Genomic DNA, 54,172 nt, shown 5'->3' on the forward strand with positions numbered 1-54,172 from the left:
GTCACCGGCCGCCAGGAAGATCGTCGTGGGGGTGGCGGCACGGCCCGATCCGGGCCGCGTTCCATCAGCTCGAAGCCGAGCTTGCCGCTGTCGGTCAGGCCCGATCCGGCCAGCTTCAGGCGGGCGTCGTGCAGGTTCTTTTCCGGCACGGTGATGCCACCGGTGGCCGGTCCGGGCCGGACGGCGGGGTCCGCCACGGCGGCCCGGGATCGGTTCCCGGGCGCGGCGGGCACCCGGTCAACGTGGTGCGCGCGCCGACGTTTGCTTTCATGAGCGGGCACCACCTTCGGACCGATCCGGAAGGACCCGCCCTGAACACCCCGCTCGCCGAGGCCCTGTCGGCCGTGCTGCTCGTCGCCGTGCTCGCCTGGGCCGTCGTACGTCCCTTCGGATGGCCGGAGGCGGCGCTGGCCGTCCCCGCCGCCGGGATCGTGATCGCCACCGGCGCTATCCCGCTGGAGCACGCCCGGGCGGAGGCGGAGCGGCTCGGGCCGGTGGTGGGGTTCCTGGCGGCGGTGCTGGTGCTCGCCCACTTCTGCGCCGTGGAGGGGCTGTTCCAGGCGTGCGGCGCGTGGATGGCGCGCTGGGCGGCGGGCCGGCCGGTGCGGCTGCTGGCGGCGGTGTTCGCGCTGGCGTCGGCGATCACGGCCGTGCTCAGCCTGGACGCCACCATCGTGCTGCTGACCCCGGTCGTCTTCGCCACCGCCGCGCGCACCGGCGTACGGCCGAAACCGCATGTGTACGCGTGCACCCACCTGTCCAACACGGCGTCGCTGCTGCTGCCGGTGTCCAACCTGACGAACCTGCTGGCCTTCGCGGCGAGCGGGCTGAGCTTCACCCGGTTCGCGGCCCTGATGGCGCTGCCCTGGCTGGTGGCGATCGGCGCCGAGTACCTGGTGTTCCGGCTGTTCTTCGCCCGGGACCTGACGGCCGCGGCCCCGGTGCCCGGGGAGGCCGGCGAGGCGCCGCCGCTGCCGTTGTTCGCGCTGGTGACCGTGGGATGCACGCTGGCGGGGTTCATGGTGGCTTCGGCGTTCGGCGTGGACCCGGCGTGGGTGGCCGCGGCGGGCGCCCTGGTGCTGGCCGGGCGGGCGCTGCTGCGGCGCGGGGCGACCCCCCTGGCCGTCGTGCGGGCGGCGGCCCCGGCGTTCCTGGCGTTCGTGCTGGCGCTGGGCATCCTGGTGCGTGCGGTCGTCGACAACGGGCTCGCGGACGTGCTCGGGCACGTCCTGCCCGGCGGCACCGGACTGGCCGCGCTGGCCGGGACCGCGGCGCTGGCCGCCGTGCTGGCCAACCTCATCAACAACCTCCCGGCCGTGCTGGTGCTGCTGCCGCTCGCCGCTCCGGCCGGTTCCGGCGCGGTGCTCGCGGTGCTGCTCGGGGTGAACATCGGCCCCAACCTGACGTACGCCGGGTCGCTCGCCACCCTGCTGTGGCGGCGGATCGTGCACCAGCACGAGCACGGGGTGGACCTCGGGGAGTTCACCCGGCTGGGCCTGATCGCCGTGCCCTGTTCGCTGGCGGTGTCGGTGGTGGCACTGTGGGGGTCGCTGCAGATTCTCTGAGGGTTGTCGTGAGCCGAGGGAGGCCGGCCGGATGCGCGTGATCGCCTGGCTCGTCGAGGGCACCTGGCCCGCCTGTGTGGACGCCGTCCGCACCCACGCCCCGCCGGACGCCGAGGTGGTGCTGCTGCATGTGTCCGGCCCGGACGTGCCCGGCGTGGCGCACGGCGCGTTCGCGGGGCTCCTGGGCCGCGGTCATCCCGAACGGGACCCGGGCGGGCTGCTGGAGGCGCTGGAGGGCACTTCGGCCACCGGGATCCTGGACGCGGCGGCGAAACGGCTGGGGCGGCCGTGCGCCCGCGCGGAGCGGTCCGGGCGGGTCGAGCGGGAGGTGGTGGCCGCCGCCGAGGGCGCGGATCTGCTGGTGCTGGCGCGGGACGGCGACCGCTCGCGGCTCGGGCCGCGCAGTCTGGGTCCGGCCGTCCGGTTCGCCGTCGACCACGCGCCCTGCCCGGTGCTGCTGGTCTGGCCCGAACCGGCTCCCGGGCTGGCGACGATCCCGCCCCCGCCGCCTCATCACCACCACTGAGCCGGCGGCGGGTCAGTGGTGGTGGTGTCCGCCGCCTCCGCCGTATCCGCCACCGCCCCAGGAGCAGTAGGACGGGTGGACCGAGCAGAAGTCGGGGCTGGGACCGGGTGAATCCGGCGGCGGGGCGGTGCTCCGGGCCGCCGACGGGGTCGGCGACGGGGACGGGGACTCCGCGGCCCTGGGCGTGACCCTGTCCGACGGGGACGGTGCGGGAGTGCTGTCGATGTCCCAGTTGACGACCTGCATCTCCAGGTCGGGGCTCGCGGTGTCGACGCTCCAGCGCTGGACGGAGGTCGCGGTGCGGGTCTTGAGCACGAGGGCGCCGGAGCCGTCGGTGGCGGCCGGGGCGAGCGCCAGGTCCTGGTCGGAGCGGGGGACGAGGGCGCCCTGGAGGGTGAAGTCGTAGCGGATGTCCTTGGCGGCCTCGGCGGTGGCCGAGCAGGGGGCGAGCCGGACCGAGTAGCCGAGGCGGGAGTCCAGGCACAGATCCGGTGCGGAGGCGTTGCGCAGCAGCCCGTCGGTCTCGTAGCTCCACTGCTGGACGGGGGCCGAGGAGCAGGCGGTGAGTTCGGTCTCGGCGCCCTTGACGGCCTTGTCCCCGACGACGTCCACGCACAGGCCGGAGGCGAGGTTGTGCAGCCGGCCGCGCAGTGCCCCCTGGGTGGTCCCGCTGGAGCCGGCCCAGGACGGGCCCGCGTCGGGGCTGCCCTTGCCCGGTGTCCGGGAAGGGGTTGCGCCGGGGGCGGGGGGCGGGCCGTCGTCCGGACCGAGCACCGACCACAGCACGAGCGGCAGCACGACCAGGCCGCTCACCGCGGCGACGGCGAGGGCGAGGTGGCGGCGGCGCGCGCGGCGGGCGGCCCGGTGCGCGGACCGGCGGGAGGGGCCGGGCGGGGGCGCGCCGGCCGGAGTGGAGGGCGCGCCCCCGCGGGATGCCGCGGCGGCGAAGGCCTCGCCGCCGGGCGGCGCGGGGGCCGGTTCGGGCCGGGGGGCGGTGGCCGCGTCGGGGAGGGTGGCGCGTGCCTCCAGGTAGGCGCGGGCGCCCCAGCCGAGCACGGCCTCGGCGAGGGCGAGGCCGAGTCCCGTGTTGAACTGGGCGAGTTGGTCGGCGGTCTGCCGGCAGTGCCGGCAGCCGGCCAGGTGCCCTTGCAGATCGGGGTCGATGTCGGCACCGCCGCGCCGGAAGGTGACGTCCAGCATGCGCAGGTACCGCCGGCACTCGGTCTCGGGGGCGAGTTCGCGGTGCGCCTGGAGGCATTCCTCGCGCAGCCGGTCGCGGGCGCGGCCGAGTTCGACGCCGGTCTCCTCCTCGTCCTGGCCCAGCAACGCGGCCGGGACGGCGAGGGGTTCGGCCTCGACCTCGATGTGCCACAGCACGGCGCGGGCGGACTGGGGCAGCCGCTGGAAGGCGCGGGACAGCAGCCGCCGGCCGGACGGCGGGAGCAGCCGGGCCGAGGCACGCTCGCCGGTGGCGGGGTTCGTACGCACGGCGGGGTGCAGCAGTTCCTGCCGGCCGTCGCCGTCCCACTCGGCGGCTATCCGGCGGACGGTGACCAGCAGATGGGGCCGCCAGGCGGCAGACGGGCCCGACTGCCTGATGGACTCGCCGAACAGCCGGGTGAAGGCGGCGGTGGTGAGCATGCCGGCGGCCCGGGGGCCGTCGGTGCACAGCCGGGCGTAGGCGAAGGCCGCTTCCCAGTGCCGGTCCAGGAGTTCGCCGACCGGGTGCAGCGCGGGTGACGTTCCCGTCCACTTCCTCAGTTCGGCGCTCAGCCGCTCGTCCGGGACTTCGAACCGGCGGCCGGTCGGCGCGAAATCCGACCTGCCTGCGTCATTCACCGCTGCATTCCTCCAGACGCGACACGGGAATTAGTCCATACCAAGAGGTATGGACAGCATTCGGCATCTCGAACGCCGCCGGGGCAGCTCTTTTGAAGCGTGGGGGCGTACGGAGCGGCCTGGCGCATGCAGCGGAAAATGTAATTGTCTGCGCGCCGACAACGCACACTTTTACACAGTCAGGCACTAGCGAACAAGAGATCTCCCAGTTCCGAACAACGTAATTCCGGCGGTTGCCGTTTTGACAATTTGTCAAGAAAGCCTTTGCGTCGCATTACCGCCGTTCACACCCGCTCACCAGGCGCCCGGCGGCGACTCGGCACCGGTCCGCGCGTCAGGGGCGGGCCTCGCGCGGACCGGCACCGGCCGTCAGTGGCCGCTGATCGCGCGCGGCGTGTAGGGCTGCTGGAGTTCCTCCATCTCCTTCTCGCTGAGTTCGAGTTCGACGGACGCCACCGCGTCCTCGATGTGCCCCGGCCGGGCGGCGCCGACGATCGGCGCGGCCACCGTGTCCCGGTGCAGCAGCCAGGCCAGTGCCACCTGTGCGCGCGGCACACCCCGCGCCTCGGCGATCCGGGTCACCGCCTCGACGATCGCGCGGTCGCCGTCCAGGTACAGGCGGCTGCCGAAGGCGTCGCCCGCGCTGCGTTCGGTGACCGTGCCCCAGTCGCGGGTGAGCCGGCCGCGGGCGAGCGGGCTCCACGGCAGCGTGCTCACGCCCTGGTCGGCGCAGAGCGGGAGCATCTCCCGCTCCTCCTCGCGGTAGAGCAGGTTGTAGTGGTTCTGCATGGACACGAACCGGGTCCAGCCACCCAGGTCGGCCGTGTGCTGGGCCTTGGCGAACTCCCAGGCGTACATGGAACTCGCCCCGATGTAGCGGGCCTTGCCCGCCTTGACCACGTCGTGCAGCGCCTCCATCGTCTCCTCGACGGGAGTGGTGTGGTCGTAGCGGTGGATCTGGTAGAGGTCCACGTAGTCGGTGCCGAGACGGCGCAGGCTGTGGTCGATCTCGGTCAGGACGGCCTTGCGGGACAGGCCCTGGCCGTTGGGGCCCGGCCGTGTCCGGCCGTGCACCTTGGTGGCCAGCACGATCTCGTCGCGGTCGGCGAAGTCACGCAGCGCCTTCCCGACGATCTCCTCGCTGGTGCCGTCGGAGTAGACGTTGGCGGTGTCGAAGAAGTTGATGCCCGCCTCCAGCGCCTGCCGGATCAGCGGACGGGACGCCGCCTCGTCGAGCGTCCACTCGTGCGTACCACGGTCGGGCAGGCCGTAGGTCATGCAGCCCAGACAGATCCGCGACACGTCCAGGCCCGTCGAACCGAGCTTCACGTACTGCATCGTTGCTGCTCCTGCCTTCAGGGGCGATGGTCACTCAGGAGCGTACGTCGGGCCCCCGGCGCCGACTTGACCACGGCCTCGGGCGGAGGGTTGGATTTCCGGACGTGCCACGCCGGTCCGGAGCGGGGCCGTGACGGCGATGCGATGGAGTGGACGTGCCGACGAAGGGTGCCTTCCGGGCGGAAGGCCGGGGGACCACGGCCGGCGCCGCCCTGCTCGCCCTGGTCCTCGCCGCGACCGCGCTGGCCGGCTGCGGCTCCGGCGGCCCGGCGAGGACCGCGAAGCCCCTGACGTACCGCCTGCCGCCGCGGCACGCCGGCTTCGACTACCAGATCGGCGGCGCCTATCCCCCGGCCGGCGGGGTCCGCATCGTCAGCCGCGACCGGTCCGACTCCCCCGCGCCCGGCCTGTACAACATCTGCTATGTCAACGCCTTCCAGGCCCAGCCCCAGGAACGTGCCGACTGGCCCGCGGACCTGCTGCTGCGCGACGGCCAGGGCAGGCTCGTCATCGACGAGGACTGGGACGAACCACTGCTGGACATCCGCACCCCCGCCAAGCGGAGCCGGGTGGCGGCGCGGGTGAACCGGTGGACCGACGGCTGCGCGAAGAAGGGCTTCGACGCGGTGGAGCCCGACAACTACGACAGCTACACCCGATCGAAGCATCTGCTCACCGCCACCGACGCGACCGCGTTCATGCGCCTGCTCACGGGCCACGCGCACGCCCGGGAGCTCGCCGTCGGGCAGAAGAACACCGCCGAACTGACCGGCCGGCGCGGGGCGGCCGGGCTGGACTTCGCGGTCACCGAGGAGTGCGGGCAGTACGACGAGTGCGAGGTGTACGCCAAGGCGTTCGACGACCTCGTGGTGGACATCGAGTACACCGACCGGGGCCTGCGCAAGGCCCTCGCGCGCTGGGGCGGCCGGCTGAGCATCGTCCGCCGCGACGTGGACGTCTCCACACCCGACGCGCCGGAGTACGTCCGCAAGGTGCGCTGAAGGGGCCGACCGGCCCTCGTGCCGTGCCGCCTGCCGGTGACCGATCCGGCGTGGCGTGGTCCGACAGTCGTACTGTCAGCTCATCCTCGGCCCCAGACGACCGGCAGTCGGCCGGTCCCGGCCGCCCGGAGGACACCAGGTGCCGACACGTCCCACCATCCTGAAATGCCTGGCGGGGGCGGCGCTGCTGCCCCTCGCCCTCGTCACCCCCGCCCTGGCGCAGCCCGCCGCCGTGCCGTCCGCGCCGCCGTCACCGTCCCGTGCGGGCGAGGAGCCGTCCACCCTGTGCGCGCCCGCCGGTACCCTGCGCGGCGCGCACGGGCAGCTGGCCGTCGTCAGCGTCTGCGCGGGCAGCGGCTCCCCGCAGTTCACGGTCTCCGCCCCGGCGAGCTGCCGGCGCGCCGGCGTCCGGGTGCGCTACACCTGCCGGACCGAGGGCACCTGGACGGCGCACCGCGCCGGCCGGACGCTGGCCAACGGAACGCTGCCGGGCGCACAGGAGTACCCGGGCCCCGGTACGTACGACATCACCGCCGACGTGCGCGTGCGGTCGGCGCCCGCCGGTGTCGACCTGCGGGGCAGCGTCGAGGCCACGCTCACCGTGACCGCGCCCAAGGCGAAGCCCACGCACGCCGTCACCGTCGACCGGACCACCCTGCGGCGCGACGCGACCACCACGCTGACCTACACGGTCCGGCGGGACAGCGACGAGGGCGACGGCAGCGCCCGGCTCGGGCTCATCGGCGAGGCGGCCACCGGTGTGCGGATCGCCACGGACGACGCCCGCTGCGTCAACCCGCTGGTCGGCCGGTACCCCTCGAAGACCCGGCTCGCGCACTCCCTGGACTGCGCGCTGACCGCGCTGCAGCCCGGCCGCCCGGAGAAGGTGAAGGTCCGCGTCACCGTCGGGCCGGACTGCTCCACGGTGGTCTCGAAGCTGGGCTACTGGGTGCCGCGGGGCCAGGACCTCTACACCGGCGGCATGCTGGCCGGGCCGACGCTGACCTGCGGTTAGCCACGAAGGAGCGGGTTCAGGGCCGCTCCAGCAGGTCCAGGGCGCTCTCCCAGGCGAAGGCGGGCCGTCCGCCGTCCTCCCCGGGCGGGCCGGCGTACGGCTCACCGAAGCGGACGCCCATCCCGCGCAGCCGGACCAGGCTCTCCCGGTACGCGGGGTGGGCGGCCAGCGCGTCCGCCACACAGGGCAGGACGGCGATCGGCACGCCGAGACCCGCCGCCTCGCAGAGCGTGCCGACGGCGAGCGTGTCGGCGAGGCCGGCCGCCCACTTGTTGACGGTGTTGAAGGTGGCGGGCGCCACCACCACGGCGTCCGGTGGCGGGAACGGGCGCGGATCGGCCGGCGAGCGCCAGGCCGAGCGGATCGGGCGGCCCGTCAGCTCCTCGACAGCCGCCGTGTCGAAGAACCCGCCCATCGCGACCGGGGTGGCTATGACCCCGACCTCCCAGCCCCGTTCCCGGGCGGCACCGATGAGCCGGGGGACTGCGGCGGCGATCCCGGCCGCGCAGACGACGACGTAGAGGAAGGGCTTGCCGGCCTGTGAGGTCATCGCACGACCCTACTGAACCGGGAAGGGCGGTCCCGGCCGCGGCCCGGGTCCGCCCGGACTCCCTCAGCCCGCCGGTCCGGTCACCCTGATGGCGCTCACCGGGCAGGCACGGGCCGCCTCCCGGACCATGGGGTCGCCCCCGCCGTCCTCACGGCCGGGGAGCAGGGTGCTGTAGCCGTCGTCGTCCTGGGTGAACACGCCCGGCGCGGCCAGCGCGCACTGCCCGGCGCCGATACAGCGGTCCTTGTCGATGTCGATGTGCATGACCAGAGCCTCTTACCAGGCCACGGGGAGTTCCAGCATCCCCTGGATCGTGTCGCCCGGTTTGAACGGGATCTCCTCGGCGGGCGCGGCCAGCCGGAGCCCGGGGAGCCGCTCCAGGAGGGTGCCGAGGGCGATCTCCAGTTCGGCGCGGGCCAGGTTCTGGCCCAGGCACTGGTGGATGCCGAAGCCGAAGGCCACGTGGTGGCGGGTGGAGCGGCGGAAGTCCAGGGTGTCGGGGTCGGCGAACACGGACTCGTCGCGGTTGATCACCGAGGTGGCGAAGAGGACACCCTCGCCGGCCCGGATCGTGGTACCGGCGACCTCGATGTCCTCCAGGGCCAGGCGGAGCAGCCCGTCCGCGATCGAGAGCATCCGCATCAGCTCCTCGACGGCGGCGGGCAGCAGCGCCGGGTCGGCGCGCAACTCGGCCAGCCGGCCGGGGTGCCGCAGCAGCGTGTAGGTGCCGAGGGAGATCATGTTGGCGGTCGTCTCGTGGCCGGCCACCAGCAGGATGACGGCCAGCGCCACCACGTCCCGGCGGTCCAGTTCACCGGTGCGCAGCCGCTGGTGGACGAGATCGTCCAGGACGCCGTCGCCGGGTCCGGCCTGCCGCTCCTTGTCGTCGATCAGCCCGCCGAGGTACTCCTCCAGCCGCTCGCGCGCCCCCTGCGAGTCGGCGGCCGTGGGGCCGCGCAGCAGCGTGCGGGACTGTTCCTCGAAGAACTCGTGGTCGACGTACGGCACGCCGAGCAGCCCACAGATGACCATGGAGGGCACGGGCAGGGCGAAGGCGGAGACCAGTTCGGCCGGCGGGCCCTTCTCGATCATCGCGTCCAGCAGTCCGTCGACGGTCCGCTGGATGGTGGGGCGCAGCCCGGCCGCGCGCTTGAGGGTGAACGACGGGATCATCATCCGCCGCTGGGTCTGGTGGACGGGGTCGTCGACGCCGAGCAGCGCCACCCGGCGGTCGCGGACGGCCGCGAAGCGGGCGGTGGGCACGGGGAAGCCGGGGCGGGTGCGGTCGGTGGACAGGCGGGGGTCGGCGAGCAGCGCGCGGGCGGTGGCGTGGCCGGTGACCATCCAGACCTCGCGGCCGTCGAAGAGGGTGACGCGGGACAGGCTCCGCCCGTCGCGCAGCGGGTCGTATCCGGTGGGCGGGTGGTAGGGGCAGGTGCGGTCCTGGGGGAAGGCGACGGGGTCGGCCGGGGTCCCCGGGCCGGTGATGTCCGTCAGTTCCGTCATGGAAAGACCTCGCAGACGAAGAGGTGCGTCGTGCCGATCTTCATTAGATGCCCGAGGCACCTATGGGGCGACGGCAAGTTCGGCCAGATCGGCGTACGCCGTGATGTGTCCGAAGAGCGTGCTGACCAGGGTAGGGAACGCGCCGAAATTCATTTGCCGGTGCGGGCGCGGCGACCCCAGGATCGGCCCATGCTTCTTACAGACTCCCTCCTGCCGACGCCCGCTGCCACCGTCCTCGCGGTGCCGGGCCGACAGCAGCCCGGCCGTCCCGGAAGGCCCGGCCCCGCGCGCCCGTGACGGGCGCGCTGCTCGCGGGCCTGCTCGCTGGGTACGGCATCGCCGTACCCGTGGGCGCGGTCGGGACCTATCTGGTCTCCCTCACCGCCCGTACCTCGCTGCGCACCGGCGCCTCGGCGGCGCTCGGCGTCGCCACGGCCGACGGCCTGTACGCACTGCTCGCCACTCTCGGCGGCGCCGCCCTCGCGGCACAGCTGCGGCCGGTGCTGAACCCGCTGCGCTGGGCCTCGGCCCTGGTCCTCACGGTGCTCGCGGTGCGGGCCGCGCTGCTCGCCCTGCGGCAGTACCGCGAGCAGCGGCTCACCACCCGTCCCGAGCGGCCGGTTCCCGGCGCGGCACGGGCGTATCTCGGCCTTCTCGGGATCACCCTGCTCAATCCCATGACGGTCGTCTACTTCGCGGCGCTGGTGCTCGGCGGCACCGCGCGGGGCGGAGGGCCGCTGGAGCGGGCGGCGTTCGTGGCGGCGGCCTTCGCCGCGTCCGCGAGCTGGCAGTTGCTGCTGGCCGGCGGGGGTGCGCTGCTGGGCCGCTCCCTGACCGGTCACCGGGGACGGCTGGCGACGGCGCTGTTCTCCAGCGCCGTGATCCTGGTGCTGGCGGTGCGGATGACCACCTAGGCGGGGCCGGGGTTCACCCGCGCGGGTGACGGGGCACGCGGTACGGATGATCCGGGCGGCCGCGTGTGTTGTGGCCGTCCGGAGCACCATCCGCCGGACCGACGAAGGAGACGGATCCCATGCCACTTGAGGGCGAGTACGAACCCAGCCCGACGCAGTGGGTGCGCGAACAGGTCGAGCTGTACGAGAGTTCCGGGGGCACCGAGGGCACGACGCTGCGGGACACCGGGCTCCCGGTCATCGTGCTGACCACCCGGGGCGCCCGGAGCGGCAAGGTCCGCAAGACGCCGCTGATGCGGGTCGAGCACGACGGCCGGTACGCGGCGGTCGCCTCGCTGGGCGGTGCGCCCCAGCACCCGGTCTGGTACTTCAACGTGAAGTCCGACCCGCACGTCGAGCTGCAGGACGGGGCCGGCAAGCGGGACATGCGGGCCAGGGAGGTCACCGGCGCGGAGAAGGCCGAGTGGTGGGAGCGGGCGGTGGCCGCGTTCCCGTCGTACGCGGACTACCAGCGCAAGACGTCCCGGGAGATCCCGGTGTTCGTCCTGGAGCCGATCGACGCCGGCTGACGGGGGCGCCCGCCGCCCGGAGCCGGTTCCGGCCGGGCGGCGGCGCCGTCGAGAAAAATCCGCTCCCGCGGGCATGAACCCGTCCGGGGTCGGGCACCCGTGCGTCAGGCCCCGCCGCGCTCCCCCGTCGCGGCGGGGTCCCTTCGTGCCTCCTGCGCCGGCCGGTCGGTCACGTCGAGGTAGATGTGGTCGGCGGCCGGAACCGTGCTGGCGATCGACCGCTTGATCCGCCCGGAGACCTCCTCCACCCGCTCACTGTCCAGACCCGGCACCAGGTCGATGCGGGCGGCGACCAGGGTGGAGTCGAGGCCCATCTTCATCGTGAGCAGCGACTCCACGCTGTCGATCTCCGGCTGGGCCTCGAGCAGCGAGCGGATCCTGCCGCTCAGCTCCGGGTCGGCCGCCTCGCCGATGAGCTGGTCCCGGGCGTCACGGCCCAGCCGGTAGGCCACGTACACCAGCAGCGCGCCGATGGCGATCGAGGCGGAGGCCTCCCAGACGACCTGGCCGGTCACCATGTGCAGGACCATGCCGACGAGGGCGAGGGTCACACCGAGGACGGCGGTGCCGTCCTCGGCGACGACCGTGCGCAGCGCCGGGTCGCGCAGCGCGGCGCGGCCCCCGCCCTGCCGCCGCACCTGGTGCAGGGCCCGCAGCAGCGAGGCGCCCTCGGCGAGGAGCGCCACGCCCAGCACGATCAGGCCCGCCACATAGCCGCTGAACTTCTCCTCCGTGCCGCTGCGCAGCGCCTCGAAACCCTGGAAGACGGAGAAGCAGCCGCCCATCACGAAGATCCCGACCGCCGCGAGGAGGGACCAGAAGAACCGCTCCTTGCCGTAGCCGAAGGGGTGCCGCCGGTCGGCGGGACGGCTGCTGCGCCGCAACGCGGCCAGCAGGAAGACCTCGTTGAGGCTGTCGGCGACGGAGTGCGCGGCCTCCGACAGCAGCGCGGGCGAGCCCGCGAGCACCCCGCCGACGGCCTTGGCCACGGCGATCACCAGGTTCGCGGCCAGCGCGACCAGCACGGTGACCTTGGTGTGATGGTCGCCGCCCGATCCGCCCGTGCGCCGGGCGCCCTTCTCGCCGTTCCGGTCCTCGGCCGTCCGCGCGGCCGTCTGTTCATCAGAGGATGTCCCACTCACCTGGTGCCGACTGCCCCCGCTGCACAGGATCACACCGTGCCGAAGGGCGAAAAAGGGGAACGCGTGGTGACGGGAACACGCGTTCGCGCGACGGCGAGGAGGAGAGATGGGCGGCGACGGCAACCGCGCCTACGGCCACAAGACGTTCAGCCGGTCCAGAAGTCATTTCGGTGACCGGATCACCGCCGACGGCCGGGACGGCTGGCCGGTCGCCGCCGGGCGGTACCGGCTGGTGGTCTCCCGCGCGTGTCCGTGGGCGAGCCGGGCCGTCGTCTCGCGCCGGCTGCTGGGTCTGGAGGACGCCCTGTCCATGGCGGTCGCCGACCCCGTCCAGGACGACCGGAGCTGGCGGTTCACCCTGGACCCCGGGGGTCGTGACCCGGTGCTCGGCATCCGTTTCCTCAGCGAGGCCTACGACAAGCGGGAGACGGGATATCCGGGCGGGGTGAGCGTGCCCGCGGTCGTGGACGTGCCCAGCGGCAGGCTCGTCACCAACGACTACCAGCGGCTCACCCTCGACCTGGCCACCGAGTGGACTGAGCTGCACCGCGAGGGCGCGCCGGACCTCTACCCGGCCGGCCGGCGCGACGAGATCGACGCGGTGATGGCGGAGGTCTACGCGGACGTCAACAACGGGGTGTACCGCGCCGGGTTCGCCACCCACCAGGAGGAGTACGAGGAGGCGTGCGCCGCGGTCTTCCGGCGGCTGGAACTGCTCGCCGAACGGCTCGCCGGGCAGCGCTACCTGGTCGGCGACACGATCACCGAGGCGGACATCCGGCTGTTCACCACGCTGGTCCGGTTCGACGCGGTCTACCACGGCCACTTCAAGTGCAACCGCTGGAAGCTGGCGGAGAACCCGGTGCTGTGGGCGTACGCCCGGGACCTGTTCCAGACGCCCGGCTTCGGCGACACGGTCGACTTCGACCACATCAAGCGGCACTACTACCAGGTGCACACCGGCATCAACCCCACCGGGATCGTGCCGCTCGGTCCGGACCTGGACGGCTGGCTGACCCCGCATCACCGCCAGGAGCTGGGGGGACGGCCGTTCGGGGAGGGGACGCCGCCGGGTCCGCCGGCCCCGGGCGAACGAGTGGCGGCGCGAGGACGCCCCGCATGATGACCGTTTGACGAGGAAGGAGTCCTCCATGGCGAAGACAAAGAAAAAGAAGCTCCCTCTCGTCTACCAGCCGGTCGGGTTCGTGCTGAGCTGGGCGGGCGGAACGCTTGCGGGCATGGCCTTCCGCAAGGCGTGGATGGCGTTCCGGCACGAGGAGGACGCGCCCGACGCGCTGGACCCGGACCGTGGCTGGGGCGAGATCCTGCTCGCGGCCGCGGTCCAGGGTGCCATCTTCGCGGTGGTGCGCAGCGCCGTGGACCGCACCGGGGCCAAGGCCATCGAGCGGACCACGGGTGTGTGGCCGGCCAAGGAGAAGGGCGGCCGGGACTGAGGAGTCCCCCTCAGCCCTGCTTGGGTGCCGGCGACGGCACGAGGCGCAGGGTGAAGGAGTGCCCGGCGGGGTCGGCGAAGCCGCGTTCCTCGTACGTCCCCGCCGGGTCCCCCGCCTCGACCGGACGGCCGCCGAGCCCCACCACCCGGCGCTCCGCCTCGTCCAGGTCGGCCACCAGGAACTCCAGATGGGCCTGCAGGGAGTTCTCCGGGCGCGGCCAGCTCGGCGGGGTCGCGTTGGCGTCCCGCCGGAAGGCGAGCCGCAGACCGTCACCGCCCCGGATCTCCACCAGGTTGGCGGACGCGCCGATCTGTTCGCCGTCCAGCAACTGCTGATAGAACTCGGCGAGTTTCTCCGGCTCGGCACAGTCCAGCACCACGACGCCCGCGGTCACGAGGGGCATGTTTCCTCCCGGGGAGTTCCGTCCTTCTCTGTCTCCCTGCTGATATCCCCGTCCCGCCGATTCAGTCGGCGACCAGCCACGCTCCGTCACGCATCAGCTCCCGTCCCTCCAGCTCGTTCTCCTCGCGCCAGGCCTGGACGCGCCGCGGGAGCACATTGAAGTACAGGTAGCGGGTGGTGAGCCGGCGCGGGTCGAAGCCGGTCTTGCCGGCGAAGACCTCGGCGTCCTCCTCCGGCAGGTCCTCGGGGGCCACGGCCCGTACGGTGCCCTCGACGATGACGACGTCGCGGGTCGGCCCGATGCCCAGCCTGGCCCGCCCGGTGGCCGCCAGGTTGCGCCCGGTGGGGCTCTCGGCCGGGGTGGCGATCAGCAGCGTGGCGCCGTCCCAGACGAAGGACAGCGGGACGAGGTAGGGGGCGCCGCCGTCCGCGCCCGCGGTGGCCACCCAGGCGTCCACGTCGTGCTCCAGCCGGTGGATGGTGTCCTTCTTGCGCTGTTCGGCGGTGCGGGCGGGCGGCGGGGTCATGGTCGTGCCTCCTCGGCATCGGTTCTCGCTCGTACGACGTGCGCACGCCGTCAAGTGTGACCGTCCGCCGTCCGTCCGCGCACGGAGGCGATCAAGGCGTGTCCGGGCCGCCGTCCGCGGGGACGTCTGTCACCGGCGCACAGAAGTGGCCCCCACAACTGTCGTCGGGTGATGAGCCCGTGCGGGTTACTCGCGGGTATCGTCACCGCCGTGCCGAAGAGAGCCGCGGCGGTGGGTGTCGACACGGGCGGCCCGTTCAAGGCGTTGCCCCCTGGACTTCCCGACCGCCTCAGACCGTACGCAGCCGAGATCACCGAGGAGGTCGTCCGCGCCATCGGGACCCAGATCGCCGAATACGCGCGCCCGATGGACGACACGTACATGCAGGGCGTGCACCGGGGCGTGGACCACGCGCTGCGCGGACTGCTGGAGCGGATGGCACAGCCGGACACCGACTGGCAGCCGGTCAAGGAGACGTACGAGCGCATCGGCCGCGGGGAGGCCGAGGAGGGCCGCAGCCTGGACTCGTTCCAGTCGGCGCTGCGGCTCGGCGCCCGGGTGACCTGGCGCCGGGTCAACGCGCTGGTGGACGAGGGGCTGCTCCCCCGCGATGTGCTGGGCGCCTTCGGCGAGGCGCTGTTCCTGCACCTGGACGAGATGGCGGCCGCCGCGACCGCGGCCTACACCGAGGCCCGGCTGCACGCGGCCGGCGAACTCCAGCAGCGCCGGGCCCGGTTGGTGGACCTGCTGACCGCCGATCCGCCGGCCCCGGCGGGGGCGATCGCCGATCTGGCGCACGCCGCGCGCTGGACGGTGCCGCGGACGGTGGCGGTGGTGGCGGTGGACCCGGGGCCCGGTGCGGCTCCGATCGTGCCGCCGGAGTTCCTCACCCGGTTCGACGTGCAGCCTGCGCTGCTGGTGGTGCCCGATCCGGAGGGCCCGGGCCGGGCGCGTGCGGTGGCCGGGGCGCTCCAGGGACTGCCCGCCGCCATGGGGCCACCGGTGGCGCTGCACGAAGGGGCGAGATCGCTGCGCTGGGCGACGGAGGCCCTGGGCCTCGTACGGCGCGGGGTGCTGGCGGGCACGGACCCGGCCGGTGGCGTGGTGCGCTGCCAGGACCACCTGCCCGCGCTGCTGCTCCTGCGCGACGAGGCGCTGCTGGACGCCATGGCCGAGCGCCGGCTGCGCCCGCTCGAGCGGGTGCGCCCGCCGCAGCGGGAGCGGCTGGCGGAGACCCTGCTGGCCCTGCTGCGGTCCGGCCGGGGCGTCGCCGAGGTGGCCGCGCGTCTCGCGGTGCACCCGCAGACGGTCCGGTACCGGATGCGTCAGCTCGACGAGCTGTTCGGCGAGTTGCTGCACGACCCGGAGGCGCGCTTCGAGATGCAGCTCGCGCTGCGGGCGCGGGAACTGCGCGGGGGCGCGATGGCCCCTGAGTGACTTCCTGGACGGATGTCCGGTTACTCTGGACACCTGTCCAAGAAGTAGGGGGGTTCCTCGGTGATGGAAGTCGTGGCGAAGGTGCTGGTCGGCCTGGTGGCCGCGCTGCACGTGTACATCCTGGTGCTGGAGATGTTCCTGTGGCAGCGGCGCCCCGGGCGTAAGCTGCACGGATTCGGGCCGGACCTGGCCCGGGCCACCGCTCCGCTGGCCGCCAACCAGGGCCTGTACAACGGCTTTCTGGCGGCGGGCCTGGTGTGGGGGCTCGTCGCGGCCGGTCCGGCGGGGTTCGGGGCGCGGGTGTTCTTCCTGTCGTGCGTGGTGGTGGCGGGCCTGTTCGGCGCCGTCACGGCCAACCGCCGCATCCTGTTCGCCCAGGCACTGCCCGGCGCGATCGCCCTCGCGGCCGTCCTCGCCGCCCGGTGAACCGGGCACCCATGGAGGACCCGCGCGCGGCCCGCACCCGCGCCCGGCTGCGCGCCGCCCTGCTCGAGGAGTGCGCCGAACGCCCGCTGGCGGAAGTGGGCGTGGCCGCGCTGGTGCGCCGGGCCGGGGTGGGCCGGGCGACGTTCTACGTGCACTACGACGGGCTGGAGGCACTGGCGGTCGACGCCTGCGCGGACGTCGTGGGGCAGGCGGTGGACGCGCTGCACGCCTGGCGGGGGCGGCCCGATCCGGTCCACGCCCCGCCGGCGCTGCGGGAGTTCTTCGCGGGCCTCGCCCCGCACGCGGCCCTGTACCGCTCCCTGCTGGTGCCGGGCGGCGGCGGGCCGCTCGGCCGGGTGCTGCACCGGGATCTGCGGGCCCGCAGCCTGGCCGAGCGCGAACGGGCGGGCGCCTCGGACGCCCCGCTGGTCGCCTCGGCGGTGGCCGCGACGTTCGCGGGTGTGCTCGCGGACTGGCTGCACGGGCTGCTCACCGGGACGCCGGAGGAAGTGGCCGGTCAGGTCTGGCAGTTGCTGGTCGCGCTGCACCGCAGCCGCTGAGCCGTCACCTGCAGCCGACGCCGTTCTTCACCTGGGGCCAGGCCTCCGTTCCGGCGGCGGTGCGGACGTAGGCGGCGTCCCGGTCGTCCGTCAGCCACAGCCGCAGTCCGCGGTAGTGGTACCCGGTGTCACGGGCCGTCGCGGGCAGCGGTACGCGCGCGTGGTACGGCGCCCGGAGCAGGCCGTCGCGGGTGAGTACGCCCTCGGGGTCACGGGCGTAGGTGCGGCCGTCCAGATCGAGGAAGCGGGCCGACTGCCAGTCGCAGTGCTCGGGTCCGGTCCAGCCGCTCAGCTTGCGCACCGGTACGCGCCCGCCGTCACGGTCCGTCCACACCTCCACCCCCGCGGCCTCCGTGTAGCGGGCGGGGAGTTCGGCGGGGTCGCAGGAGGCGTTGGTCTCCGGACCCCAACCCGGGCGTTCCGGACGGTCCTTGGCCACCACGACGGCCACTTTGGTGCGCCCGTGGACATCGAAGGAGTACAGCACCCGGTCGGCCTCCGCGCGCTCCACGCGGTAGCCCTCGCGGGGCTGCTCGGGCTCGAACAGGTCGAAGTAGAGCTTCAGCCCGTCCTCGGGCGTGTCACCGCCGTCGGCCCTGCTCCAGCCGTCGGGACCGCCGCCGTCGTAGATCTCCCCGTCGCACTCCAGCGCCCGGCCGGCCGCCCCGGAAGCCTGCCGCAGCGCCCGCGGACCGGACTCGTCCGTGTCCCGGGTGGCCACGTGGAGCGGCCCGTCGTACGGGGTGGCCGGGGGCGTGCCGCGGACCACCACCCGTACTCCGGTGCCGTCGTCGCATCCCACCGCCGCCACGGCCGCCAGTACCGCCACCGCCACCAGTCCCGCGCGCATGTCCCACCCCTGTTCCCGCCTGCCGTTGTCCGCTCCTTGGACGGCGGGCGGGCGCGGAACGTTCAGCGGGCCTTCTGGAAGGTCCGCCGGTAGGCCTGCGGGGAGACCCCGATGGCAGCGTGCAGGTGCTGGCGCAGCGAGGCGCCGGTGGCGAAGCCGACCTCGGCGGCGATCCGGTCCACCGGCAGGTCGCTGGACTCCAGGAGGTGCCGGGCGCGGACGACGCGCTGCTGGATGAGCCAGCGACCGGGGCTGACCCCGACCTCGTCGCGGAAGCGGCGGGCGAAGGTGCGCAGGCTCATCCTGGCGTGCTGGGCCAGCTCGGCCAGGGTGAGCGGCTCGGCCAGCCGCTCCAGGGCCCAGGCACGGGTGGCGGCCGTGCCGGAGGAGCCGTTCTCGGGGACCGGCCGCTCGATGTACTGGGCCTGGCCGCCCTCCCGGAACGGGGGGACGACACAGCAGCGGGCGACGAAGTTGGCCAGGGCGCTGCCGTGGTCGCTGCGGACGAGGTGCAGGCAGATGTCGACGCCGGCGGCGGCCCCGGCCGAGGTCAGGATCCGGCCGTCCTCGACGAACAGCACGTCCGGGTCCAGCTCGACCCTCGGGTACCTGCGGCGGAACAGGTCGGCGAGGTGCCAGTGGGTGGTGGCCCTGCGGCCGTCGAGGAGTCCTGCCTCCGCCAGCACGAAGGCAGCGGTGCATATGGAGACGATCCGCGCGTCGGGGCGGATCCGGGCGAGGGCGGCGGCGACGGCCTCGGGCAGCTCGGTGGGGAGACAGGCGGGCGGCACGGAGGTGACCACCACCGTGTCCGCCGTCTCCAGCAGTTCGGGGCCGTGTTCCACGCCGATCGTGAAGTCCGCGCTGCTGCGCACCGGTTGCCCGTCGACGCTGCAGGTCAGCACCTCGTAGCGGCCGTCGGCGGCGCCGAGGATCCGGCTGGGGATGCCCAGTTCGAAGGGATAGACGCCGTCGAGGGCCAGGACCGCCACCCGTTCCGGACTCGCCGTGCCACGCATGGCATGATCCTATCGGAGGTTGGCCATCGTGCCATTTCCCCGCCGGGTGCCGCCCGGCAGGCTGGGTGACCATGAGCGATGTGAACACGATGCGCGCCATCGGCCAGGAGGTCCTCGGCGGTCCCGAGGTCCTCAAGGAGGTCCGGGTGGAGCGGCCGGTGCCGCGGCCGAACGAGGTGCTGGTCCGGGTGCGGGCCGCCGGGGTCAACCCGACCGACTGGAAGCACCGGGCGACCGGCGGGTTCCTGGGCGAGCCGCCGTTCGTCCTCGGCTGGGACGTCTCCGGCGAGGTCGCGGAGACCGGGATCGGCGTGGCCGCCTTCCGGCCCGGCGACGAGGTCTTCGGCATGCTGCCCTACCCCTTCGGCCACGGCTCGCACGCCGAGTACGTCACCGTCCCGGCCCGCGCCCTGACGCACAAGCCGGCCTCGGTCGACCACGTCCAGGCGGGCGCGCTCCCGCTGGTGTCGCTGACCGCCTGGCAGGCCCTGACCGAGCACGCCGACGTGCGGCCCGGGCAGCGGGTGCTGGTCCACGCCGCGGCCGGCGGGGTGGGGCACGTGGCCGTGCAGATCGCCAAGGAGCGCGGCGCGTACGTGATCGGCACCGCGAGCGCCGGGAAGCACGACTTCCTGCGGGAGACCGGCGTCGACGAGGCGATCGACTACCGCTCCACCGACTTCACCGAGGCGGTGCGGGACGTCGACGTCGTCCTGGACACCCTCGGCGGGGACATCTCCGTACGGTCGCTGCGGGTACTGCGGCCGGGCGGCGTCGTGGTGTCCATCCTGCCGGTCGGCTCGCGGGAGTTCCACGAGGAGGCCGAGCGGCTCGGGGTGCGGGCGGTGCGGATGCTGGTGGACGCCGACCGGTCCGGGATGAACACGGTGGCGGAGCTGGCGGCGTCGGGCCGGCTGCGCGCCACGATCGCGGGGACCTTCCCGCTCGCGGAGGCCGCCAAGGCGCACGAGCTGGGTGACACCGGACGGACGACGGGCAAGCTGGTCCTGCTGGTGGACTGACCTGGGCAGGAGGTGAGCGTGGGCCCGGCCGCCGTGGGCCCGCGCTCCCGTGCCGCGGCCGCTTTGTCACCCACCCCACAGAACGACACGCGTGAAACCCGAAGACATATGTCAATCGAACATGCTCAAATTCCTTCTGTCGAGGGTAACTTGACGGTCGAGGGACATGCTTTTCCGGGCACGGGTGGGAGGTGGTGCCGTCGTGCGACAGGAGCCCACGCCACGCTCCCGGCATCTGCGCGTGCGTGAGGAACGCGGGCACACCGTGCTGGAGTTCCACGGTGAGATCGACATCGCGGCGGCGGCCGAGATCGTGCCCGTGCTGGACCTGGCGACCGGTCTGCCCGGCGCCCGGATCGTGATCGACCTGCGCGCCGTCGACTTCTTCGACTGCTCCGGGCTGCGCCTGCTGTACCGGGCGCGCGGCCGGGTGCTGGAGCGGGGCGGACGACTGCACCTGGTGTGCACCCATCCGCTGACCCTCCGGGTGCTGCGGGTCACCGGCCTGTCCCGGCTGCTGCCGCCGCAGCCGACGCTGGACGCCGCCCTGGAGCAGTCCGAGGCCGCGTCCGGCTCCCTGTGAGCGTCAGGCGCCGCGCGGCTCCTCGAACAGGGCGCTGACGGACTCACCGTTGTGGATGCGGCGCACGGCCTCGGCGAGGGCCGGCGCGATCGTCAGGACGCGGAGCTTGTCGGTGTGCTCGTCCGCCGGGACCGGCACGGTGTTCGTGCAGACGATCTCCAGCACGTCCGGCTGCTCGCTCAGCCGCTTGAGGGCCCCGGCCGCGAACAGCCCGTGCGTGCACGCCACCCGGATCGAGCGTGGCCTCATCTCCCGCAGCTTCCCGAGGAGTTCGAGCACGGTGCTGCCCTTGGCGATCTCGTCGTCCAGGACGATGACGTCCCGGTCGGTCACCTCGCCGATCACGGAGCTGATGCTCACCCGGTCGTCCGCGAACCGCTGCTTGGCTCCGGCCGCCACCTGGGCGCCGATCAGCCGGGCGAAGGCGGCGGCCTCCTTGGCGTTGCCGAGGTCCGGGGAGACGACGGTGGTGTGTGTCAGGTCGTGACGCCCGAAGTGCGCGGCCAGTTCGCGCAGGGCGTGCAGGTGATCCACCGGCACCGAGAAGAAGCCGTGCACCTGGGGGGCGTGCAGGGTCATGGCGAGCACCCGGCTCGCGCCCGCGGCCACCAGCAGGTCGGCGACCAGCCGCCCGCCCAGGGAGATGCGGGGCGCGTCCTTCTTGTCGGAGCGGGCGTAGGAGTAGTGCGGCATGACGACGGTGATCCGGGCCGCGGAGGCGCCCCGGGCGGCGTCGCACATCATCAGCAGTTCCACCAGGTGTTCCTGCACCGGCCGGACCAGCGGCTGGATCAGGAAGACGTCCCGCTCCCGGCAGTTGGCCTGGAGCTGCACCTCCAGACAGTCGTTGGCGAACCGGCTGACCCGGGTCGGGCTGAGCGGCACGCCGAGGTGGGCACAGACCTCCTCGGCCAGCTCGACATGGGCACTGCCACTGAAGACGGCGATGTCTCGCACGATCCGCTCCTCGCATGATCAGCACGGGCTGCGCCGTCATGCTACTGGCGGCGCTCCCCCGCCCCGGGCGGCGGTGCGCCGGGCTCGCCCGCCCCGGCCCCGGTCCGGCGCCCGGTCCCGGGGCCGTCGTCCGGCCAACCGCGCGGTCTGGTCCCGCGTTTGGCGGGCATCAGTGTCAGCAGGAAGGAGGGTCGCCATGACGACTTACGCCAGACGCCTGCCCCGGCGCATGCCCGGCTGGGCCAAGGTGGTGACCGCGTTCGTGCTGGTGCTGGTGGTGCTGTTCGCGGGCATCCGGCTGGCCGTACTCCCGGGCATCAAGGACCTGTTCGGCACCGAGACGCACGACCGGAGCGGCCCCGCGCTCCTGAAGTCCATCCAGGACATGAGCCGTTACGACGCCGCCTCCGGCAACTTCCAGGTGGTCGTGGACCTGGAGAAGGACGCGAAGTTCCTGCCCGACGCGATCCGCGGCACCCGCACCCTGTACGTCGGCGCGGGCACCGTGGACGCCTATGTGGACCTCGGCGCGGTCGGGGACAAGGACGTGTCGGTCGACGGCGACCGGACGACGGCCACGCTCCGGCTGCCGCACGCGCGGCTCGGCAGGCCGGCCCTGGATCCGGACCGCTCCTACGCCGTGTCCAAGCAGCGCGGTCTGCTCGACCGGCTCGGCGATCTGTTCTCGGACAATCCCAACGGCGAACAGGCGGTGCAGAAGCTCGCCGTACGGCACATCGGCGACGCCGCCAAGGACAGCGGGCTGACCGGGCGCGCCGAGTCCAACACCACCGAGATGCTGCAGGGTTTGCTGCGCTCCCTCGGCTTCAAGGAGGTGCACGTGTCCTACGGGGCCTGACCTCAGCCGCCCAGCACCCCCGGCAGGGTCAGCGCCCCGAGCGCGGTGGCGCCCACCAGCAGCCAGGCCACGTAGTCGCCGACGTGGCCCGACTGCAGCCGGCGCAGGGGCAGGGCCCGGTCGGGGGCGCCCACCCGGCCCGGCCGGGCCACGGCGTACGCGGCGAGGGCCACCGCGAGCAGCGCCGAGAGCAGGCCCAGCAGGACACCGGCGAGCGTCCAGTGCGCGGACGCGTGGGCGCCGCCGGAGCCGGCCTCGTTGACGGACCGGGCCACCAGTGCACCGAAGCCCGGGGCGATTCCCGCGGCGAACGCGGCGGCGAGCAGCACGGCGGGCACCGCGGTCATGCTGTCCGGGACACGCCGCAGGATGCCGCCGGTCTCGGGCCGCTCGTCCGAGCCGCTGGTCTCGTACTCGGCGTCCCGCGGGCACGGCCCCAGGCCGAGAAACACCCGGGCGGTGAGCCGCAGGACGGCTGCGCCGGTGACCGCGGACGCGCCCACGAACACCACGGTGAGCGGGCCGCCCACCGCCTCCTCGGCGATCGCCTTGCCGAGCGCCGTGCCGAACGGTGGCAGACCGGCGAGGGCGAGGCCGCCGACGGCGAACATCACCCCGAAGGCGCCGAGCTCCCGGGCCCTGCCGTGCAGGGCGTGCTCGTCGACGCTGCCGTACCGGTCGAGCAGGGCGCCGGCGCAGGCGAACAGCGCGGCCTTCACACCGGCGTGGCCGAGGATGTACAGCGCGATCCCGTCGTCGCCCTCGGGGGTCAGCACGCCGAGACCGATCAGGAAGAGGCCGGTGTGCGCGACCGTCGAGTAGGCCAGCAGGCGTTTGATGTGCCGCTGGTACCAGCACATGACGGCGCCGGTCACGGCGGTGAGCGTGCCCAGCGTGACCAGGGCGCGGGTCAGCCCCGCGGCGGGGATGCCGCCGGGTCCGGCGAAAACGGTGCCGTACACCCGCCAGACGCCGTAAGAGCCGAGCTCGACCATGACGCCGGACAGCAGCATGCACACCGGGGTCGGCGCGACCGCGTGCGCGTCCGGGAGCCAGAAGTGGAACGGTACGGCGGCCGCCTTCACCAGCAGCCCGGTGAGCACCAGCACGAAGGCGGCGAGGACCAGGCCGTCCGGTGGGCCGTGCGCGTCGAGACCGCGGCCGATCCTCGTCATGGACAGCTCGCCGGTGCGGGCGTACAGCAGTCCGATGCCCATCAGCAGCGCGTACGCCCCCAGGGAGTTGACCACTCCGAAGGTCAGCGCGCCCTGCACCGCCTTCGCCTCGTCGATCCGGTAGCCGGTCAGCGCGTACGCGACCACGCTCATCAGCTCGAAGAAGACGAAGGCGTTGAACAGGTCGCCCGCGATCGCGAAGCCGCACATCGCGCCCTGGAAGACGAGCATCAGCGCCGGGAAGGAGCCGGCGTGGCCGCGCGGCGGTTCGTCGAAGTACCGCCAGGAGTAGGCGAGGGCCGCCAGGGTGAGCAGCGAGGCCAGCGCGGACATGCCGAGCGCGGGGCCGTCTCCCACCAGCACGATCCCGACACTGCCGGCGCCGGTGGGACGCCATCCGCCGGCCCACTCGACGAGCGGCGGCGAGGAGTTCGGCAGCAGGACCAGGGCGAGCGCGGCCGTGCCGCCGGAGACCACGCAGCCGGTGATCTCGGCGGCGGGCCGGGGCAGGAAGCGGCCCATGGCCACGAGCAGCGCCGCGCCGAGCAGCGGCACCGCGACCAGCAGCGGGAGCAGATGGTGCATCAGCCGCGCAGCTCTCTGAGTTCGTCGGGGTCGACCGTGCCGTGCCGCTTGGCGATCTGCAGGACGAGGGCGAGCAGCATGGCGGTGACGGTGGCGCCGACGACGATGTCGGTGAGGGTGAGTGCCTGCACGACCGGGTCGACGACCGGCCGCGAGCCCGGTTTCAGGTCGGAGAAGACGGGCGCGGTGGCCCCGTCGCGGTAACCCACCGCCAGCAGCAGGACGTACGTGGCCGACTGGCACACGGCCAGGCAGCCGACCGCGTGGATCAGATCGCGGCTGGTGGCCAGGCCGTAGCAGCCGGCCAGGAAGATCCAGGCGGCGACCAGGTAGGGCAGCACGTGCATCAGGGCGCTCTCAACTCCCTTGTCCCTCCTTGATCTCGACGGCCTGGTCCAGGAACCCGGCGAGCAGCACGACCACCGCACTGGCCACCTCCACGCCGACGGCCGCGTTCAGCAGCGGGACGATGCCGCCGGACGCCAGCGTGTTGAACGTCCCGTACGGCAGCAGTGTGTTGGCCAGGAAGGCGGTGCCCGCGAGGACGCCGGCGAGGCCCAGTACCAGGTAGGCGCAGACGGCGAGGGCGTCGGAGGCCTCGAAGAGACCGAGGGGGCGGACCCGCTCCAGGGCGTGGTAGTCGGCGCCCAGGTAGAGCAGGTGCAGCGCGGTCGCGGCGACGACCCCGCCCTGGAAGCCGCCGCCGGGGCTGAGCTGGCCGTGCGCGACGACGTAGATGCCGGTGACCAGGGCGACGGGCAGCACGATCAGCGCGTAGCGGCGGACGGGCCGGGCAACCTCGGCGGGCTCCGGCTCCGCGCGGTGCTCGTCGCGGGCCTGCCGCAGGAGCACCACGCAGCCCAGGACGGCGGCGAAGAGGATGCTCATCTCGCCGAGCGTGTCGTAGGCCCGCTGGTCGAAGTTGACGGAGGCGATGGTGTTGGCGGTGTGCCGGGCGAGCGAGGCCCGGACGGCCCGGTCGCCGTAGGGGTGGCTCGGGCCGCCGAAGGAGGGCAGGTCGAGACCGGCGGCCACCAGCAGGGCGGCCATCCCGGCGCCGCCCACGGCGAGCAGCCACAGCCTCAGCCGGCGGCTCACCGGGTCTCGTCCCCGGAGCGGCCGCGCCGGCGGACCTTGCGCACCGACAGCATGATCAGCAGCGGGGTGATCGCGGAGCCCACGGCCAGTTGCGACAGACCGACGTCCGGGGCCTGGAGCACGGTGAACAGCACGGCCAGCGCGACACCGAGCACGGACAGCACCAGGGCCTGTCGCGCCGGGTCGCGCACCGCCACCGCGGCGGTGGCGGAACCGGCCACCAGGAGCAGCGCCACGACGATCACCGCGTCGGCCATGCCGTACCTCCCGTACGACCGCCCGGCACCGTGTCAGCCACCGCGCACCCCCTCGAACCCGCCCGACAGCGCGCGGGAGGCGATGATGTTCCCGCCGATCAGCAGGGCGCCGGTCACCAGCAGTTTCACCATGGCCCGGCCCGGCCCGGCGGCCACGCACACGGCCACCACGACCACCGCGCCGAGTGCGGCCGCCGCCCAGGTCGCTCCCCAGGCACCCGGCCGGCCGCCCGCCAGGTCGTCGGCCAGCAGGCGGGCGAAGACGAGGGTGCCGACCGGGCCCAGGAGGGCCATCAGCAGGGCGAGATCGACGTAGGCGGGGCGGTCGTAGCCCTGGGCGAGCAGCAGCAGGGCCGGGCAGGCCACGGAGGTGGTCAGGTTCTGCGCCACGACCCGGCGGGGCAGCGGGCCGGAGGTCACACCCCACAGGACGACCGCCCCTCCCCCGGCCAGCACGACGGCCGCCGCCAGGATCCAGCCGTTCACCGCCAGGTCACCGCCCGACGACCGGCCCGGGCCAGCAACGCGCCCGCCGCGGCGGCACTCGCGCCGACGATCCGCTCCAGGGTGTCGACCGAGGTGATGAAGACCAGCCACAGCAGGGCGAGGGCGGTCCACCAGGCCAGCAGCTCGCCCAGGGTGAGCAGGACCGTACGCGTCGCGGTCCGCTGGGCCGTGCGCCCGGTCATCGCCGCCTCCTCGGTCCGTCCGGCAGGGGGTTGTGCGGCGTTTCGTGGCGATACGCCGCTCGGGGCATCCAAGCACCGCGCGGCCCTCGGAGGGCGGGCGGCACGCGGGTCCCGGGCCGGAGTGCCCCGGAGGCGTGAACGGAAACCGCCGACGCGCTCCGGCCGCCGTCCGGGCGACGGCATTCCGCGCCGGTTCAGGGGTAACCGCGCTGTGTAACGGGGACGTTGACTATTCCAGGAGAGTGACCGAATGGCCCGGACCGCGCTACGTCTGCCCGCCGCACTGCGTGCGCCGAAGAAGCGGGAACGGCCCGCCCGGACCCGGCCGGCGGCCGCACCGCACGCACTCGCGCTCCCGTGGCGGCTGCTGGCGATGCTGGTCGCCTTCGCGTTCATGGTGGCTTTCGCGGTCGTACTGGCCCGGCTCACGCTGCAGCCGTCCCCGGCGTCGGTGTCGCTGACGCACAGCAATCTGCACCCCGGACGGTCGCTGTCGGCCTATCTGGAGTACGCGCAGTGGCGGGACACGGTCAAGCAGATCGGGGGGAACGTACTCCTCGGCGTGCCGTTCGGCGTGCTGGTCCCGGTCCTGGCGCCGCGCGCCCGGGGAGTGTTCCAGGTGCTGATACTCACGGCTCTGGTGATGCTGGTGGTGGAGCTGTTCCAGGGCGCGCTGGTCACCGGGCGGGCCTTCGACATCGACGACGTCATCCTCAACACCACCGGCGCGCTGCTGGGTTGGCTGCTGCTGGGCCGCCGGCTCGGACGGTCGGTGCACCGCCGGGTGAGGACGACGGAAAGTGAGTGAGCGTCAGAAACTGGTCCGGACCAGAGTATTGACCCGTTCTTATCTCACGCCTTGAATCAAGAGGGCATCTCACCCCCACGCCGAATGGAGAGTCATGCCCTCCCCACGCCTGCTCCGCAGATGTCTGCTCGCCGCCCTGTCCGCCGCGCTGGTCGGCTCGGCCGCCGTCGGTCCGGCCCACGCGCAGGGCACCGCCCCGGCGGCCGCGGCCGCCGCTGCCGCTGCCGTCTCGACCTTCTCCGACAACTTCGACGGGGCCGCCGGCTCGGGTGTCGACTCCTCGAAGTGGACGCTGGAGACGGGTGACAACGTCAACAACCACGAGCGCCAGTACTACACCTCCGGCACGAAGAACGCGGCCCTGGACGGTCAGGGGCACCTGGTGATCACGGCCCGGAAGGAGAATCCGGCGGGTTACCAGTGCTGGTACGGCAGTTGCCAGTACACCTCGGCCCGGCTGAACACCTCGGGCAAGTTCAACGCGCAGTACGGCCATGTCGAGGCCCGGATGAAGATCCCGCGGGGACAGGGCATGTGGCCCGCGTTCTGGATGCTCGGCACGCCGGTGAACTGGCCGGACTCGGGTGAGATCGACGTGATGGAGAACGTCGGTTTTGAACCCTCCACCGTGCACGGCACGATCCACGGCCCCGGCTACTCCGGCTCGGGCGGCATCGGCGCCGGCTACACCCTGCCGGGCGGCCAGGCCTTCGCGGACGCCTTCCACACCTTCGCCGTCGACTGGGCGCCCGACTCGATCACCTGGTCGGTGGACGGCAACGTCTACCAGCGCCGCACGCCCGCCGACCTGGGCGGGAAGACCTGGGTGTTCAACAAGCCGTTCTTCCTGATCCTGAACCTGGCGGTCGGCGGGTACTGGCCCGGCGACCCGGACGGCTCCACCCCGTTCCCGTCGCAACTGGTGGTGGACTCGGTGTCCGTGACGACGAGCAACAGCGCGGCCGGTGTCCCGATCCGGGGCCTGGCGGGCAAGTGCGTGGACGTGGCCGCCGCGAACACCGCCAACGGCACCCCGGTGCAGCTCTACGACTGCAACGGCACGGCGGCCCAGCAGTGGACGGTGGGTTCGGACGGCACGATCCGGGCGCTCGGCAAGTGCCTGGACGTCGCCGGCGGCGGCACCGCCGACGGCACGCCGGTCCAACTGTGGGACTGCAACGGAAGTGCCGCCCAGAAGTGGGCCCTTCCGGCGGCCCGCGACATCGTCAATCCCCAGGCGAACAAGTGCCTGGACGTGACCGGGAACAACTCGGCCAACGGCACCCGGCTGCAGATCTGGACGTGCACGGGCGGCGCCAACCAGAAGTGGACGGTGGGCTGAGCCCGGCCGTACCGGGGGCCGGCGCGGGCACGCTATATCTCCGCGACGGCCCCGCTGAGGTGGTAGCCGGGCCCGCGGCGGACGAGGCCGCGCAGCAGCTCCAGCGGGTCGCAGGGGCGGGCCCGGCGGGTGTGCGGCCGATGGGTGAACGGGATACCGGACCAGGGGTTGTCCGCGTGGTGGTGGCTGCCGTGCGGGGCGTCCGGGTCGATCGCCCAGTGCGCCCAGGTGCTGTCGTGGTGCAGGCAGATGATCTGCCCCAGGTACCACAGGGGCGCCCTGCAGGAACGGCCCCTCGCGGTCCGCGTCGAAGGCGGCGAGGGTGCCGTCCCGGCCGCGCACCTGCCGTTCCAGGGCGTCGAGGCCGGCGGGCGAGAAGTCCCACTCGTGGACCGACCCGGCCCCGGGGAGCCGCCGCACCCAGGAGGGGTGGCCTGCCTGCCGGTCCGCCGGCCACGACCTCAGCCAGCCGTCCGCCGGCTGACGGCCGATCGGATCCAGGGGCGAGCGTTCCCTGCGCGGCGCCCAGCCCGGGGCAGCCGGGCGGCGCCCGGACACCGCGCCCGCCAGCTCCGCGCGCTCGCGGGTGAACACCTCCCCGGATCGTTCGCCAGGGCGACGTCGATGAGGGTGCCGATGGACAGCGGGGCCAGGCCGAGGGCGGGGTCGGGGCGCACGACCGGATCGCCGTCCTCACCATCGGTGCCGGAGTTGATGTCCCACCGGCCGCCGCAGACGTCCATCAGCACCTCCCCGATGCAGGAGGTCGCGGCCCGGCGGAACCCGTCGCCGGGCTCCTCCTCGAGCGGCGCGTGTTCGAGGGCGGCCAGGGAGGCGGGCGTGTAGTCGAACGCGAAGTCCCGGTCGAGATACACCTGTTCGAGCCGTGCGGCCGGCACCTGCAGGTCGTCCAGCCACCGGTCGAGGAGCCGCTCGTGGGCCGCGGAGCCCGGGTTGGGGGTCATGCTGCGGAAGCCTAGGCGTCGGCGCGGCCGCGGTGCGAAGTGGCGCCGCGGGACACGTGGTTGTTGTGCACCGCGTCTGTGCGCCTCCTGTGAGCGAGGCGGCCGTCCCCAGGGATCGCCGCCGCACCGCCGGCGCGGCACCGGTCCGGATCGGGCGCCGGCGGCGACACCGCGGCCAACCCCCTACGGGCGGTCGCCCTCAGTGGTGCAGGGTCCAGGTGTACTTGTCGCCGCCCACCCACCGGATGGAGTCCGGGTCGTCCAGATCGTGGATGGGCAGCCCGTGGGACGCGGCGGCCTCCAGTACGTCGGTGACGGTCCTGGCCTCCCCGATGACCTCACCGTCGATCTCCATGATCCGGAAGGGCGGCCCACCGTGCCTGCCCGGGCACACACCGAGTACCAGGATCCGTGGGTGGGAGATGTGCGGAACTCCTTGTTCGGTCATGAAATAGAGCCTAGAACGCCTCGCGGGCCGACGGCTCATCCGCGTGCGCCGTCCAGGAGACCGAGGACCGCCGCCTCGACGGCTCCCTGGGTGGCGGGGCGCCCGAAGTCCCCGTGCTCCCCCAGCCGGCTCAGCGCCGGGGCGATCGTCACGCCCTGTTCGAACAGCTCGAAGACCCTGGGATCGATGTAGGAGGCCCGGCAGACCGCGGGGGTGTTGCCGAGGTAGTGGCTGACCTCCCGGACCGCGCGCGCCGTCTGCCGGTGCCGGGCGCTCTCGCTGGAGCGGGCGCCGCCGGCGGTGACGGCCAGCGCGACGGCGGCGAGCACGGTGGCGTGCCAGGTGCGGAAGTCCTTCGCGGTCACGTCGGTGCCGGAGAGCCGGCGCAGCGCCTCGTTGAGGTCGTCGCTGTGCAGGTCGTGCCAGGCGCCGTGGTCGTGGAAGGCGAGGAAGCGGTCGCCGCCGCGCGGACGGCGCAGCAGGGCGCATGCCACGGCGTGCGCCTGGTCGTCGACCAGGGCGCGGACCGTCTCGGTGCCGCCCTTGGCGGGAAAGCTGAAGGCGATCTCGCCGCGGCCGCAGCTGACATGCTCGCGGAGCATGGTCGTCAGGCCGTAGGTCTCGCTGGTGCGGGTGTGCCGGTCGCTGCCGACGCGGAAGAAGCCGAGGTCGAGCAGGCGGACGGCGCAGGCGATGACCCGGGGACGGCTCAGTCCGCGTCCGGCGAGGTCGGCGGAGACCTGCTCGCGCAGCTCGGGCAGGGCGCGTGCGACGCGGCGCACGTGCTCGTGCTTGGCCCTGTCCTGCTCTGCCCGGAACTGCTCGTGGTACAGGTACTGGCGGCGTCCGGCGGCGTCGGTGCCGACGGCCTGGAGGTGGCCGTTGGGCCAGGGGCAGATCCACACGTCCCGCCAGGCCGGCGGGATGGTGAGGTCCCGGAGCCGGGCGCGCTGGGCGGGGTCGGTCAGGGGCGCGCCTGACTCGTCCCGGTAGCGGAAGCCGCGGCCGGCGCGGACCCGGGTGAAGCCCGGCCGGTCGCAGGAGCTGGTGCGCAGTCTCACCGTGCCCTCAGGGCCGTCGCCAGTCGTCGCCGGTCAGGTGGGAGCCGGCCTGTGGTCCCATGCGGAGCATTCCGCCGTCGACGCTCCAGGAGGCGCCGGTGACGTAGGAGGCGTCCGGGCCCGCGAGGAACGCGATCACGGCGGCGACCTCGCGGGCGTCGCCGGGCCGTCCGAGGGGGACGCCGGGGCGGCGCTCGGTGCGCACGTCGGTGTCCTCCTGGCCGGTCATCGGGGTGGCGATCTCGCCGGGCGCCACCGCGTTCACGGTGATGCCGTGCTCGGCCAGTTCCAGGGCCATCACCTGGGTGAGCAGCCCGAGCCCGCCCTTGGCCGCGCAGTACGGCGCCGCGCCCACCCGGGGCTGGTGCTCGTGGACGGAGGTGACGTTGACGATCCGGCCGCCGCCGCCCTGCGCGATCATGTGCCGGGCCGCCTTCTGCCCGCACAGGAAGGGCCCGACGAGGTCCACGTCGAGCACCCGGCGCACGTCGTCGAGGCCGAGGTCGAGGAAGGGCGTCATGGTGCCCGTACCGGCGTTGTTGACCAGCACGTCGAGGCGGCCGAGTTCGGCGCACAGCTCGTCCACGGTGTCCGCGGCCCCGGGGAGTTCGGTGAGGTCGAGCCGGGCGACGGCCGCCCGGCGGCCCTTCTCCCGCACCTCCCGCGCCGTCTCCTCGGCGCCCTTCTCGTCGCTGTGCCAGGTGATGCCGATGTCGAGCCCCGCCTCGGCCAGGCGCACGGCGGTGGCGCGGCCGATGCCGGAGTCCGAGCCGGTGATCACGGCCACCCTGCGGGTGTCGGCGGGAGCGGGCATGGCGGGCCTCCTCGCGGGCGGGCGGTCGACGGGACTCGCAGTACCCGGGGGCCGCGCGGACAAACCGCCGGGGGCCGGAGCGGGGCCCGGGCAGCCGGTGACGTGCGGGGCGGGCCCGTCCGGGGAACCCTGGAGGGGCTTCGCCGAGCTGGAGGTGGTGTGCGCATGGATCCCGTCGCGGCGCTGGACCGGATCGCCTTCCTGCTGGAGCGGTCGCTGGCTCCCACATACCGGGTCAAGGCCTTCCGGACCGCCGCCCGCGTGCTGTCGGCGCTGCCGGACGAGGAGGTCGCCGAGCGGGCGGCGGCCGGGACGCTGGAGGCGCTGAAGGGGGTCGGCCCGAAGACCGCGCAGGTGGTCCGGGAGGCGCTGGCCGGGGAGGAGCCCGGCTATCTGCGCAAGCTGGAGGAGGAGGCCGGCGCGCCGGACGCGGGCGGCCCCGGGGCGGAGCTGCGGGGGCTGCTGCGCGGTGACTGCCATACGCACTCGGACTGGTCGGACGGCGGCAGCCCGATCGAGGAGATGGGGCTGACGGCGGCCCGGCTGGGCCATGAGTGGACGGTGCTGACCGACCACTCCCCCCGGCTGACCGTGGCCCGGGGTCTGTCGCCCGAACGGCTGCGCGAGCAGCTCGCGGTGGTGGCGGAGCTCAACGCGCGGTGGGCGCCCTTCCGGCTGCTCACCGGTATCGAGTGCGACATCCTGGAGGACGGCTCCCTGGACCAGGAGCCCGAACTGCTGGAGCGGCTGGACGTCGTGGTCGTGTCGGTCCACTCCAAGCTGCGGATGGACGCCCGCTCGATGACCCGCCGGATGGTGGCCGCGGTCCGCGATCCGCACGCGGACGTGCTCGGTCACTGCACCGGACGGCTGGTCACCGGGCGCGGCCGGCCCGAGTCGGAGTTCGACGCGGACGCGGTCTTCGCGGCCTGCGCCGAGTCCGGTACGGCCGTGGAGATCAACAGCCGGCCCGAGCGGCTGGACCCGCCCCGGCGGCTGCTGCGCCGTGCGGTGGCCGCCGGGACGCTGTTCGCGATCGACACCGACGCGCACGCCCCCGGACAGCTCGACTGGCAGATCCTCGGCTGCGCCCGCGCCGAGGAGTGCGGGGTGCCGGCCGGACGGGTGGTGAACACCTGGCCGGCCGGGGAACTGCTGGCCTGGACGCGTGAGGGCCGCGTACCGGCACGCGTGGCGGGCTCCTGACGTGGTACCCGGAGAGGGCCGAGAGAAAGGAACCCGCCGCATGGACCGCGCCGCCGTGTTCGACGTGGACGGGACCCTCGTCGACACCAATCATCTGCATGTCGTGACCTGGTGGGAGGCCTTCCGGCAGGCGGGGCACGACGTGTCCATGCACGCCGTGCACCGGGCCGTGGGACTCGGTTCCACCGATCTGATCGCGCATCTGCTCGGCGACGGCCGGGACAAGGACCAGGACGCCGGGCTGAGTGCCGCGCACAAGGCCCTGTACGGCCAGTACTTCGACCGGTTGCACGCCCTGCCGAAGGCCGGTGAGCTGCTGCGGCGGCTGCACGGGGACGGCCGGCGGGTGGTGCTGGCCACCTCCGCGAGCGGCGCCGAGCTGGGCGCGCTGCGCCGGGCGATCGACGCGGACGAGGCCATCGCGGGCACCGCGAGCGCCGATGACGTGGCACGGGGCAAACCGGCTCCGGAGCCGGTGGAGCGCGCGCTGGAGCTGGTCGGGGTGGCGGCGTCCCGGGCGGTGTTCGTCGGGGACACCGTGTGGGACATGCGGGCCGGTGCCGAGGCCGGGGTGCGCTGCGTGGGCCTGCTGTGCGGCGGGATCCCGCGGGCCGACCTGGAGGAGGCGGGGGCCGAGGCGGTGTACGACGATCCCGCTGACCTGCTCGCCCGGCTGGCCGGCAGCCCGCTGGCCTGAGCCGCGCAGGAGTGAGTGACGCAGGAGTGACGCACGTCATGGTGGACCGCCGGAACACCACGGGGTGGTTGCCCGTTGAACCAGCCGTGGGTGCGGATGGGACAGTGTCCCCGGGCCTCACCTTTTGCCCACAGGGACGATCGTCCGGCTGAAGCCCTGTGGAGCGTTTCGCCGAGAGGCGACCGCCATCCGCGCCCACCACAAGCCGCCCCGGCCGTGTCTCCCCCGTCACGGCCGGGGCTTTCTCGTGCCTCCGCCGTGTGCGCGCCGGGCCGCCGGGTACCCGGCGGGTCCGCCGAAGTCTCCGCGGAAGGAGCCGAAGGTGACCAGCGCAGCGGGCAGCAGGGTCGTGGTGACGGGCGCCACCGGCAATGTCGGTACCAGTGTGGTGCGCGTCCTGTCGGACGATCCGGGGATCAAGTCGGTCCGGGGCATCGCTCGACGGACGCCGGTGTGGTCCCCGCCGAAGACGGAGTGGGCGGCGGTCGACCTCGCCTCCGAGACGGCCAACCTGGCCGAGCGGTTCGAGGGCGCCGACGCCGTCATCCATCTGGCCTGGGCGTTCCAGCCGACGCACGATCCGGCGACCACCTGGCGGACCAACGTGCTGGGCAGCAACCGGGTGTTCGAGGCGGTCGCCGCGGCGCGGGTGCCGGTGCTGGTGCACGCCTCCTCCGTGGGCGCGTACTCGCCGGGCCCGAAGGACCACGCGGTGGACGAGTCATGGCCGACGCACGGCTGGCCGGACGCCGCGTACTGCAGGGAGAAGGCCTATCTGGAGCGCACCCTGGACATCTTCGAGCGCGACCACCCCGAGGTCCGGGTGGTCCGGATGCGGCCGGGCTTCCTGTTCAAGCGGGAGTCGGCGAGCGAGCAGCGGCGGATCTTCGGCGGACGTTTCCTGCCGGGCCCGCTGGCCCGGCCCGAGATGCTGCCGTTCCTGCCGGACGTGCCGGGGCTGCGGATGCAGGTGCTGCACACGGACGACGCGGCCGAGGCCTACCGGCTCGCGGTGCACTCGGAGGCCGCCCGGGGCGCCTTCAACCTCGCCGCCGACCCGCCGGTGGACGCCTCGATGCTGGGCGAGATGCTCGGCACCCGCCCGGTCCGGCTGCCCCGGGCCGCCGCCCGGTCGGCGCTCGCCGCGGCCTGGGGGCTGCGGCTGGTCCCGGCCTCCCCGCACCTGTTCGACGCGGTCCTGCGGCTGCCGCTGATGGACTCCTCCCGGGCCCGCACCGAGCTGGGCTGGCGCCCGCGCCACACGGCCGAGGAGGTCCTGCGGGAGTTCCTGGACGGGCTGCAGCAGGGCGCGGGCATGGAGACGGAACCGATGCGCGGACGGAAGGTCGGCTGAACCGCGGCCGACGCGAGAGGGGAGGAGACCCATGACCGTACAGTCGGAACCCGAGCCGGAGCCCGGGCGCGAGGAGCATCCCGTCCCCCGGGACCCGCCCGACCAGCAGGCCGGCCCTGGTACGGACCCGTTGGACGCCCCGGAACGGCCGCCCGGCGAGGAGGGCACGGGGCCGGACGATGAGACCCGGACGGACGAGGGCATCGGGACGGAGGAGCGGCCCGAACCGGACGAGCCCTCCGACTGACCGCCGGGTCCACGGCCCGGCGGCCCGACGCGGCCTAGCGCGGCGCCCGCTCCTCCAGGGCGGCGCGCCAGGCCGGGTGGCGGTCCTGCGTGACCGGTTCGGCCGGGCGGCCGCCGCGGGCGAAGAAGTCGGCGAGCGGCAGGATCGCGGCGCCCACGGTGACGGCGTCGGGGCCGAGCCGGCCGAGCTCGATGGTGACCTTGTCGGCCGGGTGGCGCAGGGCGTATGTCGCCGCGTGGCGGCGCACGGCGGGCAGGAAGCGGGTGCCGAGCTGGAGACCGGCCCAGCCGCCGATGAGGATCCGCTCGGGCTGGAAGAGGTTGATCAGGTCGGACAGCCCGGCGCCCAGGTACTCGGCGGTCTCCTCCAGGACCGCGAGCGCGACCGGGTCGGGGTCGCCGCCGTCCAGTGGATAGGCGGCGGCCAGCATCGCGGTGAGCGCGGTCTCCTCGTCGGCGTCCTCCGGCGGCCGGCCGCCCTCCTCGCGCCAGCGGGCGAGCAGCGACTCGGCGCCCGCGTACGCCTCCAGGCAACCCGGCGCCCCGCACCGGCAGCGACGCCCGCGCACCCGTACCGTCAGATGGCCCCATTCGACGGCCCGCCCGTGCTCCACCTCCGGGGTGACCAGGCAGGCGCCGACGCCGGAGCCGAAGAGCACGACCAGCGCGTTGCGGGCGCCGCGCCCGGCGCCGAACCACATCTCGGCCTGGCCGAGGGTCTTGGCCCCGTTGTCTATGAAGTAGCGGACCGCCTCCGGGAGCCGGGAGGTCGAGCGGAGGAGTTCCTCCAGGGGCACCGCGTCCCAGCCGATGGTCTGCCCGTGCACGACGGCGCCCCGGTCGGCGGTGTGCTCGACGATGCCGGGGACGCCGACGCCGACGCCGAGCAGCCGCTCGGGGACGGCCTCCTGGGCCGCGAGCACCTCGGCGATGCCGTCGCGGATGTGGCCGACGATCCCGTCGACGTCGTAGCCGTCCTGGGTCAGCGGGCGTTCGGTGCGGGCGAGTTCGGTGAGCGCGAGGTCGAACAGTTCGACCCGGACCCGGGTCTCACCGACGTCGACGCCGATCATCTGGCCGCTGTGCGGGGCGACCCGCAGCAGCGTACGGGGGCGGCCGCCGTCGGAGTCGACGCTGCCGGCCTCCTCGACCAGACCGTCGGCGACCAGATCCGCGACCACGTTGCTGACCGAGCCGGAACTCAGCCCCGTCGCCGGGCCCAGCTCGAAGCGGCTCAGCGGGCCGTCGAAGTACAGCCGTTGCAGCAGGGCCGTGCGGTTCCCCCGCCTGAGGTCCCGTACCGTCCGCCCGTTCCGCCCCGCCATGTGGCTCCCTCCCGAACCCTGTCCCGACCTGCAACATACCTCTCGCGCCAGCCGGAACGCGACTTTTCGACAACCCTTATTTCATGTACTGAGCTAACCGTCGCACCTGCACTGAGCCAACCGTCGCGGCCGCGACGGGGCCCAGCCCACCCGCCCTTCGCGGTACAGCCTACGGAAATCCACTGGCCCGCCCGCGCCTTGGCTACCTAGGCTAGCCATCAACCTAGAGGCTCTAGGTTGATGCCACGGAACACGGAATCCGGAAGGACCTTTCTGATGAGACCGCTCACCGAGCAGGACATTCGCGACTCCTTCGTCAACTGCTCCAAGGGCGAGGCCAAGCGGCTGGCGGTGCCGCGGGACCTGGGCGAACGCCCCTGGGACGACCTGGACTTTCTCGGCTGGCGGGACCCGGGGGCGCCCGACCGGAGCTATCTGGTCGCCGAGCGGGAGGACGGGCTCGTCGCGGTCGCGCTGCGCTATCCGGCCGCGCGGCGCGGGCTCCTGCACCGCAGCCTGTGTTCGGTCTGCCTGACGACGCATCCCGGCGGCGGAGTGTCCCTGATGACGGCGCGCAAGGCGGGTCCGGCGGGCCGCGAGGGGAACTCGGTCGGGGTTTACATGTGCACGGATCTGGCCTGCTCGCTGTACATCCGCGGGAAGAAGGTGCCGCAGTCGGGAGGCCGGTTCGAGGAGAGCCTGACCCTGGAGGAGCAGATCGCCCGTGCGACGGGCAATCTGTACGCCTTCCTCGACCGGATCCGCGCCTGACACCCCCGGGCGGACGACCGGCCGGCGTCACGGATGGACGCCTCCCCGATCAGGGACGTTCGGCCCGGCCGGGGAGCGGGAACAGGCCAAGGGATGCACGACGTACGAGAGTGGACCGCGGCACTGAAGCGTCTGCTGATGCGCTACCGGGAGCCGGTGATCGTCCAGACGCTGCGGTCCGCCACCGCGGCGACGATCGCCTACGTCATCGCGCTGCGCCTGAGTCCCGAACCGGCCCCGCTGACCTCTCCCCTGACCGCCCTGCTGGTCGTCCAGGTCACCTTCTACGCCACCCTCACCAACGGCATCCGCCGGGTGAACTCGGTGGTAGCCGGGGTGCTGGTCGCCATCGCGTTCAGTCTGCTGGTGGGCCTGACCTGGTGGAGCCTGGCGCTGCTGATCGTGGCCTCGCTGGGCGTGGGTCACCTGGTGCGGGTGGACGAGTACGTGGCCGAGGTGGCGATCAGCGCCATGCTGGTGCTCGGGGTCACCACCGTCGGTTTCACCGCCTGGGCCCGGATCGTGGAGACGCTGATCGGCGCGGTCGTGGGCATGGCCTGCAACCTGCTGCTGCCACCCCCCGTGTGGGTGGACAAGGCGGGCGAGTCGATCGAGGACCTGGCCCGCCGGGTGCGGCAGCTGATGCTGCGGATGGGTGAGGAGGCCGCGGGCAGCGTCTCCTGGCAGCTTGCTGCCGAACGGCTGCACGAGGCCCGCCGTCTCGACCAGCACATCGCCCAGGTGGACGCCTCGCTGCGGCAGGCCGAGGACAGCCTGCGGCTCAACCCGCGCGTGAAGGAGGGCCTGCTGCACCGGGTGGTGCTGCGCACCGGCCTGGACACGCTGGAGATCTGCACGGTGGTGCTGCGGGTGCTGGCCCGTTCCTTCACGGACCTGGCCAAGGCCCGGGGCTCCGAGGACCTGTTCCCGAAGGAGACCGGCGCGACCGTGGAGCAGCTCCTCTCCGAGATCGCCGACGCGATCGTCAGCTTCGCGGTCCTGGTGACCGCCGATCTGAGCGCGAACGCCGAGTCGGCGGAGGGGCGTCTCACCGCCGAGCTGCACACGGCGGCCGGCACCCGAGACCGGCTCGCCGAGCTCTTCCAGGACGAGGTCGGCAAGGACTGGGAGAACTGGCAGCTCATGGGCGCCGTGCTGACCGAGGTGAACCGGATCATCGCCGAACTCGACACCGAGCACCGCACCCGACGCCTGCTGGAGGAGCTGGACCGGGTGTCCCGGGAGCAGCGGGCGAGGCTGCCGCGGATGAGCCGGCTGCGGGAGCGCCTCGGTGTGCAGGAGAACCTGTGGCGGAACCGTACGGGGTTCGGCGAGCGTTCTCCGTGAGAGGTGCCGCGGCGGGGCCGGCACCACGAGGCGAGGGGGCGGGCCGATGTCCGGCACCGAGGTGCGGATCGACGGGAACACACTGAGACTGCCGGGCGGCGTGGCGGTGCGGTTCGTCCGCACACTGCGACTGCCCGAGAAGGGCACGCATCCGCTGCCGCCGGGACTCGGCGAGTTCCCGGTGCGACGGGTCGCCGACTTCGGCGACCGGGTTCCGCCGGAGTGGCGCCGGCGCGGCGGTGTGATGCTGCCCGTGTATCTGCGGGAGGCGATGTGGCTGAGTTTCACCGGTACGACGGAGCCGGCCGCCCTCCAGGTGGGCGTGGGCAAGGTGTGTGCCGTGTCCGGGAAGCCGTGGCGCGATCACCTGGTCCGCAAGCCGCAGAACTACCTGGTACTGCCCCGGCAGCCCTGGCTGGACGGCATCAACTCCGGCAAGGGCACGGTCCGGCAGTTCGTCGCCGTCCCGCTCGGTCTCGGGGCGACGGTGGAGGGCCAGGTCACCGGCGAGGAGGTGTGGGGCGGCGTACAGCTCCAGGCGTTCGGGCTGAACGAGCACGCGCTGGCCGAGTGGCGGCGCGAGGAGCGGGAGCGGGAGCGCCAGCGGCGGCTGTGGGCGGCCGGGCCGGCCGTCGGCTACGGCGCGCCCCCGCCGGGCGGCGGGCCCGTCCCCATGGCGGCCGCTCCCGGCGCGGCCCTTCCGCCGCCCTCCGCTCCGGCCGGCGCCGCTCCCCCGCGGCGCGCGGCGGCGATGGGACTGGGCGTCGGCGGCTCGATGCGCCAGGAGGTCTACCGGGACGACCGTCCGCTGAAGGACTGGTCACAGACGCCCGCCGGGCGGGTCTTCGTCCACCTGGTCACGCCTCCCGAGTGGCGCCGCATCACCGGCGAGGCTCCCCCGCCGTCGCCGGCGGACCGGGCGGCGTACACACGGTCGGGACTGCCCTGGTACGACTACTACGACGAGGACGCCGAGGACCTGGACCCCACCGGCACGCTGACGGGCGTCAAGCCGGTCGGCGACTGGCTCGGCGACGACCTGGACCCCTGGCAGCAGCCCTCCCCCGGGCAGGTGACCCCGCTGAAGGACGCGCCGGGCAAACCCGTCGAGGACGGGGAGTGGTAGACCCGGATCCGGTTGCGCGCTGTGCAACGTCCGTTGCCGTTCTTGCCTTCACCGGTCGATCCACGCCAGGGTGACCGCACGAGCGGGACGACCGACGACCTGAGGTGCGGCATGGACGAGGAGGAACGGGCGGTGCGCGGCGGCTCTTTGGAGCCCGGCCGGGTACGGGGGCCGGGGACCGGCTGGAGCAGGCGCCGGTTCGTCGGGGCCGTGGCGGGCGCGGCCGCCGTGGCGGCGGTGCCCGTCACGGCGGCCGAGCCGCCCGGCCCCACCCGGCCGGCCGATCCGCCGCCGCGGGCCGGTGCGCGCACGGCGGTCCCGCCGTCGCACGGGGCGGACCGTCCCCGTCCGCTGTACGTGGGCACCTACACCTCCGCGGAGGGCGGCGGCGCCGGCGTCGGGCTGGCCGAATACGACCCGGCGACCGGCCGGATCACCGGCACGGGGACGCTCACCGGCGTCCCCGACCCGTCGTATCTCGCGGTGCACCCGGACGGCCGCACGCTGTACGCGGTGGACGAGCGCGAGGACGGCGCGGTCACCGCGGTCCGCCTGGCCGACCGGAAGGTCCTGGGCGCGCGGAGCACGGGCGGGGCGGCCCCCTGCCATCTCTCGGTCCACCCCGGCGGGCGCTGGCTGCTGAGCGCCGGCTACCAGTCGGGCAGTGTCGCCGTGCACCCCATCGACGGCTCGGGCGCACTCGGCGAACGCACCGATCTGGTCACCCACACCACCCCGGCGCCCGGCCCCGGCCAGCAGGGCCCGCACGCGCACCAGTTCATCACCGCTCCGGACGGCGGCCATGTCCTCGCCGTCGACCTCGGTACGGACACCGTCTACAGCTACCGCCTCGACGCGGACCGGGGCACGCTCACCGAGGTGGCCCGGGCGCACACCCGGCCGGGCGCGGGTCCGCGCCATCTGACCTTCCACCCCGGCGGCCGCCACGCCTATCTGGCCAACGAGGTGGACGACACGGCAGCCGTCTGCGCCTACGACCCGGCCACCGGACGCCTGACGATCGGCGACCCGCTGCCCACGGGGTCGTCCGGGGGCACCAACTATCCGGCGCAGTTCCTGGTGACCGCGAACGGCTCCTACGCGTTCCTCGCCAACCGCGGCCACAACAGCATCGCCCGGTACGCCGTCGAGGACGCCGGGGCCCGGCTGCGGCTGCTCGGCACGGTGCCGGTGGCCGGGGACTTCCCGCGGCAGATCGCGTTCTCGCCGGACGGCCGGCTGCTGTTCGCGGCGAACCAGCGCTCCGGCACGGTCAGCGTGTTCCACGTGGACGCGGGGAGCGGCGCGCTGCGCCTGGCGGGTGAGCCGTTCGCGTCACCGGTCGCCGTCTGCGCGCTGCCACTGTAGGGCGCGGGGGCAGGCGGCGGCGCTCGCCTGGGCCAGCAGTGCGTGCATCCGCTCGGTGAGCTGGGCGACGTCGTCGGCGGGGGCGTGGAACGGCAGCCGTACGTCGGCCTGGGTGCGGGCGCGTTCGATGCGCAGGGTGAGGCCGTGCCGGTCGACGGCGAGCGGCACCACGCGGACAGCGGCGTGCAGGCTCTCGGGACGCACGAGCCGGGTGAGCCGTTCGACGGCGTCCGGGTGGGCGTCGGCGAGGTGGGTCAGCAGCCGGGCCTCGGCGCCGGCGAGCGGGTCGGGCCCGGCGGCGGCGAACTCGTCGAGGCCGACGGGCACGGACCCGGACGGCTGCCACAGCACGACGCGGGTGGGCCGCAGCAGCAGCGAGCCGCCGACGGGGGTGAACCATCCGGCCAGCCACAGCCGGGACCGGATCCGGCGGCGCACCGGTACGGGGGCCGCGTCGGCGAACTCGACCACGGCGGCGGGCTCTCCGCGCGGGGCGCACAGCGCGGCCGCGACCAGGGCGCTGTCCTCGGGCACGTCCAGCAGTACTCCGCCGTCACCGGTCACGCGGTGCGCGCCCACGTACTCCTCGCGGGCACCGTCCGCCGTCACCGCGCACGACCACGCGGCCGCCGCCACCGACCGGGCCCGCTGAGCCGCACCGGGCCCGGCCGCCCAGTCCTGGGTGTCACCCATCCCCATGCCTCCTTAGGTAAGCCTTGCCTAACTTATCGAAGATCCGGGCGCACGCCAACCACGCCTCCGACGAGGGGGTGAGTCAGGCGATGACTCCCAGGAGCGCCCGGGCGCACAGATCGCGGACCTGCTCCCGGTCCGGTTCGCCGTCCCGCAGCCATTCCAGGCAGACGGCGGTGGTGAAGGCGAGCCAGCCGCGCACGGCGAGCCGCACCCCGGGGACATCCTCGAAGGCCGGCCCGAACTCCGGGTCCACCGCGAGGGCGGCCAGGATCTGCTGCTCCTGGGCGGCGAGGGCCCGCTGGTAGACGCGCCGCACGGCCTGGTCACCGGCCGCGTCGGCGCGATGGAAGGCACGGAAGCCGTGCGCGTGCGCCTGCACGTAGGCGAGATAGGTGTCGAGACTGGCGAGGAGCTGGTCGCGCACCGGCACCCCGGGCACGGCCGCGGTCATGCGCAGCATCCGCTCGCTCTCGCGCTCCACGACCGCGGCGAAGAAGTCCCGCTTGGTCGGGAAGTAGTGGTACAGCAGCCCGCGGGAGACGCCCGCGATCTCGGCGACCTGCTCGATCCAGACCTCGTCGTACGGGCTCTCCGAGAACAGTTTCGCCCCGACCGACAGTAACTGCTCACGGCGCTCCTCGGTGCTGAGTCTGCGCCGGGCGCGTTCCCCCTGGTTCGCGGGCATGCCGTCACTTTACTTGACGCCGGTTCAACAACCGGACCACACTGGAACGCGTTATTGAACCCACGTACAACACGCGGGCGTCGCAGGTTCAACCATCCGCTGGGTCAAGGGAGATCGCGTCATGGCGGAGACGACGGAGACCGGGCTGCCCAAGGGGTTCCGGGGCGCGGAACAGGGCTGGCCGGAGCTGCACCGCATCCCGCATCCGCCGCGCCGGCTGCCGCTGCTCGGCGATGTGCTCGGCGTCGACCGGCGCCGCCCGCTGCAGGACTCGATGCGCTTCGGGCGCGAGCTGGGTCCGGTCTTCCGCCGCCGGGTGTTCGGCAACGAGTTCGTGTTCCTGTGGGGGTCGCGGCTCGTCGCCGACCTCGCCGACGAGTCCCGGTTCGCCAAGCACGTGGGCCTCGGGGTGGCCAATCTCCGCCCGGTCGCCGGGGACGGGCTGTTCACGGCGTACAACCACGAGCCGAACTGGCAGTTGGCGCACGACGTGCTGGCGCCCGGCTTCAGCCGGGAGGCCATGGCCGGCTACCACTCGATGATGCTGGCGGTGGCCGCCCGGCTGACCGGCCACTGGGACCGGGAACTGGCGGCCGGCCGCACGGTGGACGTGCCCGGCGACATGACCAAGCTGACCCTGGAGACGATCGCGCGCACCGGGTTCGGGCACGACTTCGGCTCCTTCGAACGGGACCGGCCGCACCCGTTCGTCACCGCGATGGTCGGCACGCTCAGCTACGCGCAGCGCCTGAACAGCGTGCCCGTGCCGCTGGTGCCGCTGCTGCTGCGCGGCGCCGCCCGGCGCAACGCCGCCGACATCGCCCATCTGGACCGTACGGTCGACGAGGTCGTGGCGGCCCGGCGCCGCTCGGGCGGCGGCGACGGGGACCTGCTGGACCGCATGCTGGACACCACGCACCCGGAGACCGGGGAGCGGCTGTCCGCCGAGAACGTGCGCAAACAGGTGATCACGTTCCTGGTGGCCGGCCACGAGACCACCTCGGGCGCGCTGTCCTTCGCCCTGTACTACCTCGCCCGGCACCCGGAGGTCGCCGCCCGGGCCCGCGCCGAGGTGGACCGCGTCTGGGGCGACACCCCGGAACCGGGCTACGAGCAGGTGGCCAAGCTGCGCTATGTCCGCCGGGTGCTGGACGAGTCGCTGCGGCTGTGGCCGACCGCGCCCGCCTACGCCCGGGAGGCCCGGCAGGACACGGTGCTGGCCGGGGAGCATCCGATGCGGCGCGGGGCGTGGGCGCTGGTCCTGCTGCCGCTGCTGCACCGCGACCCCGAGGTGTGGGGTGAGGACGCCGAGCGGTTCGACCCGGACCGCTTCGAGGCGGGCGCCGTACGGGGCCGGGCCCCGCACACCTTCAAACCGTTCGGCACCGGCGCGCGGGCCTGCATCGGCCGTCAGTTCGCGCTGCACGAGGCGACTCTCGTCCTCGGCCTGCTGCTGCGCCGCTACGACCTGCGGGCCGACCCCGCCTACCGCCTCCAGGTCACCGAGCGGCTGACGGTGATGCCGGAGGGTCTGCGCCTGCGCCTGGAACGACGCCCCGCGCCGGCGCCGACTCCGGTCACCGTACCCGCCGCCGATCCCGGCTCAGCCGCGCGCTGCCCCGTGGGCGGAGCGGGAGACTGACTCCATGGGTTTCGTGCCGGCGCAGCCGCGAGCCTCTCCGCCCGCGGCTACGCCGGAAGCGGCTCGCGCCGGGTACCGCCGAGTGCCCGGCGACAGCCTCCGCTCAGCCGCCCGCCGCCCAGTGCCCGGGGCGGGTGACCGACTCGGGGAGCCTGGTGCCGGCGTTGCCGCGGGCCGCGTTGACCTGGGGCTGGGTGAGGAAGAAGGCGCCGGTGAGGTCGGCGTCGCCCAGCTCGGCGTCCCGGAGGTCGGCGCCGATCATGTCGGCCTCGCGCAGGTCGGCGCCGGTGAGGTCGGCCGCGATGAGGTAGGCGCCGCGCAGGCTGGCCCCGCGCAGGTCGGCGCCGCGCAGCCGGGCCCCGATGAGGTCGGCGCCCCGGCGGTCCTTGGCCCCGCGCTTGCCTCCCTTGCCGCCCTTGCGGTCCTTGCGGTCCTTTCCGCCGACGGCGTCCGCCCGGGCCAGCTCGCTGGCGCGCAGCAGCAGGACGTTGACCTCCTGCCGGTGGGCGGCCACGTCGAGGCGGGCCAGTTCCTCGGGTGTCCCCCGGGTGAGCAGTTCGGTGCGCTCCAGGGCCTCGCGCAGGCCGGCGTGGACGGGCCGGGCGGCCTCCAGGCGCAGCGCCTCCGTCAAGTACCGGAGCAGCTCGTGCAGTTGACGGACGACGGGGAAGACCTCGAACATCCGGCGGGACCGCTCCGGAGAGCCGGTGCGCCAGTCCTGCCCGCCGAAGGTGACCTGCGAGACCTTCTGCCCGGCGCCGAAGCAGTCGTAGACCGTGCAGCCGGTGAAGCCCTTCTCGCGCAGACCGTCGTGGATGCCGCAGCGGTGGTCGTCCCGCAGGTTCGGGCAGGGCTTGCCCGCGGGCTTGTCGATGGCGAAGTCCGCGGAGGCGGCGAAGGGCAGGGCGACGCAGCACAGCCCGAAGCACTGGGCGCAGTCGCCGCGCAGATCGGCGAGGTCGGTCATCTGATCCGGCATGGCGTCCAGCCTACTGACCTGCGTGACCGCGGGGCGCGCCGCCGCACCCCGCGGCCCCTGGGGCCGGCACCCGGCCCTCAGCCCTCCAGCGCGGGCAGGTCCAGCCGGGCCAGCCGCTCCGGGTCGGCCAGGATGTACATGCCGGTGATCCGGCCGTCGGCGACCGTGAACGCCGTGACCGAGACCGGCCGCCCCTCGGGCGCGGTGACCAGGCCCACCGCTCCGTTGACCAGCACCGGACGGGCGTGCACCGCGAGGTGGGAGAACATCGAGGCCTGCTCGGCGACGGTCCGGGCCCCGCTGACCGCCTTGGACGCGCCGACGCCCCGGACCAGGACGCCCGCGTCGGCGCGCAGCGCCACATCCGGGTGGAGCAGGGCGAGCAGCGCCTCGAAGTCGCCGCCGCGGGTGGCGGCCAGCCAGGCGTCGACCACCTGCCGCTGCCGGCCGAGGTCGGGGTCGGCCGACGGGCCGGCGCCCTGCACCCGGCGGCGGGCCCGGCTGGCGAGCTGCCGGGTGGCGGCCGGGGTGCGCTCGACGATCGCGGCGATGTCGTCGAAGGGCACGGCGAACATGTCGTGCAGGACGAACGCCAGCCGCTCGGCGGGTTCCAGCGTCTGGAGCACGACGAGGAGCGCCAGCCCGACCGAGTCGGCCTCCAGCACCTCCTTCTCGGGGTCGGTCCGGCCGAGGGGCCGGACCACCGGATCGGGGACGAACGTGTCCTCCATCGGCTCCTCGCGGCGCGCGGTGCGCGAGCGCAGCATGTCCAGGCAGACCCGGCCCACCACGGTGGTCAGCCAGCCGCCGAGGTTGCGGATCTCCGCCGCGTCACCGCGGCCGAGCCGCAGCCAGGCCTCCTGGACCGCGTCCTCGGCCTCGGTGAGCGAGCCGAGCATCCGGTAGGCCACCGCGCGCAGGTGCCCCCGGTGCTCCTCGAAGCGGTCGGCGAGCAGGTCGGTGGCGTTCATCAGGTCCCCGTTCGGTCGGTGGCGGCGGGGCGCCGGCACCTCCGCCGCCGCGGGCGGCGGCAGCGGCCCGGTGATCGTCGGCTCGCCCGTGGCCGCAGACTATGCCGCCCGCCCGCCGCCGCAACTCCTTTTCCGCCGCGCCTCGTTGTGTTCAGGCCTGGCCATGCCTCGTTGAGTTCAGGCTTCGCCGTGCCTCGGTGGGCTCACCCCTCGTCCCGGGTCAGGGCGAGCAGCCGGTCCAGGACGCGGGGCGCTCCGGCGCGCAGACCGTCGTGCTCGTACTCGTCGGTCACCCAGGTCCGCAGCCCCCGCACGGCGCGGGCCGTCCGCAGGGAGTGGGCCGTGTCCACGTACATGTCGTCGTGGTAGACCGCCGCGGCGACCGGCACCTCGTTGGCGGCGAGCCGGGCGGGGTCGTACAGGGGCTGCCAGTCGGTGCGGGCGGCGAGCAGTTCGGCGGTCTCGCGCAGCGGGCGCAGGGCCGGGTCGGTTTCGAACATCCAGGGGTGCGCCGTCTCGCCGGTGAACAGCACCGGGGCGTCCCCGGCGATCGCCTTGGCCGCGTCGAACTGCGGGAACTCGGCACGCACCCGCTCGGCGGCCCAGGCGGTGGGGCGGGCGTCCTGGCCGTAGATGGACTCGTGGACGAGCGCGTAGAGCGGGTGCGCCGCGTACGACAGCAGGCCGCGCACCTGTTCCTGGAAGGCGTCGGACAGCTCCGGGCCGCCGGGAGTGCGGACGAACGCGTCTTCCAGGAGGAAGTGCAGCCGGTGGCTGCCGTCGCTCGCCCCGAGCATGAGGCCGAGGGACTGGAACGCCTCCACGGTGAGGCGGTGACCGCCGGGCAGGACGACGTCGTGGGTGAGGAGGTGGTCGGCGACGCGCCGGGCCCGCTCGACGTCCTGCGGGTAGCGGGCGTAGTGCGCGGCGACCTTGCGTTCGATGCGCGGGTAGGCGGCCCGGTATACGTCGTCGGCGTGGGCGTCGAGGGAGGGCAGGCCGCCGGTGACGACGGCGGTGCTGAGTCCCTCGGGGGCGAGGGAGAGGTACGACACCGTGCAGAAGCCGCCGAAGCTCTGGCCCAGCACGGTCCACGGGGCGCCGCCCGTCACGAGGGGGCGGATGGCCTCGCAGTCGCGGACGATGGAGTCGGCGCGGAAGTGGGTGAGGTAGTCGGCCTGCTCGGCGGGACCGCCGCGCAGCGGGAGGGTCTGCCGGGTGGCGGGCGTGGAGCTGCCGGTGCCGCGCTGGTCCAGGAGGAGGACGCGATAGTCCTTCAGGGCGCGGTCCAGCCAGGCCTGCCGTCCGACGAAACGATTCGCCCCGAAGCCGGGTCCGCCCTGCAGATACAGCAGCCACGGCAGGTCCTGCCCCGCCTTGTCGGCGGCGACGGCCTCACGGGCGTACAACTCGATGCTCTCGCCGTCCGGCCGCGCGTGATCGAGGGGCACGGTGAAGCGGCGGTCGGTGAGGACGACACCGGGCTGGCGGTAGCTGGAAGTCAACGGATCTCCCGGGACGGACGGCGTGGACGGGTCCCAGTTCAGCACACCTGCGGCCGGGCCCACCCATCCAGGATCATGGATTCCTACTGAACTTGCGGTCAGCGGGCGGCGAGACTGGAGCGGCGCACCACCAGCTCCGGCTGGAGCACCACCCGCCGGTGCTCGTGCCGGCCGGCCCCGCCCTCGGTGCCGGCCTCGGTCTCCTCCAGCAGCAGCTCCGCGGCGAGGGCGCCCATGGTGACGGCGGGCTGCCGTACGGAGGTCAGCGGTACGGCGGCGGCCGCGGCGAACTCGATGTCGTCGTAGCCGACGATCGCCAGGTCGTCGGGGACGACCACGCCGGCCGCGTAGAGCGCCTGGAGCACGCCGAGCGCGAGCAGGTCGTTGGCGCAGAAGACCGCGGTGGGGCGGTCGGCGAGGCCCAGCAGCCGGGCGCCCGCGTCCCGGCCGGCGGCCACGTCCAGGCGCTCGGTGGGCAGCTCGCGCAGGGCGTCGGGGCCGAGCCCGGCCTCGGCGAGGGCGTTCAGGGCGCCGGCGCGGCGGTCGCGCACCTGGTTCAGTCCGGGCGGGCCGCTGACGTAGGCGATGGAACGGTGACCGGCGTCCACCAGGTGCCGGACGGCGAGGGCGCCGCCCGCCACGTCGTCCACGGAGACGGAGCACTCGGTGGTGCCCTCGGCGACCCGGTCGACCAGCACGAAGGGGATGCCGTGCCGGCGGAAGGCCGCGATGTTGCGGCCGGTGGCGTCCGCCGGGGTGAGGAGCACCCCGCGCACCCGCTGCTCGGCGAAGAGCGAGAGGTACTCCGCCTCCTCGGCCGCGTTCTGCGCGCTGTTGCAGACCATCACGCCGAGCCCCGCGTCGCGGGCCGCCCGCTCGGCGCCGCGGGCCACGTCCACGAAGAAGGGGTTGCCCATGTCCAGCACCAGCAGGCCCATGATCCGGCTGCGGCCGGCGCGCAGCTGCCGGGCGGACTCGCTGCGGACGTAGCCGAGCCGGTCGATCGCGGACAGCACCCGCGCCCGGGTCTCGCCGGCGACGGTCTCCGGGCGGTTGAAGACGTTCGAGACCGTGCCCACCGAGACTCCGGCGGCGCGGGCGACGTCCTTGATACCCACCGACTGGGCCATCGGGCTTGGGACCTCCAGGGACGAGCGGCGGCGGGGGAAGGCGCTGACGTTCACCACGAGCGCTCACGCGCTCGAGGACGGTCGCGCGTGCCCGGGGCGGAAGGTCCCTCACATTACCGTCTTGACTTCCTCCCCCGCCTAAAGGCGGGGGATTCCAGCGGTCGCCCGTTGGGTTTCCTGCTTCATCGACGACCGCCCCGTCCGGGAGGACTCCCGTTGAGGTCTTACACCGTCTCCACAGGCAGACGCCGCCAGCCCGGCGGCCAGGATGTTGCGTGCCGCGTTCACGTCGCGGTCATGCACGGCGCCGCAGTCGCACGTCCACTCGCGGACGTTCAGCGGCAGCTTCCCGCGGACCGTGCCGCAGGCCCCGCACAGCTTCGAGCTGGGGAAGAAGCGGTCGATCACGACGAGTTCACGCCCGTACCAGGCGCACTTGTACTCCAGCATGGAGCGAAGTTCCGTCCACGACGCATCCGAGACGGCGCGCGCGAGCTTGCCGTTCTTCAGCAGGTTACAGACGGTGAGGTCCTCGATCACGACCGTTTGGTTCTCACGGACGAGCCGAGTGGACAGCTTGTGCAGAAAGTCGCGGCGCCGGTCGGCGACCCGCGCATGGATGCGAGCGGCCTTAACCCGGGCCTTCTCCCGGTTGGCCGAGCCCTTCGCCTTCCGCGACAGCTCGCGCTGTGCGCGCGCGAGGCGGGCGCGGTCACGGCGTTCGTGCTTCGGGTTGGCGATCTTCTCGCCGGTGGACAGCGTCACCAGGGACGTGATCCCGGCGTCGATGCCGACGGCCTTGCTGGTTGCGGGGGCCAGGGTGATGGTGTCCTCGCACAGCAGGGACACGAACCAGCGTCCTGCCGCATCGCGGGACACGGTCGCCGTGGTCGGCTCCGCACCCGCGGGCAGCGGGCGCGACCAGCGGATGTCCAGCGGCTGGGCCATCTTGGCCAGAGTCAGTCGCCCGTCACGCCACTTGAAGGCGCTGCGGGTGTACTCGGCCGACGCCCGGGACTTCTTCCGGCTCTTGTAGCGCGGGTACTTCGCTTGCTTGGCGAAGAAGTTCCCGAACGCCGCCTGAAGGTGGCGCAGCGCCTGCTGAAGAGGGACGCAGGACACCTCCGCCAGGAAGGCCAGTTCCTCGGTCTTCTTCCACTGCGTCAGCGCCGCCGACGACTGCACGTAGGACAGGCGGCGCTGCTCGCCATACCAGGCCCGTGTGCGCTCCTCCAACGCCTTGTTGTACACGAGGCGGACACAGCCGAACGTGCGGGACAGCTCTGCTGCCTGCTCGTTCGTGGGGTAAAAGCGGTACTTGAACGCCCGCTTGACCTGCTGCGCCATAGCTCACATTCTATCAGTTCCCGTGTGAGCGACGGGTGTCGGCCGGTGGCCATAGACGCCGAATCGCCCTGGCGGCGATTCGCCCTTCCCTGCCCCGCTACGCGGGAGCTTCGTTTCCTCCCCGGCCTGAAGGCCGGGGTATCCACGAAGGAGACCCGATGACTGAGACCCAGGGCTCCGGCGTAGTCGAATGACGTCCGGTTTGTGATCACACGAGGTCTAGGAGTGCGAGCGGGCGGCGGGGGTTGCGGGCATTGCGGCGAAGGCCAGCGGCGATATTGACGGTCCCGGCGAGCTTCAGGGCGCCGATGGCGAGGTTGCGGTAGGTGGCCATGGCGCGGGGTGCGTTGCCGGTCCGCAGTTGGGAAGCGTCCTCGGTGAAGGTGGTGTCGCGGACATGGTGCAGGGCCTCGATCTGCCAGTGTCCCTTGACCAGTTGTGCGAGCCGGGCGGGCGTGGCCTGCTCGGCCGAGAGGCTGGTGACGGCATAGACGGTCTTGACTGTGGTCCTGCCGGTCTTGCGGTCGGTGCGCCGCCTCTTGATCTGGATGGCTTGCCGGGCCCCGGGGAAGATGAGCTTGTTCACGGTGCAGACCTTGATCCGTCGGATCTCAGCGCGGCCGTGACCGGTGCCGCGGATGCGGCCTTGGAGCGGGATATCCTTCCAGGGAGGCGACTTGAGCTGCTGGCGGAGCTTCCTGGTGTTGGCCTCGACGATCAGGATGTAGTGAGCGTGCCGCCCCAGCAGATAGGCGGCGTGCTCGCGCTGGGTGTGCTCGCCCAGTAGCGGGGTCGAGGATGGCGTCGGGGAGGGATTGGGTGAAGGCGGTGCCGCGGTGGTCGATGTCGGCGCCGGGAGTCAGACCGGCCAGGTAGGCGTCGCGGTCGGCGTCGGCCAGGTGGGCCAGGCATGCGGTGTGGCCAGGGACATGGACGCCGCGGCAGCCGACGGGGTCGTAAGCCGGGTCCGCGCCGTGTGCGTAGTACGGCCAGGAAGGCGCCCCGGGTACGGGCGGTGGGGGTGTGCTCACGGCGTGGCGACCCGCGTCGAGGAAGCGCCCAGTCCCGTTCCTTCTCGGCCTGCTCCAGCCGCCACGCCGCCCGCCGCACCCGCGCCAACATCCGCTGCCGACGGGACTTCCCCACCCAGTCACCCCTCACCGGCCACAGCCTGCCAGGCCCCACACGTCGGCACAGGTATTCAGCAAACCGAACACCCAACCGCTACCCACCGCACCCCTACTCCCCGAAGGGCAGTACGGCCACGGTGGGCGGTATACATGGCCAGCCGTCCGCCGACTGCAGCTTTCGCCGTTGTGCGCGCCGCATAGGCCGGCGGGGAGGAGAGGAGAGGGGAGGGGTGGCGGGCCGGGGTCCGGAGCGCCGTCTGCCTGGACGGAGTCGGGTTGCCCGCCGTACTGCCGCAGTCACGCACGCGCGAGCGTGAGCAGACCGTACCGCCCGCCGTGGTTCCGGGGGAGCAGCAGCTGCCGCGATGTGGTCGGGCCCCGCCGCCATGGCCCTCGACGTCTCGGTCTGCCGCTGTACCGGCTGTGGCGGCAGGCCGCGCTGGAGACGCAGAACAAATCCCGCGCCTGGATCGCGAAGTCCTCCGCCGCCCGCGGGACGATGATGGCCACGCGCGCCACCCCGCCCATGGAGCTCTCCGCGTTCCGCGAGATCACCGAGGGCGGCTACCGCCTCTACGCCGGCGTCTTCCTCGCCGGGTGCTGCGATGCGGCCCTCGAGGAGACCTACGACCAGCTCTGGCTCTCCTGGGACCAGGCCCTCGCCAGCTAGTCCTGCGGCCTGCCATGCATGTCAGCGGTCCGCGACGGGATAACGGCCCCGTCGAGGCCCGCCACGGTCTGAGCTGTCAAAGTCAGCCAAGGAAGTGCTCGCAGTCTGGGCAGCGTCTCCTGGCAACCAGGGCGGTGTTACCTTCCGTGGCCTGCAACGGCTGACGTTCGCTGATCCCTGCCCACTGTCCTGAGGCCGGGCTGGGGATCCATCCCCATGCCGCGTCTTCGGGCGATTCCACGTAGTGGACGCACGCACCCGGGATATGTGCGTAACCCCGAGGCGAGACCAGAATCCTTTCAAGGATGAAGTTCCGAGGAGCGCGCGGGGCGGTAGTCGCCCCGTCCGCCTCTTTAGGACTGGTTCCGTTAGCGGGACAGTCGCACCCCTGCCCAATGATCAGTTCGCACCTGTCGCATCGTCGCAACTCCATGGCTCCAATGATCGCGCAGGCCCTAGCGTGTCAGGGCGTGGTCAGCGGGTCCTGACACGGTGGGTTTTGTGAACGGCAGCGGGCAGTACCGGGGCCGGGACCAGGGAGAGGTGCCCGGAGTGGTTGATCGGGGACCGGCGCGCTCGCCTCACGGTCGGCCCATTCGGGGTCCACGCCGCTTCGACTCCGCAGGCACTGCCGGCGCCAGCAAGTCGACCATCCTGCGGTGCATCTGCTGCCAGTTCATCCACCACGGCGCCCTGGCCTACGTCCTCCACTACAAGCGGATCTCCCACACCTGGGCCCGCGGCGTTCCCGGCGTACGTACTGCCGGGACATCGCCGAGATCCATGACGCCCTGATCCACCTCGTTCAGGAAGGCCGGTGCCGTATCCGGCTCGCTGAGCAGCTGGGCGACGACGTCCTGGAGAAGGAGCCCTGGCGCTTCGAGCGGATCCGTGAGAGCGGCGAACGAGGTCGGCGTGCGGGGGACGCTGACCCCGACCGGGCTGGAGGCGGCGGCCGTGGTCCTCGACCGTCCGGCTCGGGAGATGGGCGGCACCGCGAAGGCGGCGGCGGCCCCCGGCCGAAGCACGCCCGCGCCGTGACCTACGTCCTGGCCGAGCGGTCGGGAGTCGCCGAGCCGTTCAGCCGAACCAAGGTCATCAACGGTGTGCGCAAGGCGTGCTGGGGACGACCGGCACCGCCGAGGGGCCTGGTGCTGGTTGCCGCCGGCGTCACAGTAGGTGTTTTCGATCCCTGGCCGTGGCGTGTGCACGGCTGGATGATCGGCGTGTGGGGGTTGAGGGTACGGCTCGGCGGTATTGCCAGGAGTGTGGTGATCCGTTGCCGCAGACGATGGCGCGGAGGCGGTGTTCTGCTCGTGTCGGTGCTCGACCGCCAAGGAGAGCTCGACCAGGGTTTTCACCGGTCCGTCCGCGCGCAGCACCGCATCGGTGAGCTCGAAGAGTGAATCCGCCCGCTTGTAGAAGCACTCGTAGAACTCGACCGGAAAGCGGGACAACAGACCCAACGCCTCGATTCCGGGCACACCGACAGGCAGACTCATGGGCAGCGGCCGTTCTCTCGTGCTTTGTGACTCGACATCTCGAAGCGTGGAGAACGGCCGCCTCCGCTGTCCCGTGAAGAACCGCAGGTCTAGCCGGACGAGTGACCCGCGAGGTTAAACGCCAAGCTGAGGCAATTTCACTCTGGTGGACGAGGTGGTCCTCCCGTACGCGTGCGGGCGTGACGCCGACACGCCTGGCGCCGGTTCCTGTACTCGGCATAGACCATCACAAAAGGTGTCTTTGGCCTTGATTTCCACTCAAGGCGACTTTTGAGCTGTAATCATTGATGTGTCCGACTAGGCAGGGGTGCATCAGACTCCTGCCGTGAAAGGAGCACGGAATGCGGGTTTCCCGTTTTGCCGCCGCGCTGGGCGTCGCAGCCGCCGTCCTAGTGGGCGGTGCCACTGGCGCCAGCGCCGCAACCCTTGCGCCCTCGGCGGCATCTCATGCCACGCACGGTCGTTGGGGCCACGACCGTGACGACCGCTGGGGCCACGGTCGCTGGGGCCACGACCGTGACAACCGCTGGGGCCACGGTCGTTGGGGCCACGACCGTGACGACCGCTGGGGCCACGGTCGCTGGGGCCACGACCGTGACGACCGCTGGGGCCACGGCCGCTGGGGCCACGACCGTGACGACCGCTGGGGCCACGGCCGCTACGGTCACCGCTGACCGCCCTGGGGGTGCCCGTCCGCTGTTGGCAGGAGGGCACCCCTTCGTTGCCATGGCGGCCTCATGCTCCTCACCCCACCACCCTCCCCAGCTCCCATCCCGTCGGCCATCTAATGGCGAAGGCGGACAGGAGCGTGTCCGTACGCAGCCGAAGCTCAGGTGTTTCGGCTCCCGTGAGGCCCTGCCGCTGAAGCAGGGTCTCGGACATACGGCTGGCTGACCGTGAGGAGGGACTTGATCGCGCGGCGCTCGTCCATGGCGGCGTAGGCGTCGGCGATGTGGTCGAGGTCGGTGGAGTAGTTAAAGACGCGTCCGGGGTTGATCGTTCCGTCCAGGACGTGCTGCAGCAGGTCGGGGATGTAGTGGCGGGCGGGGGCGACGCCGCCCTTGATGCCGACGTTCTTCCAGAAGAGGGTCTTGTAGTCGAACTTTTCGTAGAGCGGGACGCCAACGGCGCCGATCATGCCGCCGGCGCGGACGATGCCTGCGGCGGTCTCG

58 protein-coding genes and 2 pseudogenes (1 of these 60 cut by a window edge) are annotated in these 54,172 nt (G+C 73.3%); 27 read left to right on the forward strand and 33 right to left on the reverse strand.

Going from position 1 to position 54,172, the window contains the following annotated elements:
* On the reverse strand, positions 1-197 hold a 197-nt coding region (locus tag AB0924_RS35230; protein WP_366913638.1), incomplete at its 3' end, for a hypothetical protein.
* Positions 198-269: 72 nt separating this feature from the next.
* Here AB0924_RS35230 and AB0924_RS35235 point away from each other — a divergent pair.
* Together AB0924_RS35235 and AB0924_RS35240 are read left to right on the forward strand one after the other, a co-directional pair.
* Positions 270-1,565 (forward strand): arsenic transporter, encoded by a 1,296-nt coding sequence (locus tag AB0924_RS35235; protein WP_366913639.1) that lies wholly within the window; start codon positions 270-272, stop codon positions 1,563-1,565.
* Positions 1,566-1,596: 31 nt separating this feature from the next.
* Entirely contained in the window at positions 1,597-2,091 is a 495-nt protein-coding gene (locus tag AB0924_RS35240; protein WP_358933239.1) for a universal stress protein, read from the forward strand.
* Positions 2,092-2,103: 12 nt separating this feature from the next.
* Here the strand turns inward: AB0924_RS35240 and AB0924_RS35245 are convergent, their stop codons facing one another.
* Positions 2,104-3,930, reverse strand: coding sequence for a ricin-type beta-trefoil lectin domain protein (locus AB0924_RS35245; RefSeq protein WP_366913640.1), 1,827 nt, complete (start codon positions 3,928-3,930; stop codon positions 2,104-2,106).
* Positions 3,931-4,299: 369 nt separating this feature from the next.
* Entirely contained in the window at positions 4,300-5,268 is a 969-nt protein-coding gene (locus tag AB0924_RS35250; RefSeq protein WP_358933235.1) for an aldo/keto reductase, read from the reverse strand.
* Positions 5,269-5,510: 242 nt separating this feature from the next.
* Here AB0924_RS35250 and AB0924_RS35255 point away from each other — a divergent pair, with 242 nt between their 5' ends.
* Both AB0924_RS35255 and AB0924_RS35260 read left to right on the forward strand, forming a co-directional pair.
* Positions 5,511-6,269 carry an endo alpha-1,4 polygalactosaminidase gene (locus AB0924_RS35255; RefSeq protein WP_366913676.1) on the forward strand — a complete coding sequence of 253 codons (759 nt, stop codon included), beginning with the start codon at positions 5,511-5,513 and terminating at the stop codon, positions 6,267-6,269.
* Positions 6,270-6,408: 139 nt separating this feature from the next.
* Positions 6,409-7,284: a hypothetical protein gene (locus AB0924_RS35260; protein ID WP_358933233.1), complete on the forward strand. Its 876-nt coding sequence runs from the start codon at positions 6,409-6,411 to the stop codon at positions 7,282-7,284.
* 16 nt (positions 7,285-7,300) lie between these two features.
* Here AB0924_RS35260 and AB0924_RS35265 read toward each other — a convergent pair whose 3' ends face one another.
* From AB0924_RS35265 to AB0924_RS35275, 3 genes are all read right to left on the reverse strand, one after another.
* A complete protein-coding gene (locus AB0924_RS35265) occupies positions 7,301-7,834 on the reverse strand; it encodes a flavoprotein (RefSeq protein WP_358933231.1) in 534 nt (177 codons plus the stop codon).
* Between the two features lie 63 nt (positions 7,835-7,897).
* On the reverse strand, positions 7,898-8,098 hold the full coding sequence (locus AB0924_RS35270) for a ferredoxin (RefSeq protein WP_358933229.1): 201 nt from the start codon (positions 8,096-8,098) through the stop codon (positions 7,898-7,900).
* Positions 8,099-8,110: 12 nt separating this feature from the next.
* Positions 8,111-9,340, reverse strand: coding sequence for a cytochrome P450 (locus AB0924_RS35275; protein WP_358933227.1), 1,230 nt, complete (start codon positions 9,338-9,340; stop codon positions 8,111-8,113).
* 293 nt (positions 9,341-9,633) lie between these two features.
* Between AB0924_RS35275 and AB0924_RS35280 the strand changes: the two genes are divergently transcribed.
* Together AB0924_RS35280 and AB0924_RS35285 are read left to right on the forward strand one after the other, a co-directional pair.
* The gene (locus AB0924_RS35280; RefSeq protein WP_366913641.1) at positions 9,634-10,254 is read left to right on the forward strand and encodes a LysE family transporter; all 621 of its coding nucleotides are present in this window, start codon (positions 9,634-9,636) and stop codon (positions 10,252-10,254) included.
* Between the two features lie 119 nt (positions 10,255-10,373).
* Complete coding sequence (locus AB0924_RS35285) at positions 10,374-10,823, forward strand: nitroreductase family deazaflavin-dependent oxidoreductase (protein ID WP_358933222.1); 450 nt, start codon at positions 10,374-10,376, stop codon at positions 10,821-10,823.
* A gap of 104 nt (positions 10,824-10,927) precedes the next feature.
* Here the strand turns inward: AB0924_RS35285 and AB0924_RS35290 are convergent, their stop codons facing one another.
* A complete protein-coding gene (locus AB0924_RS35290) occupies positions 10,928-11,848 on the reverse strand; it encodes a cation diffusion facilitator family transporter (protein ID WP_358933375.1) in 921 nt (306 codons plus the stop codon).
* Between the two features lie 223 nt (positions 11,849-12,071).
* Between AB0924_RS35290 and AB0924_RS35295 the strand changes: the two genes are divergently transcribed.
* Entirely contained in the window at positions 12,072-13,088 is a 1,017-nt protein-coding gene (locus AB0924_RS35295) for a glutathione S-transferase C-terminal domain-containing protein (RefSeq protein WP_358933220.1), read from the forward strand.
* 28 nt (positions 13,089-13,116) lie between these two features.
* Positions 13,117-13,419, forward strand: coding sequence for a DUF4235 domain-containing protein (locus AB0924_RS35300; RefSeq protein WP_358933217.1), 303 nt, complete (start codon positions 13,117-13,119; stop codon positions 13,417-13,419).
* Positions 13,420-13,429: 10 nt separating this feature from the next.
* Here AB0924_RS35300 and AB0924_RS35305 read toward each other — a convergent pair whose 3' ends face one another.
* Together AB0924_RS35305 and AB0924_RS35310 are read right to left on the reverse strand one after the other, a co-directional pair.
* The gene (locus AB0924_RS35305; protein WP_358933215.1) at positions 13,430-13,822 is read right to left on the reverse strand and encodes a VOC family protein; all 393 of its coding nucleotides are present in this window, start codon (positions 13,820-13,822) and stop codon (positions 13,430-13,432) included.
* 61 nt (positions 13,823-13,883) lie between these two features.
* Positions 13,884-14,348 carry a pyridoxamine 5'-phosphate oxidase family protein gene (locus tag AB0924_RS35310; RefSeq protein ID WP_358933213.1) on the reverse strand — a complete coding sequence of 155 codons (465 nt, stop codon included), beginning with the start codon at positions 14,346-14,348 and terminating at the stop codon, positions 13,884-13,886.
* A gap of 210 nt (positions 14,349-14,558) precedes the next feature.
* On the opposite strand from AB0924_RS35310, the gene AB0924_RS35315 reads away from it, so the two are divergent.
* From AB0924_RS35315 to AB0924_RS35325, 3 genes are all read left to right on the forward strand, one after another.
* Positions 14,559-15,785: a helix-turn-helix domain-containing protein gene (locus AB0924_RS35315; protein ID WP_366913642.1), complete on the forward strand. Its 1,227-nt coding sequence runs from the start codon at positions 14,559-14,561 to the stop codon at positions 15,783-15,785.
* 63 nt (positions 15,786-15,848) lie between these two features.
* Positions 15,849-16,211: a DUF1304 domain-containing protein gene (locus tag AB0924_RS35320; protein WP_358933373.1), complete on the forward strand. Its 363-nt coding sequence runs from the start codon at positions 15,849-15,851 to the stop codon at positions 16,209-16,211.
* Positions 16,208-16,771: a TetR/AcrR family transcriptional regulator gene (locus tag AB0924_RS35325; protein WP_366913643.1), complete on the forward strand. Its 564-nt coding sequence runs from the start codon at positions 16,208-16,210 to the stop codon at positions 16,769-16,771. The genes AB0924_RS35320 and AB0924_RS35325 overlap by 4 nt, the downstream gene beginning before the upstream one ends.
* A 4-nt stretch (positions 16,772-16,775) precedes the next feature.
* On the opposite strand, the gene AB0924_RS35330 is transcribed toward AB0924_RS35325, so the two are convergent.
* A complete protein-coding gene (locus tag AB0924_RS35330; protein WP_366913644.1) occupies positions 16,776-17,621 on the reverse strand; it encodes a hypothetical protein in 846 nt (281 codons plus the stop codon).
* 62 nt (positions 17,622-17,683) lie between these two features.
* On the reverse strand, positions 17,684-18,640 hold the full coding sequence (locus tag AB0924_RS35335) for a helix-turn-helix domain-containing protein (protein ID WP_358933205.1): 957 nt from the start codon (positions 18,638-18,640) through the stop codon (positions 17,684-17,686).
* A gap of 71 nt (positions 18,641-18,711) precedes the next feature.
* Here AB0924_RS35335 and AB0924_RS35340 point away from each other — a divergent pair, with 71 nt between their 5' ends.
* Both AB0924_RS35340 and AB0924_RS35345 read left to right on the forward strand, forming a co-directional pair.
* Positions 18,712-19,662, forward strand: a complete 951-nt coding sequence (locus tag AB0924_RS35340) for an NADP-dependent oxidoreductase (RefSeq protein ID WP_358933203.1) — start codon at positions 18,712-18,714, stop codon at positions 19,660-19,662.
* A 166-nt stretch (positions 19,663-19,828) separates the two neighbouring features.
* Positions 19,829-20,245, forward strand: coding sequence for an anti-sigma factor antagonist (locus tag AB0924_RS35345; protein ID WP_358933201.1), 417 nt, complete (start codon positions 19,829-19,831; stop codon positions 20,243-20,245).
* A gap of 3 nt (positions 20,246-20,248) precedes the next feature.
* Here AB0924_RS35345 and AB0924_RS35350 read toward each other — a convergent pair whose 3' ends face one another.
* Positions 20,249-21,202, reverse strand: coding sequence for a ribose-phosphate pyrophosphokinase (locus AB0924_RS35350; RefSeq protein ID WP_358933199.1), 954 nt, complete (start codon positions 21,200-21,202; stop codon positions 20,249-20,251).
* 196 nt (positions 21,203-21,398) lie between these two features.
* Here AB0924_RS35350 and AB0924_RS35355 point away from each other — a divergent pair, with 196 nt between their 5' ends.
* Positions 21,399-22,061 (forward strand): DUF4230 domain-containing protein, encoded by a 663-nt coding sequence (locus tag AB0924_RS35355; protein ID WP_366913645.1) that lies wholly within the window; start codon positions 21,399-21,401, stop codon positions 22,059-22,061.
* A 2-nt stretch (positions 22,062-22,063) separates the two neighbouring features.
* Here AB0924_RS35355 and AB0924_RS35360 read toward each other — a convergent pair whose 3' ends face one another.
* From AB0924_RS35360 to AB0924_RS35385, 6 genes are read right to left on the reverse strand one after another with little or no spacing between them, the layout of a single operon-like run.
* Positions 22,064-23,821, reverse strand: coding sequence for a complex I subunit 5 family protein (locus tag AB0924_RS35360; RefSeq protein WP_358933195.1), 1,758 nt, complete (start codon positions 23,819-23,821; stop codon positions 22,064-22,066).
* Positions 23,821-24,168: a sodium:proton antiporter gene (locus AB0924_RS35365; protein ID WP_358933371.1), complete on the reverse strand. Its 348-nt coding sequence runs from the start codon at positions 24,166-24,168 to the stop codon at positions 23,821-23,823. The genes AB0924_RS35360 and AB0924_RS35365 overlap by 1 nt, the downstream gene beginning before the upstream one ends.
* A gap of 10 nt (positions 24,169-24,178) precedes the next feature.
* Entirely contained in the window at positions 24,179-24,919 is a 741-nt protein-coding gene (locus tag AB0924_RS35370) for an MnhB domain-containing protein (protein WP_366913647.1), read from the reverse strand.
* The gene (locus tag AB0924_RS35375; protein WP_358933191.1) at positions 24,916-25,176 is read right to left on the reverse strand and encodes a hydrogenase subunit MbhD domain-containing protein; all 261 of its coding nucleotides are present in this window, start codon (positions 25,174-25,176) and stop codon (positions 24,916-24,918) included. Before AB0924_RS35375 ends, AB0924_RS35370 begins: the two co-directional genes overlap by 4 nt.
* Positions 25,177-25,209: 33 nt before the next feature.
* Entirely contained in the window at positions 25,210-25,662 is a 453-nt protein-coding gene (locus AB0924_RS35380) for a monovalent cation/H+ antiporter complex subunit F (RefSeq protein WP_358933189.1), read from the reverse strand.
* A complete protein-coding gene (locus AB0924_RS35385; RefSeq protein WP_358933187.1) occupies positions 25,659-25,865 on the reverse strand; it encodes a hypothetical protein in 207 nt (68 codons plus the stop codon). The genes AB0924_RS35380 and AB0924_RS35385 overlap by 4 nt, the downstream gene beginning before the upstream one ends.
* A 250-nt stretch (positions 25,866-26,115) precedes the next feature.
* On the opposite strand from AB0924_RS35385, the gene AB0924_RS35390 reads away from it, so the two are divergent.
* Both AB0924_RS35390 and AB0924_RS35395 read left to right on the forward strand, forming a co-directional pair.
* Entirely contained in the window at positions 26,116-26,673 is a 558-nt protein-coding gene (locus tag AB0924_RS35390) for a VanZ family protein (protein ID WP_366913648.1), read from the forward strand.
* A 94-nt stretch (positions 26,674-26,767) separates the two neighbouring features.
* A complete protein-coding gene (locus AB0924_RS35395) occupies positions 26,768-28,015 on the forward strand; it encodes a family 16 glycosylhydrolase (RefSeq protein ID WP_366913649.1) in 1,248 nt (415 codons plus the stop codon).
* A 461-nt stretch (positions 28,016-28,476) separates the two neighbouring features.
* Here AB0924_RS35395 and AB0924_RS35400 read toward each other — a convergent pair whose 3' ends face one another.
* The 4 genes from AB0924_RS35400 to AB0924_RS35415 all read right to left on the reverse strand — a co-directional run bounded on the left by AB0924_RS35400 (position 28,477) and on the right by AB0924_RS35415 (position 31,303).
* Positions 28,477-28,980: a hypothetical protein gene (locus AB0924_RS35400; protein WP_366913650.1), complete on the reverse strand. Its 504-nt coding sequence runs from the start codon at positions 28,978-28,980 to the stop codon at positions 28,477-28,479.
* A 199-nt stretch (positions 28,981-29,179) separates the two neighbouring features.
* A complete protein-coding gene (locus AB0924_RS35405) occupies positions 29,180-29,428 on the reverse strand; it encodes a hypothetical protein (RefSeq protein WP_358933178.1) in 249 nt (82 codons plus the stop codon).
* Between the two features lie 35 nt (positions 29,429-29,463).
* Positions 29,464-30,489, reverse strand: coding sequence for a DNA topoisomerase IB (locus tag AB0924_RS35410; RefSeq protein WP_358933176.1), 1,026 nt, complete (start codon positions 30,487-30,489; stop codon positions 29,464-29,466).
* Positions 30,490-30,496: 7 nt separating this feature from the next.
* The gene (locus AB0924_RS35415; protein ID WP_358933174.1) at positions 30,497-31,303 is read right to left on the reverse strand and encodes an SDR family oxidoreductase; all 807 of its coding nucleotides are present in this window, start codon (positions 31,301-31,303) and stop codon (positions 30,497-30,499) included.
* Positions 31,304-31,468: 165 nt separating this feature from the next.
* Between AB0924_RS35415 and AB0924_RS35420 the strand changes: the two genes are divergently transcribed.
* The 4 genes from AB0924_RS35420 to AB0924_RS35435 all read left to right on the forward strand — a co-directional run bounded on the left by AB0924_RS35420 (position 31,469) and on the right by AB0924_RS35435 (position 34,807).
* Positions 31,469-32,509, forward strand: coding sequence for a PHP domain-containing protein (locus AB0924_RS35420; RefSeq protein ID WP_358933172.1), 1,041 nt, complete (start codon positions 31,469-31,471; stop codon positions 32,507-32,509).
* A gap of 40 nt (positions 32,510-32,549) precedes the next feature.
* The gene (locus AB0924_RS35425) at positions 32,550-33,206 is read left to right on the forward strand and encodes an HAD family hydrolase (protein ID WP_358933170.1); all 657 of its coding nucleotides are present in this window, start codon (positions 32,550-32,552) and stop codon (positions 33,204-33,206) included.
* A 322-nt stretch (positions 33,207-33,528) separates the two neighbouring features.
* A complete protein-coding gene (locus AB0924_RS35430; protein WP_358933168.1) occupies positions 33,529-34,560 on the forward strand; it encodes an SDR family oxidoreductase in 1,032 nt (343 codons plus the stop codon).
* A gap of 31 nt (positions 34,561-34,591) precedes the next feature.
* Entirely contained in the window at positions 34,592-34,807 is a 216-nt protein-coding gene (locus AB0924_RS35435; protein ID WP_358933166.1) for a hypothetical protein, read from the forward strand.
* 34 nt (positions 34,808-34,841) lie between these two features.
* Here AB0924_RS35435 and AB0924_RS35440 read toward each other — a convergent pair whose 3' ends face one another.
* Positions 34,842-36,131 (reverse strand): ROK family protein, encoded by a 1,290-nt coding sequence (locus tag AB0924_RS35440; RefSeq protein ID WP_358933164.1) that lies wholly within the window; start codon positions 36,129-36,131, stop codon positions 34,842-34,844.
* Positions 36,132-36,407: 276 nt separating this feature from the next.
* Between AB0924_RS35440 and AB0924_RS35445 the strand changes: the two genes are divergently transcribed.
* The 4 genes from AB0924_RS35445 to AB0924_RS35460 all read left to right on the forward strand — a co-directional run bounded on the left by AB0924_RS35445 (position 36,408) and on the right by AB0924_RS35460 (position 40,743).
* The gene (locus tag AB0924_RS35445) at positions 36,408-36,902 is read left to right on the forward strand and encodes an FBP domain-containing protein (protein ID WP_358933162.1); all 495 of its coding nucleotides are present in this window, start codon (positions 36,408-36,410) and stop codon (positions 36,900-36,902) included.
* 93 nt (positions 36,903-36,995) lie between these two features.
* Complete coding sequence (locus tag AB0924_RS35450; protein ID WP_366913651.1) at positions 36,996-38,249, forward strand: aromatic acid exporter family protein; 1,254 nt, start codon at positions 36,996-36,998, stop codon at positions 38,247-38,249.
* A 46-nt stretch (positions 38,250-38,295) separates the two neighbouring features.
* On the forward strand, positions 38,296-39,375 hold the full coding sequence (locus tag AB0924_RS35455) for a hypothetical protein (protein ID WP_366913653.1): 1,080 nt from the start codon (positions 38,296-38,298) through the stop codon (positions 39,373-39,375).
* 111 nt (positions 39,376-39,486) lie between these two features.
* A complete protein-coding gene (locus AB0924_RS35460; protein ID WP_358933156.1) occupies positions 39,487-40,743 on the forward strand; it encodes a lactonase family protein in 1,257 nt (418 codons plus the stop codon).
* On the opposite strand, the gene AB0924_RS35465 is transcribed toward AB0924_RS35460, so the two are convergent.
* Entirely contained in the window at positions 40,711-41,436 is a 726-nt protein-coding gene (locus tag AB0924_RS35465; protein WP_366913654.1) for a DUF2470 domain-containing protein, read from the reverse strand. The two genes, AB0924_RS35460 and AB0924_RS35465, sit on opposite strands and share 33 nt — an antisense overlap.
* Positions 41,437-41,518: 82 nt before the next feature.
* Complete coding sequence (locus AB0924_RS35470; RefSeq protein WP_366913656.1) at positions 41,519-42,124, reverse strand: TetR/AcrR family transcriptional regulator; 606 nt, start codon at positions 42,122-42,124, stop codon at positions 41,519-41,521.
* A 121-nt stretch (positions 42,125-42,245) separates the two neighbouring features.
* Here AB0924_RS35470 and AB0924_RS35475 point away from each other — a divergent pair, with 121 nt between their 5' ends.
* Positions 42,246-43,766 (forward strand): cytochrome P450, encoded by a 1,521-nt coding sequence (locus AB0924_RS35475; protein ID WP_358933152.1) that lies wholly within the window; start codon positions 42,246-42,248, stop codon positions 43,764-43,766.
* A 103-nt stretch (positions 43,767-43,869) separates the two neighbouring features.
* Here the strand turns inward: AB0924_RS35475 and AB0924_RS35480 are convergent, their stop codons facing one another.
* The 6 genes from AB0924_RS35480 to AB0924_RS35505 form a co-directional block, all read right to left on the reverse strand.
* Positions 43,870-44,745, reverse strand: a complete 876-nt coding sequence (locus AB0924_RS35480) for a pentapeptide repeat-containing protein (protein WP_366913658.1) — start codon at positions 44,743-44,745, stop codon at positions 43,870-43,872.
* Positions 44,746-44,822: 77 nt separating this feature from the next.
* Positions 44,823-45,716 (reverse strand): RNA polymerase sigma factor SigJ, encoded by an 894-nt coding sequence (gene sigJ, locus AB0924_RS35485; protein ID WP_358933148.1) that lies wholly within the window; start codon positions 45,714-45,716, stop codon positions 44,823-44,825.
* A gap of 203 nt (positions 45,717-45,919) precedes the next feature.
* A complete protein-coding gene (locus tag AB0924_RS35490) occupies positions 45,920-47,221 on the reverse strand; it encodes an alpha/beta fold hydrolase (protein WP_358933146.1) in 1,302 nt (433 codons plus the stop codon).
* Between the two features lie 98 nt (positions 47,222-47,319).
* Positions 47,320-48,351 carry a LacI family DNA-binding transcriptional regulator gene (locus AB0924_RS35495; protein ID WP_366913677.1) on the reverse strand — a complete coding sequence of 344 codons (1,032 nt, stop codon included), beginning with the start codon at positions 48,349-48,351 and terminating at the stop codon, positions 47,320-47,322.
* A 138-nt stretch (positions 48,352-48,489) separates the two neighbouring features.
* Positions 48,490-49,698, reverse strand: a complete 1,209-nt coding sequence (locus tag AB0924_RS35500) for an RNA-guided endonuclease TnpB family protein (protein ID WP_366913659.1) — start codon at positions 49,696-49,698, stop codon at positions 48,490-48,492.
* A gap of 208 nt (positions 49,699-49,906) precedes the next feature.
* The gene (locus AB0924_RS35505) at positions 49,907-50,482 is read right to left on the reverse strand and encodes an ISAs1 family transposase (protein ID WP_366913678.1); all 576 of its coding nucleotides are present in this window, start codon (positions 50,480-50,482) and stop codon (positions 49,907-49,909) included.
* Between the two features lie 659 nt (positions 50,483-51,141).
* Here AB0924_RS35505 and AB0924_RS35510 point away from each other — a divergent pair.
* Entirely contained in the window at positions 51,142-51,498 is a 357-nt protein-coding gene (locus tag AB0924_RS35510) for a hypothetical protein (RefSeq protein ID WP_366913660.1), read from the forward strand.
* Between the two features lie 1,049 nt (positions 51,499-52,547).
* A pseudogene (locus tag AB0924_RS35515) lies at positions 52,548-52,631 on the forward strand (transcriptional repressor NrdR); the annotation flags it as partial.
* A gap of 186 nt (positions 52,632-52,817) precedes the next feature.
* Here the strand turns inward: AB0924_RS35515 and AB0924_RS35520 are convergent.
* Positions 52,818-53,000, reverse strand: a pseudogene (locus AB0924_RS35520) (hypothetical protein); the annotation flags it as partial.
* Positions 53,001-53,829: 829 nt separating this feature from the next.
* On the reverse strand, positions 53,830-54,172 hold the 3' end of the coding sequence (locus AB0924_RS35525) for an alcohol dehydrogenase catalytic domain-containing protein (RefSeq protein ID WP_366913661.1). The gene runs 755 nt beyond the window's last position; the window shows 343 of its 1,098 coding nt (coding positions 756-1,098); its start codon lies off the right edge, out of view — the gene reads right to left on this strand; it ends in the stop codon at positions 53,830-53,832.

The sequence above is a fragment of the Streptomyces sp. NPDC047869 genome, from assembly GCF_040704065.1.
GTDB lineage: Bacteria > Actinomycetota > Actinomycetes > Streptomycetales > Streptomycetaceae > Streptomyces.

Bases quoted from the DNA above. Each gene is read 5' to 3' on its own strand.
- AB0924_RS35235 (WP_366913639.1), top strand. From the start codon at position 270: ATGAGCGGGCACCACCTTCGGACCGATCCGGAAGGACCCGCCCTGAAC.
- AB0924_RS35240 (WP_358933239.1), top strand. From the start codon at position 1,597: ATGCGCGTGATCGCCTGGCTCGTCGAGGGCACCTGGCCCGCCTGTGTG.
- AB0924_RS35250 (WP_358933235.1), bottom strand. From the start codon at position 5,268: ATGCAGTACGTGAAGCTCGGTTCGACGGGCCTGGACGTGTCGCGGATC.
- AB0924_RS35265 (WP_358933231.1), bottom strand. From the start codon at position 7,834: ATGACCTCACAGGCCGGCAAGCCCTTCCTCTACGTCGTCGTCTGCGCG.
- AB0924_RS35270 (WP_358933229.1), bottom strand. From the start codon at position 8,098: ATGCACATCGACATCGACAAGGACCGCTGTATCGGCGCCGGGCAGTGC.
- AB0924_RS35275 (WP_358933227.1), bottom strand. From the start codon at position 9,340: ATGACGGAACTGACGGACATCACCGGCCCGGGGACCCCGGCCGACCCC.
- AB0924_RS35285 (WP_358933222.1), top strand. From the start codon at position 10,374: ATGCCACTTGAGGGCGAGTACGAACCCAGCCCGACGCAGTGGGTGCGC.
- AB0924_RS35295 (WP_358933220.1), top strand. From the start codon at position 12,072: ATGGGCGGCGACGGCAACCGCGCCTACGGCCACAAGACGTTCAGCCGG.
- AB0924_RS35300 (WP_358933217.1), top strand. From the start codon at position 13,117: ATGGCGAAGACAAAGAAAAAGAAGCTCCCTCTCGTCTACCAGCCGGTC.
- AB0924_RS35305 (WP_358933215.1), bottom strand. From the start codon at position 13,822: ATGCCCCTCGTGACCGCGGGCGTCGTGGTGCTGGACTGTGCCGAGCCG.
- AB0924_RS35310 (WP_358933213.1), bottom strand. From the start codon at position 14,348: ATGACCCCGCCGCCCGCCCGCACCGCCGAACAGCGCAAGAAGGACACC.
- AB0924_RS35320 (WP_358933373.1), top strand. From the start codon at position 15,849: ATGGAAGTCGTGGCGAAGGTGCTGGTCGGCCTGGTGGCCGCGCTGCAC.
- AB0924_RS35330 (WP_366913644.1), bottom strand. From the start codon at position 17,621: ATGCGCGCGGGACTGGTGGCGGTGGCGGTACTGGCGGCCGTGGCGGCG.
- AB0924_RS35335 (WP_358933205.1), bottom strand. From the start codon at position 18,640: ATGCGTGGCACGGCGAGTCCGGAACGGGTGGCGGTCCTGGCCCTCGAC.
- AB0924_RS35340 (WP_358933203.1), top strand. From the start codon at position 18,712: ATGAGCGATGTGAACACGATGCGCGCCATCGGCCAGGAGGTCCTCGGC.
- AB0924_RS35345 (WP_358933201.1), top strand. From the start codon at position 19,829: ATGCTTTTCCGGGCACGGGTGGGAGGTGGTGCCGTCGTGCGACAGGAG.
- AB0924_RS35355 (WP_366913645.1), top strand. From the start codon at position 21,399: ATGACGACTTACGCCAGACGCCTGCCCCGGCGCATGCCCGGCTGGGCC.
- AB0924_RS35360 (WP_358933195.1), bottom strand. From the start codon at position 23,821: ATGCACCATCTGCTCCCGCTGCTGGTCGCGGTGCCGCTGCTCGGCGCG.
- AB0924_RS35365 (WP_358933371.1), bottom strand. From the start codon at position 24,168: ATGCACGTGCTGCCCTACCTGGTCGCCGCCTGGATCTTCCTGGCCGGC.
- AB0924_RS35375 (WP_358933191.1), bottom strand. From the start codon at position 25,176: ATGGCCGACGCGGTGATCGTCGTGGCGCTGCTCCTGGTGGCCGGTTCC.
- AB0924_RS35385 (WP_358933187.1), bottom strand. From the start codon at position 25,865: ATGACCGGGCGCACGGCCCAGCGGACCGCGACGCGTACGGTCCTGCTC.
- AB0924_RS35390 (WP_366913648.1), top strand. From the start codon at position 26,116: ATGGCCCGGACCGCGCTACGTCTGCCCGCCGCACTGCGTGCGCCGAAG.
- AB0924_RS35395 (WP_366913649.1), top strand. From the start codon at position 26,768: ATGCCCTCCCCACGCCTGCTCCGCAGATGTCTGCTCGCCGCCCTGTCC.
- AB0924_RS35400 (WP_366913650.1), bottom strand. From the start codon at position 28,980: ATGACCCCCAACCCGGGCTCCGCGGCCCACGAGCGGCTCCTCGACCGG.
- AB0924_RS35405 (WP_358933178.1), bottom strand. From the start codon at position 29,428: ATGACCGAACAAGGAGTTCCGCACATCTCCCACCCACGGATCCTGGTA.
- AB0924_RS35415 (WP_358933174.1), bottom strand. From the start codon at position 31,303: ATGCCCGCTCCCGCCGACACCCGCAGGGTGGCCGTGATCACCGGCTCG.
- AB0924_RS35420 (WP_358933172.1), top strand. From the start codon at position 31,469: ATGGATCCCGTCGCGGCGCTGGACCGGATCGCCTTCCTGCTGGAGCGG.
- AB0924_RS35425 (WP_358933170.1), top strand. From the start codon at position 32,550: ATGGACCGCGCCGCCGTGTTCGACGTGGACGGGACCCTCGTCGACACC.
- AB0924_RS35435 (WP_358933166.1), top strand. From the start codon at position 34,592: ATGACCGTACAGTCGGAACCCGAGCCGGAGCCCGGGCGCGAGGAGCAT.
- AB0924_RS35440 (WP_358933164.1), bottom strand. From the start codon at position 36,131: ATGGCGGGGCGGAACGGGCGGACGGTACGGGACCTCAGGCGGGGGAAC.
- AB0924_RS35445 (WP_358933162.1), top strand. From the start codon at position 36,408: ATGAGACCGCTCACCGAGCAGGACATTCGCGACTCCTTCGTCAACTGC.
- AB0924_RS35450 (WP_366913651.1), top strand. From the start codon at position 36,996: ATGCACGACGTACGAGAGTGGACCGCGGCACTGAAGCGTCTGCTGATG.
- AB0924_RS35455 (WP_366913653.1), top strand. From the start codon at position 38,296: ATGTCCGGCACCGAGGTGCGGATCGACGGGAACACACTGAGACTGCCG.
- AB0924_RS35460 (WP_358933156.1), top strand. From the start codon at position 39,487: ATGGACGAGGAGGAACGGGCGGTGCGCGGCGGCTCTTTGGAGCCCGGC.
- AB0924_RS35465 (WP_366913654.1), bottom strand. From the start codon at position 41,436: ATGGGTGACACCCAGGACTGGGCGGCCGGGCCCGGTGCGGCTCAGCGG.
- AB0924_RS35470 (WP_366913656.1), bottom strand. From the start codon at position 42,124: ATGCCCGCGAACCAGGGGGAACGCGCCCGGCGCAGACTCAGCACCGAG.
- AB0924_RS35475 (WP_358933152.1), top strand. From the start codon at position 42,246: ATGGCGGAGACGACGGAGACCGGGCTGCCCAAGGGGTTCCGGGGCGCG.
- AB0924_RS35480 (WP_366913658.1), bottom strand. From the start codon at position 44,745: ATGCCGGATCAGATGACCGACCTCGCCGATCTGCGCGGCGACTGCGCC.
- sigJ (WP_358933148.1), bottom strand. From the start codon at position 45,716: ATGAACGCCACCGACCTGCTCGCCGACCGCTTCGAGGAGCACCGGGGG.
- AB0924_RS35495 (WP_366913677.1), bottom strand. From the start codon at position 48,351: ATGGCCCAGTCGGTGGGTATCAAGGACGTCGCCCGCGCCGCCGGAGTC.
- AB0924_RS35500 (WP_366913659.1), bottom strand. From the start codon at position 49,698: ATGGCGCAGCAGGTCAAGCGGGCGTTCAAGTACCGCTTTTACCCCACG.